44 protein-coding genes and 8 pseudogenes are annotated in these 52,833 nt (G+C 58.3%); 24 read left to right on the plus strand and 28 right to left on the minus strand.

Translation table 11 applies throughout. From position 1 onward, the window contains the following. Nucleotides 1-47: 47 nt before the first annotated feature. The 7 genes and pseudogenes from J2Y63_RS30240 (at nucleotide 48) to J2Y63_RS30270 (ending at nucleotide 7,569) form a co-directional block, all read left to right on the plus strand. Entirely contained in the window at nucleotides 48-326 is a 279-nt protein-coding gene (locus J2Y63_RS30240; RefSeq protein ID WP_435269063.1) for a type II toxin-antitoxin system Phd/YefM family antitoxin, read from the plus strand. After that, entirely contained in the window at nucleotides 313-744 is a 432-nt protein-coding gene (locus tag J2Y63_RS30245) for a plasmid maintenance toxin (PemK-like) (RefSeq protein ID WP_435269064.1), read from the plus strand. Before J2Y63_RS30240 ends, J2Y63_RS30245 begins: the two co-directional genes overlap by 14 nt. A 691-nt stretch (nucleotides 745-1,435) precedes the next feature. After that, nucleotides 1,436-2,626 carry an SIR2 family protein gene (locus J2Y63_RS30250; protein WP_435269065.1) on the plus strand — a complete coding sequence of 397 codons (1,191 nt, stop codon included), beginning with the start codon at nucleotides 1,436-1,438 and terminating at the stop codon, nucleotides 2,624-2,626. Between the two features lie 24 nt (nucleotides 2,627-2,650). Continuing rightward, nucleotides 2,651-5,269 (plus strand): hypothetical protein, encoded by a 2,619-nt coding sequence (locus J2Y63_RS30255; RefSeq protein ID WP_435269066.1) that lies wholly within the window; start codon nucleotides 2,651-2,653, stop codon nucleotides 5,267-5,269. 571 nt (nucleotides 5,270-5,840) lie between these two features. Beyond that, nucleotides 5,841-6,218 (plus strand): annotated as a pseudogene (locus J2Y63_RS30260) (transposase); the annotation flags it as partial. Between the two features lie 247 nt (nucleotides 6,219-6,465). Beyond that, a complete protein-coding gene (locus J2Y63_RS30265; protein ID WP_328589415.1) occupies nucleotides 6,466-7,224 on the plus strand; it encodes a FadR/GntR family transcriptional regulator in 759 nt (252 codons plus the stop codon). A gap of 186 nt (nucleotides 7,225-7,410) precedes the next feature. Continuing rightward, nucleotides 7,411-7,569 (plus strand): hypothetical protein, encoded by a 159-nt coding sequence (locus J2Y63_RS30270; RefSeq protein ID WP_155269259.1) that lies wholly within the window; start codon nucleotides 7,411-7,413, stop codon nucleotides 7,567-7,569. Nucleotides 7,570-8,062: 493 nt separating this feature from the next. Here J2Y63_RS30270 and J2Y63_RS30275 read toward each other — a convergent pair whose 3' ends face one another. The 7 genes from J2Y63_RS30275 to J2Y63_RS30305 form a co-directional block, all read right to left on the minus strand. After that, a complete protein-coding gene (locus J2Y63_RS30275) occupies nucleotides 8,063-8,494 on the minus strand; it encodes a GlcG/HbpS family heme-binding protein (RefSeq protein WP_435269067.1) in 432 nt (143 codons plus the stop codon). A gap of 170 nt (nucleotides 8,495-8,664) precedes the next feature. After that, nucleotides 8,665-8,865, minus strand: coding sequence for a hypothetical protein (locus J2Y63_RS30280; RefSeq protein WP_413037881.1), 201 nt, complete (start codon nucleotides 8,863-8,865; stop codon nucleotides 8,665-8,667). Between the two features lie 114 nt (nucleotides 8,866-8,979). Continuing rightward, nucleotides 8,980-9,390 carry a hypothetical protein gene (locus J2Y63_RS30285; protein ID WP_435269068.1) on the minus strand — a complete coding sequence of 137 codons (411 nt, stop codon included), beginning with the start codon at nucleotides 9,388-9,390 and terminating at the stop codon, nucleotides 8,980-8,982. A 66-nt stretch (nucleotides 9,391-9,456) separates the two neighbouring features. After that, on the minus strand, nucleotides 9,457-10,734 hold the full coding sequence (glcF, locus tag J2Y63_RS30290; RefSeq protein WP_077548349.1) for a glycolate oxidase subunit GlcF: 1,278 nt from the start codon (nucleotides 10,732-10,734) through the stop codon (nucleotides 9,457-9,459). 1 nt (nucleotide 10,735) lies between these two features. Next, nucleotides 10,736-11,884, minus strand: a complete 1,149-nt coding sequence (locus J2Y63_RS30295; protein WP_435269069.1) for an FAD-binding protein — start codon at nucleotides 11,882-11,884, stop codon at nucleotides 10,736-10,738. Beyond that, the gene (locus J2Y63_RS30300) at nucleotides 11,881-13,335 is read right to left on the minus strand and encodes an FAD-binding oxidoreductase (RefSeq protein ID WP_036588744.1); all 1,455 of its coding nucleotides are present in this window, start codon (nucleotides 13,333-13,335) and stop codon (nucleotides 11,881-11,883) included. Before J2Y63_RS30300 ends, J2Y63_RS30295 begins: the two co-directional genes overlap by 4 nt. A gap of 255 nt (nucleotides 13,336-13,590) precedes the next feature. Beyond that, a complete protein-coding gene (locus J2Y63_RS30305; protein ID WP_036588661.1) occupies nucleotides 13,591-14,808 on the minus strand; it encodes a CaiB/BaiF CoA transferase family protein in 1,218 nt (405 codons plus the stop codon). Nucleotides 14,809-15,055: 247 nt separating this feature from the next. On the opposite strand from J2Y63_RS30305, the gene J2Y63_RS30310 reads away from it, so the two are divergent. The 6 genes from J2Y63_RS30310 (at nucleotide 15,056) to gorA (ending at nucleotide 22,817) form a co-directional block, all read left to right on the plus strand. Continuing rightward, a complete protein-coding gene (locus J2Y63_RS30310) occupies nucleotides 15,056-16,174 on the plus strand; it encodes an ABC transporter ATP-binding protein (protein WP_051517875.1) in 1,119 nt (372 codons plus the stop codon). A 215-nt stretch (nucleotides 16,175-16,389) separates the two neighbouring features. Beyond that, nucleotides 16,390-17,733, plus strand: a complete 1,344-nt coding sequence (locus J2Y63_RS30315) for an ABC transporter substrate-binding protein (RefSeq protein ID WP_142586845.1) — start codon at nucleotides 16,390-16,392, stop codon at nucleotides 17,731-17,733. A gap of 55 nt (nucleotides 17,734-17,788) precedes the next feature. Further along, a complete protein-coding gene (locus J2Y63_RS30320; protein WP_036588662.1) occupies nucleotides 17,789-18,661 on the plus strand; it encodes a carbohydrate ABC transporter permease in 873 nt (290 codons plus the stop codon). A 2-nt stretch (nucleotides 18,662-18,663) separates the two neighbouring features. Further along, nucleotides 18,664-19,614, plus strand: coding sequence for a carbohydrate ABC transporter permease (locus tag J2Y63_RS30325; protein WP_435269070.1), 951 nt, complete (start codon nucleotides 18,664-18,666; stop codon nucleotides 19,612-19,614). Between the two features lie 76 nt (nucleotides 19,615-19,690). After that, on the plus strand, nucleotides 19,691-21,349 hold the full coding sequence (locus tag J2Y63_RS30330; RefSeq protein ID WP_077548353.1) for a GMC family oxidoreductase: 1,659 nt from the start codon (nucleotides 19,691-19,693) through the stop codon (nucleotides 21,347-21,349). A gap of 85 nt (nucleotides 21,350-21,434) precedes the next feature. Continuing rightward, nucleotides 21,435-22,817 (plus strand): glutathione-disulfide reductase, encoded by a 1,383-nt coding sequence (gene gorA / locus J2Y63_RS30335; RefSeq protein WP_036588664.1) that lies wholly within the window; start codon nucleotides 21,435-21,437, stop codon nucleotides 22,815-22,817. Nucleotides 22,818-22,979: 162 nt separating this feature from the next. Here gorA and J2Y63_RS30340 read toward each other — a convergent pair. From J2Y63_RS30340 to J2Y63_RS30350, 3 pseudogenes are all read right to left on the minus strand, one after another. After that, nucleotides 22,980-23,267: pseudogene (locus J2Y63_RS30340) on the minus strand (integrase core domain-containing protein); the annotation flags it as partial. A 315-nt stretch (nucleotides 23,268-23,582) separates the two neighbouring features. Beyond that, nucleotides 23,583-23,917: pseudogene (locus J2Y63_RS30345) on the minus strand (transposase); the annotation flags it as partial. Between the two features lie 213 nt (nucleotides 23,918-24,130). Further along, nucleotides 24,131-24,303 (minus strand): annotated as a pseudogene (locus J2Y63_RS30350) (PHP domain-containing protein); the annotation flags it as partial. Between the two features lie 31 nt (nucleotides 24,304-24,334). Between J2Y63_RS30350 and J2Y63_RS30355 the strand changes: the two are divergent. Continuing rightward, nucleotides 24,335-24,427 (plus strand): hypothetical protein, encoded by a 93-nt coding sequence (locus J2Y63_RS30355; RefSeq protein WP_244487770.1) that lies wholly within the window; start codon nucleotides 24,335-24,337, stop codon nucleotides 24,425-24,427. A gap of 265 nt (nucleotides 24,428-24,692) precedes the next feature. Here J2Y63_RS30355 and J2Y63_RS30360 read toward each other — a convergent pair. Next, nucleotides 24,693-25,023, minus strand: a pseudogene (locus tag J2Y63_RS30360) (IS3 family transposase); the annotation flags it as partial. A gap of 274 nt (nucleotides 25,024-25,297) precedes the next feature. On the opposite strand from J2Y63_RS30360, the gene J2Y63_RS30365 reads away from it, so the two are divergent. The 4 genes from J2Y63_RS30365 (at nucleotide 25,298) to J2Y63_RS30380 (ending at nucleotide 30,994) form a co-directional block, all read left to right on the plus strand. Beyond that, a complete protein-coding gene (locus tag J2Y63_RS30365) occupies nucleotides 25,298-26,950 on the plus strand; it encodes an FAD-binding oxidoreductase (RefSeq protein ID WP_435269071.1) in 1,653 nt (550 codons plus the stop codon). Between the two features lie 13 nt (nucleotides 26,951-26,963). Beyond that, complete coding sequence (locus J2Y63_RS30370) at nucleotides 26,964-27,653, plus strand: glutathione S-transferase N-terminal domain-containing protein (protein ID WP_036588669.1); 690 nt, start codon at nucleotides 26,964-26,966, stop codon at nucleotides 27,651-27,653. 214 nt (nucleotides 27,654-27,867) lie between these two features. Beyond that, nucleotides 27,868-29,493, plus strand: a complete 1,626-nt coding sequence (locus J2Y63_RS30375; RefSeq protein WP_244487769.1) for a class I adenylate-forming enzyme family protein — start codon at nucleotides 27,868-27,870, stop codon at nucleotides 29,491-29,493. 64 nt (nucleotides 29,494-29,557) lie between these two features. Further along, nucleotides 29,558-30,994, plus strand: a complete 1,437-nt coding sequence (locus tag J2Y63_RS30380) for an aldehyde dehydrogenase family protein (RefSeq protein WP_036588670.1) — start codon at nucleotides 29,558-29,560, stop codon at nucleotides 30,992-30,994. 211 nt (nucleotides 30,995-31,205) lie between these two features. Here the strand turns inward: J2Y63_RS30380 and J2Y63_RS30385 are convergent. The 6 genes and pseudogenes from J2Y63_RS30385 to J2Y63_RS30410 all read right to left on the minus strand — a co-directional run. Then, a pseudogene (locus J2Y63_RS30385) lies at nucleotides 31,206-31,517 on the minus strand (transposase); the annotation flags it as partial. Between the two features lie 226 nt (nucleotides 31,518-31,743). Then, nucleotides 31,744-31,992 (minus strand): annotated as a pseudogene (locus J2Y63_RS30390) (WGR domain-containing protein); the annotation flags it as partial. A 382-nt stretch (nucleotides 31,993-32,374) separates the two neighbouring features. Further along, nucleotides 32,375-32,860, minus strand: a complete 486-nt coding sequence (locus J2Y63_RS30395; RefSeq protein ID WP_036588671.1) for a helix-turn-helix transcriptional regulator — start codon at nucleotides 32,858-32,860, stop codon at nucleotides 32,375-32,377. Between the two features lie 238 nt (nucleotides 32,861-33,098). Continuing rightward, a pseudogene (locus J2Y63_RS30400) lies at nucleotides 33,099-33,489 on the minus strand (hypothetical protein). A 3-nt stretch (nucleotides 33,490-33,492) separates the two neighbouring features. Continuing rightward, a complete protein-coding gene (locus J2Y63_RS30405) occupies nucleotides 33,493-33,930 on the minus strand; it encodes a hypothetical protein (protein ID WP_142586843.1) in 438 nt (145 codons plus the stop codon). After that, entirely contained in the window at nucleotides 33,923-34,636 is a 714-nt protein-coding gene (locus J2Y63_RS30410; RefSeq protein WP_077548608.1) for a ParA family protein, read from the minus strand. The genes J2Y63_RS30405 and J2Y63_RS30410 overlap by 8 nt, the downstream gene beginning before the upstream one ends. Nucleotides 34,637-35,325: 689 nt before the next feature. On the opposite strand from J2Y63_RS30410, the gene J2Y63_RS30415 reads away from it, so the two are divergent. From J2Y63_RS30415 to J2Y63_RS30440, 6 genes are all read left to right on the plus strand, one after another. Continuing rightward, entirely contained in the window at nucleotides 35,326-35,727 is a 402-nt protein-coding gene (locus tag J2Y63_RS30415; protein WP_077548358.1) for a DUF6290 family protein, read from the plus strand. Nucleotides 35,728-35,730: 3 nt separating this feature from the next. After that, nucleotides 35,731-38,640, plus strand: a complete 2,910-nt coding sequence (locus J2Y63_RS30420; protein ID WP_435269072.1) for a conjugal transfer protein TraA — start codon at nucleotides 35,731-35,733, stop codon at nucleotides 38,638-38,640. A 6-nt stretch (nucleotides 38,641-38,646) separates the two neighbouring features. After that, a complete protein-coding gene (locus J2Y63_RS30425) occupies nucleotides 38,647-38,856 on the plus strand; it encodes a hypothetical protein (RefSeq protein ID WP_077548360.1) in 210 nt (69 codons plus the stop codon). Nucleotides 38,857-39,146: 290 nt separating this feature from the next. Then, nucleotides 39,147-39,944, plus strand: coding sequence for a class I SAM-dependent methyltransferase (locus tag J2Y63_RS30430; RefSeq protein WP_435269073.1), 798 nt, complete (start codon nucleotides 39,147-39,149; stop codon nucleotides 39,942-39,944). 34 nt (nucleotides 39,945-39,978) lie between these two features. Then, complete coding sequence (locus J2Y63_RS30435) at nucleotides 39,979-40,518, plus strand: GNAT family N-acetyltransferase (RefSeq protein WP_435269074.1); 540 nt, start codon at nucleotides 39,979-39,981, stop codon at nucleotides 40,516-40,518. A 126-nt stretch (nucleotides 40,519-40,644) separates the two neighbouring features. Next, nucleotides 40,645-41,172, plus strand: coding sequence for an AAA family ATPase (locus J2Y63_RS30440; RefSeq protein ID WP_234834100.1), 528 nt, complete (start codon nucleotides 40,645-40,647; stop codon nucleotides 41,170-41,172). 82 nt (nucleotides 41,173-41,254) lie between these two features. On the opposite strand, the gene J2Y63_RS30445 is transcribed toward J2Y63_RS30440, so the two are convergent. The 11 genes from J2Y63_RS30445 to J2Y63_RS30495 form a co-directional block, all read right to left on the minus strand. Beyond that, a complete protein-coding gene (locus J2Y63_RS30445; RefSeq protein WP_435269075.1) occupies nucleotides 41,255-43,354 on the minus strand; it encodes a type IV secretory system conjugative DNA transfer family protein in 2,100 nt (699 codons plus the stop codon). After that, a complete protein-coding gene (virB11, locus tag J2Y63_RS30450) occupies nucleotides 43,351-44,379 on the minus strand; it encodes a P-type DNA transfer ATPase VirB11 (RefSeq protein ID WP_435269076.1) in 1,029 nt (342 codons plus the stop codon). Before virB11 ends, J2Y63_RS30445 begins: the two co-directional genes overlap by 4 nt. Continuing rightward, nucleotides 44,360-45,571, minus strand: coding sequence for a type IV secretion system protein VirB10 (gene virB10, locus J2Y63_RS30455; protein WP_435269077.1), 1,212 nt, complete (start codon nucleotides 45,569-45,571; stop codon nucleotides 44,360-44,362). The genes virB11 and virB10 overlap by 20 nt, the downstream gene beginning before the upstream one ends. Then, the gene (gene virB9 / locus J2Y63_RS30460) at nucleotides 45,571-46,380 is read right to left on the minus strand and encodes a P-type conjugative transfer protein VirB9 (protein ID WP_435269078.1); all 810 of its coding nucleotides are present in this window, start codon (nucleotides 46,378-46,380) and stop codon (nucleotides 45,571-45,573) included. Before virB9 ends, virB10 begins: the two co-directional genes overlap by 1 nt. Then, nucleotides 46,377-47,072, minus strand: a complete 696-nt coding sequence (locus tag J2Y63_RS30465; protein ID WP_435269079.1) for a virB8 family protein — start codon at nucleotides 47,070-47,072, stop codon at nucleotides 46,377-46,379. The genes virB9 and J2Y63_RS30465 overlap by 4 nt, the downstream gene beginning before the upstream one ends. A gap of 25 nt (nucleotides 47,073-47,097) precedes the next feature. Continuing rightward, the gene (locus J2Y63_RS30470) at nucleotides 47,098-48,126 is read right to left on the minus strand and encodes a type IV secretion system protein (RefSeq protein ID WP_435269080.1); all 1,029 of its coding nucleotides are present in this window, start codon (nucleotides 48,124-48,126) and stop codon (nucleotides 47,098-47,100) included. 15 nt (nucleotides 48,127-48,141) lie between these two features. Then, nucleotides 48,142-48,369 carry a hypothetical protein gene (locus tag J2Y63_RS30475; protein WP_011971091.1) on the minus strand — a complete coding sequence of 76 codons (228 nt, stop codon included), beginning with the start codon at nucleotides 48,367-48,369 and terminating at the stop codon, nucleotides 48,142-48,144. Then, nucleotides 48,359-49,060 carry a type IV secretion system protein gene (locus tag J2Y63_RS30480; RefSeq protein ID WP_435269081.1) on the minus strand — a complete coding sequence of 234 codons (702 nt, stop codon included), beginning with the start codon at nucleotides 49,058-49,060 and terminating at the stop codon, nucleotides 48,359-48,361. The genes J2Y63_RS30475 and J2Y63_RS30480 overlap by 11 nt, the downstream gene beginning before the upstream one ends. 11 nt (nucleotides 49,061-49,071) lie before the next feature. Next, on the minus strand, nucleotides 49,072-50,160 hold the full coding sequence (locus J2Y63_RS30485) for a lytic transglycosylase domain-containing protein (protein WP_435269082.1): 1,089 nt from the start codon (nucleotides 50,158-50,160) through the stop codon (nucleotides 49,072-49,074). After that, a complete protein-coding gene (locus J2Y63_RS30490) occupies nucleotides 50,157-52,616 on the minus strand; it encodes a VirB4 family type IV secretion/conjugal transfer ATPase (protein ID WP_435269083.1) in 2,460 nt (819 codons plus the stop codon). Before J2Y63_RS30490 ends, J2Y63_RS30485 begins: the two co-directional genes overlap by 4 nt. 2 nt (nucleotides 52,617-52,618) lie before the next feature. Next, a partial coding sequence (locus J2Y63_RS30495) for a VirB3 family type IV secretion system protein (RefSeq protein WP_435269084.1) occupies nucleotides 52,619-52,833 on the minus strand: 215 nt, incomplete at its 5' end.

Here is a 52,833-nt window from a genome sequence, read left to right on the forward strand (position 1 = left end):
GCGGAAATTACGGAAAATCAGTATATTCCGGAAAAAGGAGTTTTGACATGACGTCGACCGTGACCGCCGCGGCGGTTTCCAAGAGCTTCGGGGCCTATCAGGATGCCGCCGTGCGTGAGCCGGTGATCATCACAAAGAACGGCCGGCCGCGCACCGTGCTGATCGCCTATGAGGACTATCTGCGGCTGTCGCGGCGCGACCGTCGCGTCGAGGCGACGGCGGAACTGAGCGACGATGACATCGCCGCGGTCGAAAAATCCGAAATGGAGCCAGGCTTCGATCATCTCAATGCCGAACTGCTGACGGGCAAGAATGCTGCCGACTGAAATCAAGGTCGGTCACGTCTTCCGCTATTCCTATCTCTGGCACTGGCAACATCTCGAAGGCCGCGAAGAGGGCGACAAGGATCGACCCTGTCTGGTGCTGGCGTTGGTCACCACGCTCGAGGACGGCACGCCGTTGGTGCGGGTGCTGCCGATCACCCACACGCCGCCGGCCCGGGCCGACGAAGCGATCGAGATCCCGCCGGCAACCAAGCGCCGGCTTGGGCTCGATGACGAGCGCTCCTGGATTGTGCTTTCCGAAAGCAACCGCTTCGCCTGGCCGGGGCCGGACATCCGGCCGGTCGATAGCGACAGCGGCTATTTCGGGCCGTTGCCGCCGGCGCTGTTTGCCGAGGTGAAGCGCCGCTTCGTCGAACTCGCCCGCGCGCAGCGGCACACGCCGACGGCCCGGACCGATTGAACCTGCCATTGACTTCCGTCCTTTTCCACGCCGGCTCCGGTCGCCACCGTGCGATGATCGCCTCGATCTCGCCGCGATAGTCGGTCGGGTAGACCGCGTCCTCCTGCCGCGCCAGCCAGGTGAACACGGTGGCCATGTCCTCGGAGACCTCGCGGTCGACGGCGAACAGGTCGGCGATGTCGAAGCCCGTGGACGTCGGCGTTCCACCAGGCGAGCTGGAAGTTGGCGACCCGGCGATGGCCGGTATCCTCTTGGGCGATGTTCAGCAGTTTCTCGAGCGCAAATCGGACCCGGTCGTCGACGGTGTTCGCTCCGTCTTCGTTGTGAGTTGGGGCGAATCTAGGCGATTAGCGAGTCCAAATCCTTAAATATCGATACTTGAAACCTATCGATAGTAACCGCAACCGAAAATGGGTGTCTAGGTGACGGAAATAAAGTCCATGATATGTTCTGTTTGTGCAATTTCAAGACGTTAATACATATGCTTAACGGCTGGTAAGTTTTTATCACCGTGGCCGAGCGAGCTGTTCGAAACGGGCGCGTCGCCTCGTTCGTCCACAGGATCTCGGTGTAACGCCTCTCGTGAAACCCCTTGGCGCTCAAAAATCTCCGATTAATTTCAATTAGCGTTCCGTGCAACTTTGATTATAGAAGCTGAGATTGCCTCGCTCGAATCAACGTATCTGTCCGTATGACCACACCCATTGTTCTTGGCGCCGACCTCCCGCCACTCCCTCCGGAATTGCTCGTTGCCAGAGATCGTGGCGAGGTCCTTTTCATCGTTGGTGCTGGTGCATCTTACCCCCCGCCATCGTCACTTCCCGACTTCGGGGGTCTGGTTGCAGACATCTATGCGGAGATCGACCCCGCAATGAAGGCGCCTTTGGCGGAGCTTCGGAAGAAGACGGATCCGCCGAAGTGGCACGAGATCACTGGAATGTTAACGGACCAGCAGCGGACGGAGCTAAAATTCTTCGCGCAGAATGAATATGACGTGGTCCTCGGCATGCTGGAACGTCGGATCGATGGCGACCCAAGCAAAATGAGCACCCTGCGCCGCGCCGCACGGAAGGTCCTGGAGCGGACAGTCGAACCCAACCCTTTACACACGGCGCTAGTGCGCCTCGGGCAGAGGTACGGAGAAACCCTGCTCGTCACCACGAACTTCGACCGCCTCCTTAGCATCGCGGCAAAGCGCGAGAAGTATTCTGCCGACGCCTATGCTCTCGGTGAAATCCCAAATCCCAGCCGCAGCACGGAGTTTTCGGGAATACTGCACATACACGGCATGCTGCCGCTCAAATCTCAGCGTGGATCGGCTCTCATATTGACCGATCAGGATTTCGGCGACGCGTATTTGCGGCGGCATATCATCACGTCGTTCCTTTACGATGCAGCCCGCATTTTCCACTTGGTGCTGGTCGGTTACAGCGCCAATGACTCGCCAGTCCGGTACCTGCTCAACGCAATCGCTGCGGACGAGCGGCACTTCGTCGACCTGAAACCACGCTATGCATTCGTCGGTTGCGATCCGACGGATCAGCGGACGCCCGTCGAATGGAAGTCACGTGGGATTACACCGATCCCCTATGACAAAGCGGACAACCACAAAGCTCTTGGGGCAGTCCTGACCCGCTGGTCCGAGATTATCCCGGACAAACGGAACGCGTCCCGGATCCAGAAGCAATTAGTGGCGATCGCCAAACTTGATCCCGACGGCCCGGGTGGCCAAGCTGCGCAGTCGTTTATTCGCTACTACATTGGACGATCAAATCCGAGCGAACAGGCCGAACTCAGCAGGCTCCTCGCATCTAAGGATGCCTCGCCGAAATGGCTTGGCATCCTCAACCAGTTGGTCCGCGATTTAGCGCGAGGGCGATAGATGAGAACCGCGAGACTTAACGATGTGGACGCGAAAATCGCTCAGAACACTCGAGCTTTCGCGATCGAGCGCCTGTCCGACCGGAGTATTCTTGAGTGGGCGCTAACACTGCGCCCAGACCAGATTGCGGAGCGAACGGCGCTGCGGGATTTGGTCGAATACAGGGTGAAAGAAATTGCCGAGCCTTATCTGCAAGCATGGCAATATCTCTTCGAGTTCTGGGACGGTCCTTCGGGAGACGCCTCTCAAGATCGGCTTCTGATAAAACACGAACTGAGAACCGGCGGTAGCCCCACCGAGATTATCAGTCTCATAGTCGCCGCGGTCAGGCCGTGGATTCGAGTTGAGAACGGCAAGAAATATGAAGCGTTCGGGCACAAGCTGCCCAAGAAGCCAAAGCGCGTCCGCGACATTTTCTGGGTGTCGATGGAAGGCGGACGGGGCATTGCGCCGGAGGAGATAGGTCTTGGCGAGTCGGAAGACAGGGACTTTCTGTTCGAGCTCGCTGTTGCGCTGAATGCTGCTCTTTTGAGCGGGCTGAACCAAGCCCGTCGGATTGGTTACATCGGCGACGCAGATCCGATGAGCTGGCTTGTCCAGCGCGTATATTACGTGCCGCCAGAGCAATTCGCTGACGGCGGGGGCGAGCCAGATCGCCACAAACAGGGCTTTGCACCCACCACCAAGCTTCTTTTCGCGGTCGTGAAACGCCTCGCGCTGCTCGACAAGAAGGCAGCTTCTCGCGTCGTGTCTTCGTGGGATACTGATCGCTCAAAGCTCTACAAGCGCCTATGGGCGGCTGTCGCACGCGACGAATCAATGATCGGAGCAACTGACGTCGCCGAGTTCCTCACAAAACTCGATGACCAAGAATTCTGGTGGCCACACGCGTTTCCGGAGATTGCCGAGTTGCGGGCAGTACGTTGGAACTCGCTTCCGGAAGAGGTTACCCAACAGCTGGAACGGCGAATACTAAAAGGAGAACCGGCGGGGCGTCTAAGAAAGCGCCTCGGGAAAGACGAAGCTAAAAATGCTCTGGTCCGGCTCAGCATGACGGAACTTCAGCGCATAAAGCTCGCCGGCGGGCACCTTTCCGCCAAGGCCGAAGACTGGCTGCAAAAAGCAGCTTCGGAGCAACCTCAGCAAATCGCTTTGGCATCCGTCACGCAAGACTTCGCGGCGGGCGTGAGGTCATTCAAAGATGATCGAGGCGGCGATCCCGCGTTCGCTGATGTTCCTCCGTCGCGTTTGATTGAAGAACTAGCGCGACAGCTGGGCGACGATGGATGGGACAACAACAGCCGAGCTGCATCCGACTATATAGGCCGCAATCCAGACCTGATCCTGGACCTGCTTGCAGGTAAACCATACTCGCCGGCTCGTGCGAAAGTTTGGCAAGCATTCGGCTACAGTTTCCGGCCGCAGGACATTAATGCGGGGAGAGATACCGCCACCGCGGAGGACCAAGCGCTAGTTCCTACAGCGCTGAGGGCGTGCGGTGAGATCGCCGGCACGGACGTGAAAACGCTGCAGGAGGCCCTATCGGGCCTTACCACGTGGATCTCGATCTGGGACCGCCTGTTGAATGGCGAAGGCGATTACATCCGCGCGTGGCTCGCGCTTTGGCCCGTGGCTGTTATTGAAACCAACAGAGCGCCGGGGTCCGATAGCCGGCTGGGCGATCGGTCGTACTCGACGCCCGTCGGCCAGCTAGTCCACGGGCTCATTAGAGCAATACCAGCCTTTAAACCCGGGACACTCGCGCAACCGCCTTGGTCAGAGGCACTTCTATCCCTAGAACAGGCAACGGGTGAAGCGAAGCTTCAAGCGCAATACCAGACGATGATGTTCTTCGAATATTTTTGGTCGGCCGATCAGGCCTGGACACGGAAAAACTTGCTGGCGCCATTGCTTGAGGCACGCGGCGAGAACGGCGACCTATGGCGGGCCTTCGCAGATACCCGATACATGCCCGCCCGCGATGTTTTGGTACAGGTCGGTCCGATGCTGGTTGAAGTGGCAGCGGGAAACGAGATGGCTGCGGAAGTTCGTGGCGCCCTTGCCAGAAGAGCAATTTACGCGACGATCCTGGACAAGCGCGAAAGTCGCGATCCTGCCATTCCGATCCGCCTTACGCAGCAGCTGTTGCGCATAGGGGGAGACGAAGTCCGCACAAATGCTCTCCGGGCCATGAAAAACTATCTCGAGAACCCAGGCGTCGAACCACCGCCGACCCCGTCGCAACGGTTCGCCTTAATCAAGGAGGTGTTTGAAGACGTCTGGCCGAAGGAGCTGACATTGTCATCCCCCGCATTGTCGGACGCACTCGCGGACTTCCCAGCAAAGGCCAGACCACATTTTGCGGAAGCGACAAACCTCATCCTCCCATACCTCACACCATTCGATACCTGGTCACTCTATGAGTATGGCGTGTTGGATCGGTCGGATAAGACAATCAGTGGCGTGGATTCCGCTGAAGATGCCGCCGCGTTCCTGTCGATACTGGATAAAACAGTGGGGACGGAGGAGGGGGCGATTGTTCCAAACGGGCTGGATCGTGCCTTGATGCATATTGCCGAGAAGAGCCCACGTCTTGAGAAGGACACCCGATACCAACGCCTGCTGACGCTATCTCGACGGTAGTCTTTCTCGATTCGGCGGCGCACTGCTCCACATAGATCGTCGGGCTTGGCATCATCGATCAACTAGGGCCTCGGGCGTTCCAAGCCGGGCCATGATTTCGAGAGGACGTGCCGATTTGTTTCCGGCAGCGCACGTCCGTCGGCCAGGGGCTGTCGGTTGGCATTTAATCGTCAGAATGCAGGTGGTCCGGCGAGTTGTGGCAATTAATCTGAGAATCTTTTGGACGGGTCTTGGCGCTTAACGGCTGCTGACACGGAGCAACCCTTTGTAAGATCTCCTAATGCTGATGCACTCAGCCAAAACCGCCATTATAGTCATCGCGGCGTTCTCGGATAAGTGCCAAATTCTCAGTGCGATTCTCAGTTTGTTGGGTCTTCCTCACTTTGCGTGTTCACTTGCCGTTAGACATGCTGCCGCTATGAGCGGGCATGCAAGCGAAAACGAAAACGAAATGGTCGCCCGGCCCAGGGGTCAAAGTTTTGGGTATCTCGCTCCCTGACGATGACAGCTGGGTTGTTTCCACCGCCGGACCAGCTTTCGGCATTTGCCCTAACCGGGCCGCGATGCTGTCCCGATATGCGATCCGGAGACCGGCCATGTGATCTCGCCGGTAGGCGCAGCTGCCCTCTTGCATGAAGCCGCGAAGCATGCTGACGATCAGCCAGGCGAGAAGGGTCGATGCTTTGAATCAGGGCTCGCCTGAGTTCGTTTTGATGCGCAGCCTTGGCATGCGCTTCTGCGGAATCTTTGCAGCCGCGATCCGGACAGGCTCGACAGCTGGATTGACGATGCCGTTAACTCGCGTTTGGTCGCAATTGAGCGGTTCGCACGCGTCTTGCACCGCGATCTTGACGCCGTCTACAACGCCATTGAGCTGCCCTGGAGCAACGGCCAAGCGGAAGGCCAAATCATCCGCCTGAAGGCAATCAAGCGTGCAATGTATGGCTGAGCTGGCCTGGAGCTGCTCAGGGCACGCGTGCTGCCGCCTGACCAAAATCGCCACCCACAAAGTGGGGAAGAACCCTTTCAATTGCTAAGTGACACTAGGTTCGTTGCGTTCCAAGCTGGCCTTTCCATGACCCCCGACGTAGACTCGGAATCGGAGTTACCAATTTGGTAGACCGATTTGGGTTTCACTGGTACTTTGGCCTTGAGCTGCCAAGTGATCCGCGTGTATCGAGATGGACCTGATTGGAATGAACGAACGGCTGGAAAAAGACCAAAATATGCTTGAAAAGATTGAAGGCGATAGAATTGCCGGTGTCCCGAACGTTGTAGGGAGAATACTCTCGTTCATCGATGAGCGTCGCTATCAGCCGAGCGAACGGTTGCCTTCGGAACGTGACTTTGCCGACAGGTTTAATGTCAGTCGCGGGGCCGTTCGCGAGGCTTTGGCTGCTCTAGAGTCGATGCGCGTGATTGAGCGGAGGCCTAACTCCGGAATTTATCTTAGAAATTCTGATGAAAGCAGCATTGAGGCCCTCGTTCTTCGTGCTTCTTCTGGCCTACCGTTCCAGCCTGAAGAGACCGCGGACGTGTTTGAAGTGCGAAGTATTCTGGAATTGCAGAGCGTCCGTATTTCCTGCGACCGAAGGCGAGATCAGGACATCGATCATCTGAAGAAAATACTTCGCAAAACTAAGCTTGCAATTGATAGTAAAAAAACAATTGAAGATGAGGATACAGCGTTTCATCTTGGTATCATATCCGCAACTCACAATACAATACTGCTTCGCACGGTGAAGTTATTTTACGAATTTTCAAAACAGCGCCGTATAATATACTTTTCAGACTACGCGCGTGGCAAGAAGGCTTATGAAGACCATTGCGAGATACTTGAAGCCATCGAGGGCCGTCACACCGACTTGGCGGTGGGATTGATGGACCGACACTTGTCCCGAGCTCTGGCCACATGGCAGACTCTCCTCGCGACGCCGGAACCAGCTGCTAAATAGTGCGATTTCGAATGGCCTACCTCTGGATCGGGCGGGAATTGCGAAAGGACGAAAACGAGTAACCGAGGGCCGCCGTTGGGTCGGCCCGGTCTGTTCGTCCTTTCGGCCTTGTTGCGTGACAGATTCCGAATCAGGACATAGGTTATGTCAGCCCATTGAACGCGTAGCGCAAGAGCGAAGACGTAGTTGAGCAAGGTCGTGCTCGTGCTGGTCTGCGGTTGGCTTCTCTTTCAGGTCTTCAATCTCGGCACGCCGTCTATTCGCGGTTCAACCCGACATGCGCCCGCGGGTGAACAGATCGCCACGGCCGACTGGCTGCCGAGCAGCTCGGGCGCCTACAGGTAGTGCCGGTATCGGACCAGAGCTGGAACTACCGACCGGATTAAAGCAGCCCGATTTTGGTCGGTCTCAGCGAGCACTTGCCTGTTCGCCAAGATTAGCGCCTTCTTACTTCTGCCATCACTTCGCCTCCCTTACTGCGCGGATCGTCTAATGATTGACGGGGTCAGCGCCTCCTTTGCCGCCGGAAGCGTGCAAAGCCTGCATCATAAACTCCAGCCACGATCAAGGCTTCGGCCGCACGGATGCCCGCCGGGCCAGCGCGGCGCCGATCACGCCGCCATCAGATGTTTGTCGATGTCGATGACACGCCGGCGGTGTCGATTGGGAGGATGGTCATGCGTCTTTCTCGTCACCCCGCGAAGCAAGGAGCACAAGGCGCGGTCAGCCCGCCGGCCATGACGACTTGAGGCCAGTCGGCTGGAAAAGTTCATCGGCAGAACCGCTTTTAGCCACATTTCCGGACGCAAAGCCGTTTCACGCTTTTGCTGGAAATGCTTTAGCCCTTGTCCGCGACCAGGCCCACCTGCTCGACAGCGTGCGCAGCACAGATTTCGTCGTTGGCCGATGCATCACCGGAGATGCCAACAGCTCCGAGGGTCTCACCCGCCTCCCCGCGTATCAGGACACCACCGGGAACCGGCACGATCTTACCGCCGGAAACGCCGGACAGGGCCTGTACGAAATGAATGCGCTCGGCAGCGGCCGAGTTCAGCCAGCGGGAGCCCGAGCCGACCGCCAGGGCGCCATAGGCTTTGCCAAAGGCGATCTCGAAGCGCAGCATGGAAGAACCATCCTGCTTCTGGAACGCGATGAGGTGACCGCCTGCATCGAGCATCGCGACCGAAAGCGGCTTCAGATTGAGCTCCCGCCCTCGATCCAACGCGGATTCGATAATGCGGTTGGCGACATGCAGCGTGATGGCTTTCATTGTTTTATCCTGTTCCGAGATCGCCTGCCCCTTTGGCCTTCAGCTCCAGCCGGCGCGCATGCAGAACCGGCTCGGTATGCCGCTCCGCTGAGCGCGGCCCTTGATGACCAGATCGACTGCCGCGAGGAGGGCGATGGACTGGTCGAAATCCGGTGCCATCGGGCGGCGGTTCAGTCGCAGTCGTTCTGGCGATCCACGACGCCGGCCGTGCGCTTCGGCATCTCCGTCACCTGCGCTTCGCTGACGATGCCGTCGCAGCCAGTTCGCCATATGCTGCGCGAGATGCACAGCGTCGCGCGGTCCTCCATCAGGCCGAATTTGTTGATGTCGGGCACCTTGGAGCAGCCGACGCCCTGGTCGACCCAGCGCACGACATAGCCGAGAATGCCCTGCGCGTTGTTGTCGAGTTCGCGCTGGATGTCCTCCGGCGACCAGTTGCGCCGGGTGGCAACCGGGATCGACAGGATGTCGTCCAGCTTCGCCTTCTAGCGCGACTTCAGCACTTTCGGCGCTTTCACGTCGACCTTGTGATAGTGCGTGGCGTGCAGCGTGGCGGCGGTGGGCGACGGAACCCAGGCGGTGTTCGCGCCAGCCTTCGGATGACCGATCTTCTGCTCCAGCATGGCGGCCGTCAGGTCCGGCATGGCCCATATGCCCTTGCGCATGGCCCCGCAGGCCGCATTCCGGCCCGGTATGCCGCATTGCGCGCTTGTTGACGAAATGGTAGAGCCTGGCGTTCCACGCCTCATAGGCTTCGGCGCGAGATCGTGGACGAGCTTGCCGAAGCCGGCCCAGAAATCCGCGGGTTTGACGCCGGTGCGATCGACCTGCAACGCGCCGTTTGAGTAGAGCCTGCGACCGACCTGCAGCCCGCCGACTTCGATCCGATCCGTCATGTCAAAGCTCCGTTATTGCGCCCCGACAGGCGCGTATCTCTTCGCGGGGGTTATGGCATCCCAGCCCTACAAGGGCTTGGGCCCGCCGGTCGCCCAATCTAGAAGCTCGGCGATATGAACGACTGGAATGTCCGTTCCCGATCCGATCTGCATCATGCAACCGATGTTTCCGGCGCCAATAACCTGCGGCGCGGTCGCCTCCAATGTCGTGATCTTGCGCGACTTGAGTTGGGACGAAATCTCGGGCTGCATCAGATTATAGATGCCGGCGGAGCCGCAACAGATGTGACCATCGCGCGGCTCCACCACTTGGAAACCTGCTGCTTTCAACAGATCCTTGGGCGCGGCTCGGATCTGTTGCCCATGCTGAAGCGAGCATGCGGCGTGATAGGCTACCCGGAGGGGCTCGGCATGGGCCGGTTCCCTGAGGCCGATAGAGTTCATTACTTCGCTGATGTCCTTTGCCAGAGCCGAAACGCGCGCGGCGTCTGCCGCCAGCGGATCGTCGCGGAACATGTGGCCATAGTCCTTCACGGTCGTTCCGCAGCCGGACGTGTTGATGACGACGGCGTCGAGGCCGTCGCCATCCAGTTCGGCGACGAGCGCCCGGATGTTTGCGGCCGCCATGCGGTGGCTCTCATCGGTCTTGCCCATATGGTGCGTGAGCGCACCGCAGCAACCCAGCCCTTTGGGAATGACGACCTCGCAACCGTGTCGTTGCAACAGCCTGATCGTGGCGTCGTTGATGTCGGTGTTCAGGACGCGCTGTGCGCAGCCGGTCAACAGGGCGACGCGCTTCTGCCTGCCGGTCTCGGCGGCGAAGGTTTGGGGGCGGTCGTTGAAACTGGGTGAGGGGATTTGGGCCGGCACCATGTCAAGCATCGCCCTTAGGCGGGCGTCCGGCAGCAGCCTTCGAAACGGCTTCGCAAGCTTCCCGCCGATCAATGCGAGACGGAACCGACCGGGATAAGGTAGGATTTTCCCCAGAATCCAACGTAGCGCGCGGTCGTCCCACCGGCGCTTGTAGTTTTTCTCGATGTATTCCCGTGCGTGATCGACGAGATGCATATAGTGCACACCAGAAGGGCAAGTGGTCATGCAACTCAGGCAACTAAGGCAGCGGTCGATATGCTTCACCGTTTGCCTGTCCGGGACCTTGCCGTTTTCCATCATATCCTTGATCAGGTAAATGCGTCCGCGCGGGCTGTCGAGTTCATCGCCAAGAACCTTGTAGGTAGGGCATGTGGCCGTGCAAAAACCGCAGTGAACGCACGATCTGAGAATTTCGTTCGAGCGCCTGGTCGTCGCGTCGGTCAACTGTTCTGCCGTGAAGTTCGTCTGCATCTCAGCGTCCCATCCGGCCCGGGTTGAAAATCCCGGCGGGATCAAAAACGTTGCGAAGCGACGCTGCCAGGGCCGCCGCGCCCGGGGCTTCGTTTATGAACGCGGGACCCGTACCGCCGGGGCCGGGACGCGCGAGCGTCACCACCCCTTCCGGAACTGCGGCGCGCACGGCGGCGCAATCCGCGTTCCCGCAATACCAGATCAGCGCCGCGCCCCAATCGAGCGAGCTCTCGCCTCCCAGACGTTCGAGGGCTTCCATCGTGGCGGGTGCTTCGGTAGGCTTGACTAGGATGCGCCAGACGGCATCGGAGCGGTCGGCAAAGTGGCGAACGTCCCTCAGGTTTCGCCACAAATGGCGGCTTTTCCCATCCTCAAGCGTGTCGATATCCCGGCCGCGGAACAGGGCTTGCAGCCGCTCGCACCGGTACTCGACCTGACGAGACAGTCCTTCGATGCGCAGCCATGCCGTTCTGTCGAAGAATGCGGCGCCGGAAACTTCGAAAGGCGTCGCCAGCGCCGTCGAGAATATGGCGACGGCCTCGCGTGATGACAGCCCGCCGAAGACCAGAGTCTTCTGGGCCTCGGCCGAAGGAAGCGTTTTCAGGGCCACCTCCGTTAGGATGCCAAGCGTCCCATGCGAGCCACAGAGCAATTTCCCGAGGTCCATCCCGGTAACGTTCTTCATCACCCGTCCGCCATTCCTGATGATCCGGCCTTGCCCGTCGACGAACCGGACGCCGAGCAGGTGATCGCGGCATGCGCCGGCTTGAATGCGTCTTGGCCCGGAGAGGTTGGCGCCGACCATGCCGCCGATGGTCGGCGTGCCGTCTGTCGCAAGCAGCACGCGATAATCCATCGGCTCGAAGGCTAGCGACTGGCCCTCGGTCGCCAGCAGCCGCTCGATCTCACCGACCGACGCGCCCGTACGTACGATCAGGGTCAGTGCGCCCGGCTCGTAGGCGACGATCCCGCCAATCTCGCGTGTCGTCAGAACCGAATCTGCCGCAACGGAGGCGCGGCTCTGGGTGCCACCTCCGCAAATATGGAGTTTCCGCTTCTGCCGGAAGCTGTCCGCGACGAGTGCCGCCAGCTCGGCTTCGCTCCCTGGAACCACCGCATCGGCGCCCCGGCTTTCCGTCCCCTCCGTCATACCCTTTTCGCCGCCTCCCGATGAGGCTGGCTGATCTCGAGAGGGAAGACCTTCGCCGGATTCAGCAGCCAATGAGGATCGAGCGCCCCCTTGATCTCCATCTGGATCGCCATGTCGTCCGGCGCATATTGCTTCGTCATAAGGTCGCGTTTTTCGATCCCCACGCCGTGTTCGCCAGTGAGGCAGCCGCCCATGTCCACGCACAAGCGAAGAATGTCGCTTCCGAAGGATTCGGCTCGCTCGAGGTCGCCGGGCTTGTTGGCGTCGAACAAGATCAGGGGGTGCATGTTTCCGTCGCCGGCATGAAAGACATTGGCGACCTCAAGCCCGTGTTCCTTTGAGAGCTCGCCGATCCGTTTCAGGGTGTGGGGCAGCTTCGAAACCGGCACCGTGCCGTCGAGGCACAGATAGTCGCCTAAGCGGCCCATCGCCCCGAAGGCCGATTTGCGGCCCTTCCATATCGCCAGCGACTCGTCGGCGTTGCGGCTGCTGCGGAATTCGGCGGGGTTCAGTTCCGATGAGATTGCCTTGATGCGCTCGATCTGATCGGCGATTTCGTCTTCCGAGCCCTCGACCTCGACGATCAGGACGGCGGCGCAATCGGGATAGCCCACTTTTGCAAAGGCCTCGACCGCACGCAGGCAGACATCGTCCATGTACTCGATCGCCACCGGCAGGAGGCCGGAGCGAATGATGCGGGCCACGCATTCGCCCGCCGTTTCGGCGCTGTCAAAGCCAATCAGCATCGGCCGTGCGCCCTCGGGGCGCGGCAGGATGCGCAACGTCGCTTCGGTCACGATCGCGAGTTGCCCTTCGGAGCCGCAGATAAGCCCCAGGATGTCCAGACCCGCCATGCCGAGATGGGGACCGCCAAGCTGGACGATCTCTCCGGTGGCAAGCACCATGCGGACGCCGAGAAGGTTGTTCGTGGTGACGCCGTATTTCAGGCAGTGGGCGCCGCCGGAATTCATCCCGATATTCCCGGCGATCGTGCACGCAAGCTGCGACGACGGGTCCGGTGCGTAGAAAAACCCTTCCGCCTCCAGCTCCGCGCTGACGGAAAGGTTGGTGACGCCCGTCTGAACCCTGATGAAACGGTTTGCGGTATCTATCTCGAGAACGGCCCGCAGCCGCATGGTGCCGATGACCACGCTATCGGCAGTCGGAAGCGCTCCGCCTGCCAGCGACGTGCCGGCACCGCGCGGGATAACCGGAACACGCAGATCGTGGCAAATCTTCATCGCCGCCGCCACCTGCTCGGTAGTGCACGGTAGAACCACGGCGAGCGGCGGACATCGGTAGGCGGTCAGCGCGTCGCACTCATATGCGCGGGTTTCCTCGGGGTCCGAGACGATCGCATCCGCGGGAAGGACGGCCCTCAACGCCGCGACGATTTCGGGCTTGCGGGCGATGATCGCAGCGTCGGGAGCGGGCATGGCAATTCTGGACATTGGCTCAAACCTGTCTGATCGAAAGCATCGAAGAACGAGACGCTCCTTCGCACCCGCCTTCATCGAGGCACAAAAGATGCGCAGGCTCGCGATGAGGCGACCTATGAGCATCGCAGCTGTTTACCGGGCTCCACGCGGGAGATCCGCTGGGCGAAGGAGAAGCGCGATATCTCGCTGCGGCGGCTCGCCAGCGATAGTCTTGGCACGTCGAACGCCTGACAACCGCAACCGAGGGCGCGCGCAGCCCGCCCTGTGTCATCCGCAATAGATAATCTTGTCCTTCTCAAGCCGCGATATTTCATCATCGCCGATGTCGAGGATTGAATTGAGGATGTGCTTCGTATGCTCCCCAAGCATCGGGGGACTGATGGAATACTCGATTTCCGTTTGCGAGAATTTGATCGGATTGGCCACGAGCGGCACCGTCTTGCCCGTGGTGTGGGGAAGGTTGATCTGCAATTGGCGATGGATGACCTGCGGATGCGCGAATGCCTGGTCGAGCCGGTTGATCGACGCGCATGGTACGCCGATGGGTTCGAGAAGGGCGATCCAGTACTCCGTCGTTTCCTGGGTAAGATGCTCGGTCAGGATCGAGACCAGAGCGTCGCGGTTCGCCAGGCGATCCGTGTTGGTGGTGAAACGGGGGTCATCGCAGAGGACTTGCAGCCCGGACGCCATGCAGAATTTCCTGAACTGCTGGTCGTTCCCCACCGCGAGGACGAATGACCCGTTGCTCGACCTGAACACCTGATAGGGCACGATGTTCGGATGAGCATTTCCATATCGCCGCGGCGGTTTCCCGGTGGTCAGGTAGTTCAGATTCTGGTTCGCCAGAGCGGCAAGCTGGACATCGAGAAGCGCCATGTCGATATGCTGGCCCTCGCCCGTCCGCTCGCGATGCAGTAAGGCCGACAGCACGCCCGTTGCGCTGTACATTCCGGTGAGGAGATCGGAAATTGGGACGCCGACCTTCTGGGGCCCGCCGCCGGGTTTGTCGTCGGCCTCGCCCGTGATGCTCATCAGCCCGGATATGGCTTGGATGGCCATGTCGTATCCGGCCACGGTCTTCATCGGGCCGGTCTGGCCGTATCCCGTGATGGAGCAGTACACTATGTCCGGCTTGATGAGGCGGAGCGTTTCAAAATCCAGCCCATACCGCTTCATGTCGCCGACCTTGTAGTTCTCGATAAGAACGTCGGCCTTCTTGACCAGAGATCGAACGATGTCAGCGCCGGCTTGCGTGGCGATGTCTACGCAAATCGAATGCTTACCGCGATTGGCGCTGAGGAAATAGGCGCTCTCGGTCGTTCCATCCAGATGCGGTGGGCCCCAGTGGCGGGTGTCGTCGCCGGTAAAGGGGCGTTCGATCTTCCAGACCGTCGCCCCTAGATCGGCTAAAAGCTGCCCGAGCCACGGGCCCGCTAGAATCCTCGATAGATCAAGAACTTGGTATCCACTCAACGGTCCGGCCATCTCAACCACTCACATTGCGATTAACGTGCCTCTCTATGGAAGCTATGGCGAAACGTAACTGGACATACCAGATTGGTCAATCCAATAATTTTGCCCCGCGTCCTGTGGGTGCTATAAAAAATCTATCAAGGGGGACATTGACGAAGCAGCGGGATTGGTCTATCCAATTTGGTCTACAAGTAGGTCATCGGGAGGGATGGCCTGCGAAGCCCACAACAGGGCATCACGTTTAGGGAGGTTACGCTGCATGGCGCGAATATCGCTCCAAAATGTCTCCAAGTCGTTTGGTGGCGACCAGGGCCCATGGGCCGTCAAGGATTTCTGCCTGGAGATAGAGGATGGCGAGCTCATTGTTTTTGTCGGACCTTCCGGATGCGGAAAATCGACGACACTGCGGATGATCGCCGGCCTCGACGACACCACTTCAGGCGCTATCATAATCGGCGGGAGGGATGTCACCGGACTGCCTCCGAAAGATCGCAACGTCGCGATGGTCTTTCAGAACTATGCGCTATATCCCCAGAAGTCGGTCTACGACAACATGGCATTCGGCCTACGGGTGCGCGGTGAAGCGAAGCAGGAGATTGACCGGCGGGTGAGGGCCGCGGCGGCCAGCCTAGATCTCGAAGCCCTGCTCGACCGCAAGCCGCGACAGCTCTCGGGCGGTCAGATGCAGCGTGTCGCCCTTGGGCGTGCGCTCGTGCGGGACCCCGATGTTTTCCTTCTGGACGAACCGCTGTCCAATCTCGACGCGAAACTGCGCGTGAAGATGCGCGAAGAAATCACGACGCTCCATGCCCGGCTCCGGGCGACGATGATCTTCGTGACACATGACCAAGTCGAAGCAATGACGCTCGGGGACCGCATCGTGATCATGCGCGATGGCGTGATCCAGCAGGCTGGGAGACCTCTCGAACTCTATGACCGTCCCGCAAACACGTTCGTCGCTGGGTTTATTGGTTCGCCCGAAATGAACCTGATCGACGGGCATTTGGTCGACGCTAGCGGACGGCTCGAAGTGCGATCCGGAGACCTATCGGTAGGCATACCAGATAAAACCTTCGCCAAGTACGGACAAAGCGTGACGCTTGGAATCCGGCCCGAGCACCTCGTCATCTCCAACGATTCCCCGCTTGAGATGAGCGTAAGCTTGGTCGAGCAGATCGGAGCGCAGACTTATCTCATGGGCACGCTGGCCGGCCATAAGATGCGTGCCGTCGTCGAGCGCCGCGACGAAATCCGCGCCGGTGACAGAATCCCGATCGCCCTCCCGAGTGAGCGGCTTCACCTGTTCGAGTCCGCGAGCGGTGCGTCGCTCCGGATAGCGGAAACGGGTGGCAAAATCAGAGCGAAGGAAAGTGCGTGATCCACCCCTGCGAGATCGCCGGGTCAGATTGAGATACTGCGCCCCTGGACCGTGGGTCGCGGAATTCGACTTCAACGGATGCTCTGTATCGCGTGCTGACGAAAGCATCTCTGGATGCGCCATAAAGGAAGAAATTCACCACTATACTCGATACGGGCGAATTAATTCTTGTCAATTTGGCTTGAACTGACGTCTTAACATGGGAGGAGCATGAAATGAGCATCTACATTCCAGGTCACAAAAGAATGGCGGCGGGCCTGTCGGGCATGACCCGCCGTAACTTTCTAGGAACAGCGGCCGTCGTCGGAGCGAGCGTGGCGGCGCCCGCCGTGCGAGCCCAGTCCGGCGTCACGCTTCGTTTTCTCAACCAAGAAACTTCGGTCGCCAGTCAGGCTGCCCTTAAAAAGGCGTGCGACGAATACGAAAGCAAATTCGGCGTCAGAATAATTGTAGATTCGACTCCCATCAGCGGTACGACGCAAAAAGCGATGGCGGCGATCAATGCTGGCCAGTCATACGATATTATGACTGCCGGCTTCATTGCGGGTATTTTGCAGTTCGTTCAGGCGGGCGTTCTTCTGCCGGTCACCGACCTGGTAAAAAAGTACGACTGGGGCAAAGGCGCTGCCTGGGAGTATGAGGGTGAGAACTGGTACTATCCGTTCGATTACAATCTGGTCGTAAATTACTACAGGAAAGACCTCTACGCCCAGAAGGGTCTGAAGGTCCCGGAGACGTCGGGCGATTTCTTGAAGAACTGCGAGGCGCTTACCGTCAATAATAGTGGAAATGTTGATGTTGGCGGCTGCGTCATACCGCTGGCAAGCGACTCCGCGACGAATTGGGCGAGCTTTGGAAATATGTTCGCGGAAGGCACACAGCTTTTTGACAAAGACTGGAATGTCGTTCTCGACCAAGGCGAGAATCTCGATCGTGCCACGCGCTTTTTGGATCTTTATGGCGAGCTGTATAAGACCATGCCGCCCGGCATGAACGCCGTCGGCTACGCTCAACTAATGAGTCTCTTCACCACCGGAAAGGCTGCTCACACGCTCTATTCAGGCCGCCTGGTCGAATCCCTCGAGGCAACAAATCCTGCGCTGGCAGATCAGTACGGCATCTTTGCCTCGCCCAGCAGCAGCGGTCAGAAGGCGCTTTCCTATGCCTTTGACGGCTTCTGCGTCTTCAAGACGAAGCAGAGCGAGGAGGCAGTCAAATTCCTACAGTGGTTCGCTGACGAGCACTACGTGGATTGGTTGCTTTCCGCATGGATGAACAACCATCCGTCTCGCTTGGATATCTACGAAAATGAGCGGTGGAAGAGCCATCCCATGATCAAGAAGCATTGGGAAACGATGATGCAGATGAAGTCCTTCATCGAGGGGGACGGCGTTACCATCACGGCGATTGACACCAGCGGCCCTTCCATCGACATGCGTGCTTGTAACGTGTTCAACGCAAATGTCATGCCGGAGATGCTCCAGCAGAAAGTCCTCGGCAACACCTCGTCTGCTGATTGCGTCGCCGCGGCCGCGCAACGCATTCGCTCCCTCATCTAATTGCAGATCGGGGTGGTCTCTGCCGCCCCGATCGTTCGTCCAAAGGATGATTCTTATGGTTCAGGACCGGCGAATTGTTACGTTGTTTATAGGCAGTATATCACTGCTTGCAATTATTATTGGCGCCCCGTTAATTTACGCGGTTATGCTATCATTCTATTCGGCAAGTTCGTTTATCGGCGAACCTCAGTGGGCCGGCCTGAGCAACTACAGCAAGGTATTGCGAGATCCTCTTTTCTGGAATTCGTTGACGAACGGCCTCACAATCGCGATTACGTCAATTGTCCTGCAGGTTGTTCTGGGCGTCGGCATAGCGATGGTGCTTAACAAGCGCTTTCTTGGCCAGACGGTTGTACGCGCGATCGCCATTCTTCCGTACTTCCTGCCGACCGTTGTCGCCTGCCTGGTAGCCCAATGGATTCTCGAGCCAAATTACGGATTGCTCAAGAGCGCTCTCGCATCCATCGGTGTCGGAATGCTCGATTGGAGTTCTCATGCGTTCACGGCCAAAGGCACAATCGTCCTCGTTAGCGTGTGGTTGTGGACACCTTTTGTCGTAACCTGTGTTCTTGCCGGTTTGCAGACGATCCCAACGCAACTTTATGAAGCCGCGCGCGTCGATGGCGCGGGAGCCTGGCGGCAATTCTGGCACATCACGATACCGGGCTTACGCTCGGTTCTGATCGTGGTCATCCTTCTGCGCGGCATCTGGATGTTCAACAAGTTCGATGTGATATGGCTTTTGACGAAAGGCGGGCCGCTGAACCAGACAGAGACCTTGCCTACCTTGGCCTATAGGAAGTCGTTTCTGGAGTACAATCTGGGCGGGGGCGCCGCTGTGGCAACGATCTCCTTCCTTATTCTCTCAGGCGTCATTCTCATCTATCTGCGCCTATTCCCCATCGACGATGCAAAGCAAGGGAGATAACAATGAATAGCCATGTAGAGCGATTGCCCATTGATTCCCGCCCGCAGATACCAGAGCGCGAGCCGATTCGTCCGAAATCGTCGCTGCAACACGGGAGCAGGGTTCAGGACAGCACCTTCTGGAGACTATTTAAAACGCTGTCAGGAAAAGTTGCACTCTATGTAACAGTACTCGTTATCTGCCTGTATTCGTTCTTTCCGATATACTGGATGATAATTTCAAGCCTGAGGCCTTCGGAACGACTTTTCCTCGACACATCTCTGGTATTCTGGCCACCGGACCTGACGTCATACATTTCCCTATTCCGGCAGACGAACTATGTCGTCAATTTTCTGAATAGCGCTCTAATGGCGGTTGCGACGATTACCGTCTCCCTCATGCTGTCGGCATTTGTCGCTTATGGCGCCACCCGGCTGCGTTTTCGGGGCAAGACTATGCTCGTGGCATCGATGCTTTTTGCCTACATGTTCCCACCCCTCATGCTGGCGATCCCGATGGCGGCAACTTTCCGCACAATCGGCCTCACCGACACACTGTGGGGGCTGTTGATCGCACATCTTGCAATTTCACTGCCGCTAGCGGTCTGGTTGCTCTGGGGGTTCTTTAAGTCAATGCCGTTCGACCTTGAGGAGGCCGCGATGGTTGACGGCTGCTCTCAATTCGAAGCGTTCATCAAGGTCGTCTTGCCGCTGTCCGCTCCCGGGCTCATCACTGTCGCCATCTTCTCCTTCCTCCTTTCTTGGGCCGACTATGTGTTCGCGCTGATACTTATTATGAGCGACCAGAGAAAGACGCTTCCCGTCGCTCTGGAATCGTTGCTCGGCGCCCATGATTTGCGGTGGGGTGAAGTCTTGGCTGGCGCCTCGCTGATAGCTCTACCTTTGTTCTTAATATTCATCTTCTGCTATCGGTATTTCGTCGCCGGGTTGTCGGCGGGTGCGGTGAAGGGATGATCCCGTCAAGTAAAGGCGGAAGATCGGCCGCCTTTTTGACTTGCGTTTGAAAAACATCACCGACCGGAGAAGGTCCATGTCGAGTTACGACTATATTATCATTGGTGCAGGTTCCGCCGGGTGTGTTTTAGCCACCCGCCTGAGTGAAGACGCCAATGTGAGCGTTTTGCTGATCGAGGCGGGCGGAGGGAAGTCGCTGTTTGTCGATATGCCCGCCGGAATCAGGATCCTCTATACGAGCGATCGGTACAACTGGCGCTTTTGGACTGAGCCGCAGCGACATCTTGACAATCGCCGGATCTATATTCCCAGGGGGAGGGTTATTGGAGGGTCGTCATCAATCAATTCGATGATCGCGATCCGCTGCAACCCTTGGGACTACGATTCGTGGGCGTCTCGGGGCATGCCTAAGTGGAGCTTTTCCGCAATGCTCCCCTATTTGCGCAGGATTGAGGATGCTAGCCTGGTTGTTCAGCCTGATAATGGAACGCGCGGGCACAGCGGACCCATCAAGCTTTCCTTCGGGCCACGGCGCTCGACCACGCAGGCGTTTGTCGACAGTCTCGTCGCTGCAGGTTTGCCTGAGAACAATGGATTCAACGGGTCGTCGCAGATAGGCGCGGGCTTCTACGAACTTACGATAGCACATGGAAAGCGGTCCGGCGCATTCAAGTACTTAGAACGCGCCAAGGGACGCCCAAACCTCACCATTCTGCCAAATTGTCATGTTCGTCGCATCAACGTTGAAGGAGGTTCTGCCAGTGGCGTGATCGTGGTTCAGAATGGCCGCGAGAGGACAATCAACTGTGATCGAGAAGTTCTGCTGACGGCAGGCGCAATCGGTTCGCCGCAGCTTTTGATGTTGTCGGGTATCGGGCCTGCTGATCATATGCGGTCTCTCGGCATTAAACCGGTTCACCACCTCCCGGGTGTGGGAGAGAATCTTCAGGACCATCTCGACTGCGCGGTTCGCTTCGAGGCATCGCAGCCGACGACGTTGACCCCCTATATGGGCCTCCTGAAAGGCGGGATGGCCGGTGCTCGATACATTCTCAAAGGCGATGGGCCGGCCGCTTCACAGGCCGTGGAGGCGGGGGCGTTTTGGGGCCCCGACCGATCGTCGCCGTTGCCGGAGTGGCAGGCGCACTTTGCTAACGTTCTCCGCAATCCGCCGCCCGGCGAGCGTATCGCTCACGGCTTCGCTGTTCGCGTATGTCAGCTCAGGCCACAAAGTCGCGGTACGGTGAGATTGCGAAGCGGGGACCCCGCCATTCCACCAGCAATCGACCCGCGTCTTGGGTCCGAGCATGCGGACCTCGCGAGTCTGAGAGATGGCGTGCGCGATATGTGCGATATGATGATGTGCGGACCACTCAAGAACTTCGTAAAACGCCCGATCGATGCGGAAGCCTTTGGCAATCTCTCCTCGCTGGAGACTTTCGTGCGAGCGCGGGCCGAGACGGTATATCATCCCGTTGGGACCTGTCGCATGGGTGCTGATGATGCATCGGTCGTGGACCCGAGCATGAAAGTCCGCGGTCTTGATGGTCTGCGGGTCGTCGACGGTTCGGTGATGCCAACGCTTCTAAGCGGCAATACAAACCTGCCCATTATGGCGATGGCCGAGAAAATCGCTGACGAACTTATTCACGGTGAAAGCTTTTCGCCTGAGTACCCGATCGCTGGGCAGATGCTTGCGCATGACGCGCATGGGCGCCGCCCGCCCTCCTCCTGAAAGCCTCCGTTTACCGTCCGCGGAACGCTGTAACGGTGCGAAAGCGCCCAAACCGTTTTCGTAGCTTTTGAACTCGCAGGGTACGATGGCTGATTTTGATGTTGATCTGGCAGTAATTGGTGGTGGTTCAGGCGGGGTCCGCGCGGCGCGGGTTGCTGCTAGCTATGGGGCCAAGGTCATTGTTGCTGAAGGAGATCGGGTTGGCGGGACCTGCGTCATCCGTGGCTGCGTGCCCAAAAAGCTTATGGTTTATGCTTCAGATTTCCAGAAAGAGATCGGGAACGCGGCGGGCTTCGGATGGTCGATTCCCCCAGCGAAATTCGATTGGGGAGTATTGACGGGAAATAGAGACAGGGAAGTCTCCCGTCTCGAAGCCGCATATACGTCGGCGATTGAAAAGTCGGGAGCGCGCCTGGTAAAAGAGCGCGCGACGTTTCAGGATGCGCGCACCTTGCGTCTTTCCAATGGGGAAACTGTGCGCGCTCGTAATATATTGATTGCCACAGGCAGCACGCCCAACCATGGGGAAGTTTTACCAGGCCTCGAGCATGTCATCTCCTCAGATAAGGTCTTTGAGCTTCGTGAATTGCCGAGACGGATCATAATTCAAGGAGGAGGCTACATCGCGGTTGAGTTCGCATGCATATTTGCCGGTCTCGGTTCGAAAGTGACTTTGGTTTGTCGGAGCGACAACATCCTGCGCGGTTTCGATCAAGACATAAGGACACATGTTCGGGATGCTCTGGAGCAGCAGGAGATTAGGATTGTCACTGACTGCCGGATCAAAAGAGTCGACAGGATGGACGAAAGCAGTGGCGTATTGAAAGCTAGTCTTTCAAACGCTGAACAGCTCGTCGCCGACCAAGTCATGTTTGCGATCGGACGAAAGCCCAACACTCAAGGCCTAAATCTCCAGAAATCTGGCGTTGCGCTAAGTGCTGACAGCGGCGGCGTCGCGGTCAACGAGAACTCGCAGACCAATGTGCCCCATATCTATGCGGTCGGCGACGTGACAAATCGCGTCAACCTTACCCCTGTAGCCGTGCGCGAAGCGCAGGCCTTTGCAGATTCGGTATTTGGCAAGCGTCCCACGCAGGTCGACTATACGGATATCCCGACTGCGGTTTTCTCGCGTCCGGAAGTCGGATCAGTTGGACTATCGGAGGCACAAGCCTGTGCCCGGTTTGAAAGGGTGGACATCTACAAAACGGATTTCCGGCCGATGAAGGTTGCCCTCTCCCACAGCTCCGAACGAATGATGATGAAACTCGTCGTGGATGCCGATTCCGGGAGGGTCGTCGGCTGCCATATTGTCGGATCTGGCGCTGCGGAGATCATCCAGGCAGTTGCGATTGCGATAAGAATGAAAGCCGTAAAGGAGGACTTCGATGCAACGATGGCTCTTCATCCAACTGCGGCGGAAGAACTTGTCACGATGCGGACGGCCACCAGGCGCTGCGTTCGTTAACGCATTTTGTAGCAAATCGGATTCCTCTGGCGTTACCTAAATGCGGCTGAGCAGACACGATCTCCATCAGGGCAACGACTATGTAACGATCGCATGAATAAGCCGAATACATGAACGCACCCGCCGAACGCGATATGTCTTAAAACGCTTGCGCCTGCGGGGCCATCTATACATGAAGCTCTCGATGAAGCCGTTCTGCATCGGCTTGCCCGGAGCGATGTAGTGCCATTCGACGATTCGACGCGGTTCTGATCCGCCCAGGCGAGGATGGCGTTCAAGGTGAGCTCGCTGCCATAGCTGACGATCATCCTCGGCCGGCCGCGTTCGGCGACGAGCCTGTCCAACTCGCGGGCAACCCGCATGCCGGACAACCACGTATCGACCGGTAGCGCCAGGCATTCCCTCGTGCAGTCTGCAGTCGTCGACGACGGCGAGGATACGGAAGCGGCGGCGGTAGTGTCCAGAACCTTTCGCACTTTTTCTTAAGCGACGGCTCCGTGGGTTGAGGTCTGCTCCGCGTAGAGCGGATCCATGTTCATATATTTGCGCGTCGACCACTGACTGCCGGCAATATGCCTCAGCCGGGCGGCCGCCAGGTTCAGGCAGCTCTGCCCGTCCGGGAATGCCCCCACGACGCGGGTGCGGCGTCGGATTTCTTTCATGATCCGCTTCAGCGGATTGTTGGTCCTGATCTTGAGCCAATGGCTGTCGGGGAAGGTAGAAAGTCAGGGGCTCATCGATATGCGCCTCCATCAACTCGGCCGCTTTCCCGAGCTTTTGCCGGCGTAGGTCCTCGATGATCATGGCAGCCTTCTCCTGCGCTGCTTCTCGGCTTTCCTGGGCATGGATCGCCTTGAGCATATGGCTGATTTCACGCACCTTGGTCTTTGACACGTGGCTGAACACGTTCCGGTAAAATGCACCATGCAGCGCTGCCAGCGCGCCTCGGACAGATAGTCGGCGACGCTTTCCACTAGGCCGCGGCAAGCGTCCGAGATGATCAGTTGCACGCCGCTCAAGCCGCGGTCGGTGGCGCAAGACGCCGACCAGCCGGACTTGTCCTCCTTGGCGCCTTCGCAGATGCCGGTAACCCTCGGAATTGACGGCGCTGGCCACCGGCAGCGAGACGTTGCGCACCTCGCCCGCCCAGGTCCGCTTCATCACGATGCCGTCGAGATAGAGATAGGGGTGATCGCCCTCGATCGGCGCGGTTTCGCCATTCCTCGATCTTCTCGACCCGCGTGCCTCACAGCGCCTCGGTGATGTCCTCCACGCGCCGCACCGAGACACCGGCCAGATACATCTCGATCAGCTGCCTCTTCGAGATATTGATAGACGAGCTCTTCGAGCGAGTACCTGCAGTGCTCTACGATCTCGATCGTCCGCGCCAAAGCTTCCGTGTAAAGGGGGGAAAGAGCCGCGCCATTTCTTCCGGCGGCTTCAGATAACGGTCGGCGTGCCGCTCGCGCTCAAAGCCGACATCGCTGAATGCGCTGCTCGACGCGGAGGCGGACCGCTTGTGTGGCGCAGGGCGCTATGAACGCAATGAAGGCAGCCAGGACACGCGGGCCGGCAGCTACGAGCGGGCACTGCACAGGCCGGCGAGGTGACGCTGAAGGTGCCGAAGCTGCGCCGCCAGATTTTCGAGACGGCCATCATCGAGCCGCCTCTCGACCGAACTCTCACTCCGTCGATAGCGCCTCCTCGACCGTCCCGCGCACCATCGCGGCAAGGTGATCCTTGATTTGCGCTTCGTCGATCCGGATCACCTCACCCACGCCCGCATCCTTTTCGTAATCCATCCTTGCGCTCCTTCCGTCACTGTAGAAGAAGCGGTCAAATCTGAAAGTGCGAAAGATTCTTCACGTTATCGCATCGGCCGTCGGTAAGCTGGTCCGACACGAAGTCCAGCTCTCGTCGGGGCGCAGCGGCACCAGCATCGGCGCCCTGCTGCTGATCGCCCGCTTGCGGTCGCCACGCCTGCGCCACCGGTGAACTTCTCCTATCCGTAGAGCCGGAACAATTTCTTGCGGTTCACGACGAGCCCTTACCGCCTCAGCATCACGAGGAGTCGCCGTAACCGAACCCTCCTGCGCTATCGCCTTCATCCTCCCGCGAACGTCGCGGTCGTCGGGACGGCTGGTCTGTAGCGAACCGTCATGCGGCGGCAGCCGATGTCTTTACACGCCCGCCGTTCGCTCATCCCGAAGGCAAGTTCTGTTTGGAAGCCCGTCACTTTCAGCCCGTGGAGGGCTGTCCAATACCGGCCAAGGCGCGATCAACGTGTGCTACTGCCGAAAGGACCGTGCCGACCAGATACATCAAGGATAGCGATGGCGCAGTTCAGGGCGCGATCTACTCCAAAACCCATTGACTGCCAGAACTGGATATGCCAATTTGGTCGAACCAGATCGCGATGTTTCCCGAACGTATGCGCACCTGGATGGTTGGACGTTGAAAATCTCGAAGGAGGAAGCGCCGTGGCGAAGGAAAAGAGCGGCTACTATGGCACGCGTAGGAAATTCTGGACGTGGGGATATGAAGGGGAAGACAATTCCCAGGACGAAATCCGTATCATGCGAGAACGCGTGGAGCAGCGGCTCGGAATTAAGGATATCAAAGTTCTGTCAGACCCGACTCTCGATGAGATTGAACTTTACCCGTCGCGTATAAAGATCCCACGTACTCTGGAGGATTTCTGTACCTCTGAAAAATGGGACAGAATTGTTCATACGTACGGTAAGGGTTTCAAGGACATGACCCTTATCTACAGGCGCGATTTCAAAAAGGCCCCGGACGTCGTGGCCTATCCGCGCGACGAAGAAGACATCGCCGCCATCTTCGACTGGTGTGGGGAAAATGGCTATGCATGCATACCGTATGGCGGTGGTTCGAGCGTCACCGGCGGCTTCTGGGGCCCCGAGCGCGACGCCTTTCCCGGCGTCGTCGTCATCGACCTGGGCAACCTCAACCAGATTCTCGAAATCGACCCCGTGTCACGCTGCGCGCGGATACAGGCAGGCATTCTCGGGCCGGCTCTGGAAGAACAACTGAAGCCGCACGGTCTCACCCTGCGCCATATTCCCCAATCGTGGGAGTTCTCGTCGCTGGGCGGCTGGATCGCAACCCGCTCGTCCGGCCATTATGCGACCCATCTCACGCATATCGACGACATGGTGGAAAGCCTACGGGTGGTCACGCCAGCGGGAACGATCCAGAACCGCCGGCTGCCAGGCTCCGGTGCGGGACCCAATCCGGATCGCCTGTTCATCGGGTCGGAAGGCACGATGGGCATCATCACGGATGCGTGGATGCGTCTTCAGGGACGTGTGAAATTCCGTGCGAATGCCTCCATCTCCTTCAAGACGTTCTATGAGGGTGCCAAGGCCGTCCGTCAGATCACCCAAGCGGGACTGTTCCCGGCGAACTGCCGCTATCTGGACGAGCAGGACGCCAAATTCTACGGCGCCGGGGACGGCACCGATTCGGTCTTGCTGCTGGGCTTCGAATCCGCTGACCATCCGGTGGACGCATGGCTCGAGCGTGGTCTCGAAATCTGCAAGGACTTCGGTGGCGTCGTGAAGCAGCGCGCGGGAACTGCGGACAACGCGCTGGAGACCAGCCGCAGCGGGCCGCAAGGTAACTGGCGGCATCAGTTCAGATACTTGCCCCGGCTGATGCATACGCGCGCAGCGATGGGAATCGTCAGCTTCACGTTCGAAACCGCCTACACTTGGGATCGGTTCGAAGAAGTTGACACCGAGATCATGCGTCGCGTGAGGGCGGCCCAGAAGGAGCACCTTGGTGGCGGTATTGTCTGCCGCAGGTTTTCCTTCCTGTATCCGGACGGTCCCGCTCCGTACTATTCGATCATGGCTCCTTCGACACATGACAACAGCCTTGAAGCCTATTCGATGCTCCACGATGTGGCGTCGAATGCGCTAATTGAGCTCGGCGCAACCATCACGCACCATCATGCCGTAGGCAAGTCGTTCCGTCCTTGGTACGACAAGGAGGTCGATCCATTGTTCCGCCGTGTGCTGGCGGCTGCGAAAACCGAACTCGACCCAAATTGGATGTTGAACCCTGGCCTGCTTGTTGACAAGCAGGCAGGATTGAAGATCGTCGGATAGGGATTCTTCAGCGATGATTGATCTATACTTCTGGCCAACCCCCAACGGGTATAAAGCCGCTATAATGCTTGCAGAGTTGGACTTGGAGTACCGTGTAATTCCGGTTGATATAACGGCAGGAGAGCAGTTTAATCCGGACTTCCTGAAGATCAATCCAAACAACAAGGTGCCGGCCATCGTGGATCACGATGGCCCGCACAACAAACCTTATGCGGTTTTTGAATCCGCGGTTGTACTGATCTATCTTGCGGAAAAATCAGGAAAATTCCTTTCTCAGGATCCTGAAAAACGCTATGAAACGCTAAAGTGGCTTGTCTTCCAGAATTCGACAATGGGTCCAATGCTGGGCCAAGCACACCACTTCATGGTGTATGCGGATGAGAAGATAGATTACGCCATTGAACGTTACGACCGGGAAGTTGGTCGAATATACAACATTCTCGAAAAACGCCTTGGCCAACATGAATATCTTGCCGGCGAGTATTCGATCGCTGATATCAGCACATTCCCTTGGGTTCGCACCCGAAAATTGCATCGACGCGACTTGTCGGAGTACCCGAACATTGATCGATGGTACCAAGCGATCAAAGACCGTCCGGGGGTTCGGGCGGGCATAGATACGTTGTCCGACAGCAAACGATGGGAAGCTAAGCCGGGCACCGAGGCTTGGAAGAACATGTTCGGAAAGAACGGAAGCTCGTAACAATCACACAAATCCTCCCAGGCGTCAGGCGCGGCGATCTGTTCGTCGCGCCTGCGCCGCGTAGCGGCACTTGAGGCAGCGGTTCTCCCTGCGGGGGCTAGCTCAGGATCTTGAACAATTCTGAGCGACCGTAAAGCCGTTTGAAGTCACCTACTATATCGGGCCACGAATCCGGCTGATGGATTGATTATCTACTTGACAGCCGAGGGATTGGATGACCAAATTGGATATACCAATAGCCGCGCTGAAACTATCAGGATCTGGGGAAATTGAGATGGATTTTTCGGCCGAACTGCCTCGTCGCATTCATATGATTTTGGAGGAAGGCGCGACGTTCGGTGAGTCCCGCGTCGCCTTTACAGACGAAAACGGGATTGATTGGTCCTACCGCCGGCTGATTGACACTGTCGAAGCTGTCTCTAGTGAACTGCGGGAACTAGGGATTCGGCCGGGTGATCGGATGATGATCGTTTGCGAAAACTCGATCGGGGCTATCGTTCTAATGTACGCTGCTAGCCGGTTGGATGCATGGGCGGTGCTAGCGAACGCCCGGCTCAGCAAGCATGAACTTGCTCTTATAGAAGAGGATTGCCAGCCGCGGCGTATATTTCGCACCCATCCCAACGTGTCTGCAACAGATGCGGGTGACGATAATGCTGATGTGCGGCTCTTTACTGGCATTGGCGCCGTGACGATCGGTCCGTTAAATGAGAACAGCGCGCCGGAAGAAGTACACGAAGGATCCGCAGAGCAAGTCGCCGTTCTAGTCTACACTACTGGAACCACGGGGCGCCCCAAGGGGGTTATGCTGAGCCATCGCAATCTGACTTTCGTCTCAAGCAGGGGAAGACGAACACAAACTCTTTCTCGCGACGATGTCGCCTTGTGTGTCATGCCGATATCTCATTCGTACGGGCTCGTGTTGATGCAAGGCATGTTGTACGCCGGCGCGCGCATGAAAATTATGCCGCGATTTTCATTACAAGAAGCGCTGGATGCTGTTCGCAGCGGAGAGCTGACGATTTTCAACGCCGTTCCTGCCATGCTGACCCGGGTGGTGGCACATGTCGAACAGACTGGGGAAAAGCTCACGCCTAACAACCTCCGGTACGCCTACACGGGCACCGCGCCGCTCGATCTGTCTTTGCGTAAGAATGTCGAACGGCTGTTCGGCGTAGTTCTGCAAAACGGATACGGATTGACGGAAACATCGCCGACGATCAGCCGGTCGCGTTATTCGATGGGTAGCGACGAGGTCAACATTGGTCCACCGATACAAGGGGTTGAGATCAGGATCGTCGGACCTGACGGTCTGGATGTCCCAGAGGGCCAGCCGGGAGAATTGCTAGTTAGAGGTCCCAATGTGATGTTGGGATACTATCGCCAACCGAAAGCGACCGCCGAAGTTATTGACGAGGACGGCTATCTTCATACTGGCGATATCGTCAGCCGCAACGATCGGGGCGAATTAGTCATTCAAGGTCGATCGAAGGAATTGATCATTCGCTCTGGCTTCAATGTCTATCCTCCGGAAGTCGAAGCCGCCCTAAATGCGCATCCCAGCATTCTTAACTCCGCCGTGGTCGGTCGTCCTGTTGAGGGAAATGAGGAAATTATAGCCTTCGTGGAAATGTTACCTGAAAGGCGTTGCGAGACGGATGACATTAAGTCCTTTCTGAAAAGCCGTCTTGCCCAGTACAAGTTGCCGCAGCAGATTATTGTTATGCAAAATTTGCCGATCGCTCCGAATGGAAAGATAAAGAAGAACGACTTGAAAAAATACTTGGATAATTTGAGCGATCCGATGGTCACGTGCTTCCGAGAACGCTCTGGGTCATGAGTCCGGAGCCTCCCCGACATGGTCCGCAATCCCGTAAAACTCGATATGGAGAACCCGCCCCGCCATGACCACCTTGCATGCTAACCTGATTGATGGAGCTTGGGTCGAAGGCGAAGCCGCGCCCAACATTAACCCCTCCAACACCAACGACATCGTCGGCACCTATGCGCGCGCTACGCGAGCAGACGCCCAAGCTGCGATCGCCGCCGCCAAGCGTACATTCCCGAAATGGTCGCGCACGAGCCCCTTGGAGCGCCACGCCGTTTTGCGCAAGGCGGCCGACGAAATTCTCGCCCGCAAGGACGAACTCGGTCGACTTTTGTCGCGCGAGGAAGGCAAATCACTGGCCGAGGGGGTCGGCGAAACGATTCGTGCGGCCCAAGTCTTCGATTTCTTCGCGGGCGAAACGCTCCGGCTGGCCGGCGAAACGTTGCCCTCTGTGCGTCCGGGCGTCGGAGTGGACGTGACGCGTGAGCCGGTCGGCGTAATCGCCATCATCACGCCGTGGAACTTCCCAATCGCCATTCCGGCGTGGAAAATCGCGCCGGCGCTTTGCTACGGCAACACCGCAGTATTCAAGCCGGCTGATCTCACTCCCGGCTGCGCTTGGGAGATCGTTGATATTCTGCACCGCGCAGGCCTGCCAAAGGGTGTACTCAATCTCGTAATGGGCCGTGGTTCAGTCGTCGGCCAGACAATGCTCGATAGCCCCGACATAGATGCTATAAGCTTCACCGGCTCGCTGGAGATCGGTCGGCGCGTGGCGGCTTCCTGCGTCGAATATGGCAGGAAGTTCCAACTCGAGATGGGCGGCAAGAATCCGCTGGTCGTGCTCGATGATGCGGACCTCGATGTGGCGGTCGACTGCGCCGTCAACGGTGCATTCTTCTTGACTGGCCAGCGCTGCACGGCTTCCTCACGGCTGATCGTCACTGAAAACATTCACGATCGCTTCGTCTCGGCAGTCACCGAAAAGCTTAAGAGCCTCGTCATCGACGACGCGCTCAAGGCGGGGACGCAGATCGGTCCGGTAGTGGACGAGAATCAACTCAGCCAGGACGAGAAGTATATCGCCATTGGCCGTGAGGAGGGCGCTAAGCTGGTGTGTGGTGGCGAAAGGCTGAACCGTGAGACGCCCGGCTTCTACTTGCAGCCCGCCCTGTTCACTGAGGCGACCAACAATATGCGCATCAGCCGCGAAGAGATTTTCGGTCCCGTCGCGGCGGTAATTCGCGTCAAGGATTATGAAGAGGCGCTGGAGACCGCAAACGACACGCCATTCGGCCTATCCTCAGGGATCTGCACCGCCAGCCTGAAACACGCGACGCACTATAAGCGCAATGCCGAGGCCGGCATGATATTTGTCAATCTGCCCACTGGCGGCGTCGACTTTCATGTACCGTTCGGCGGTCGCAAGGGATCGAGCTTCGGGCCCCGCGAGCAGGGCCGTTACGCCGCGGAGTTCTACACGACAGTGAAAACGGCCTACACGCTGGCCTGAAACAGCCTGATGCCGGTCCGCCTACCAGCCCCGGGGGTCCAATGGCGCGCCGGCTTCGTCCATGCCGGCGACCGCGGCAAGAACGATCCCTCCGGGGCTGTGAGCGTGTGAGCTCGCTCTATGTAGTGGCACCATGCCTCGTTCGACCCGTGCGAGTGACTAGTAATACGTGCTCACACTGGTGTCGCTTGGCAGTTAAAAGGGGTCTTCCTCACTTCGTGTGGTGGCGATTTTGGTCGAGTGGCAGCATGCGTGCCCTGAGCAGCTCCGGGCCAGCTCTGCCATACATCGCACGCTTGATTGTGTTCAGGCGGTTGATTTGGCCCCCCGCCTGGCCGTTGCTCCACGACAGTTCGATGGGGTTGTAGACAGCGTCAAGATCGCGCTGCAGGACGCGTGCGAACCGCTCAATAGCGACCAAACCCGAGTTAACGGCATCGCCAATCCAGCTGTCGCGCTTGCCCGGATCGCGGCTGCGAAAGATTCCGCGGAAGCGCAGAGCAAGGCTGCGCATGGAAGCGAACTTATTTTTTGACGCCGAATAGCGAGATCGCAACACTGGCGTCGGGGCAAAGAAACCCGCTGACGTTACCTGCAGTGTCGTCGTGGTGTTACACTACTGAGGGGTGCGGCTATCTTTGAGCCAATCGGACGCGTCTGGCGTCAGCCCACCGCTCCACCGAACATGGCGACCCGCCGCATAGAGTCCGAACGAACTCAATATCAGGCAGGCACGCCTTCAGAGGCCAGGAGAGCGGTTGGGGCATGTAGCCGCGGACTCGCTTTTTGGCGAGCCAAGAAAAGGAAGTGTTGATCGCTTGGAGGTCATCCGTAAACAAATCGATACGCTCCTGGCCGCGAGTACCGACGCGACCCCAGCGACGAACCAGCGCGGAGCCGCCGAACAGATCCGGTTCGATCGACATGGCGTAAAAACGTGCCATGTTTTTAGTGGTGTCGATTCGCTGAACATACAGGCGGAACCGGTGCTGGGTCATGCCCCCAAGATTCGTCGCGCGAGGTTCAGCTGTCCAACAGCATGTACGAATCTTTGATCGCCAACCATGAATTTGATGCGACGCTCGAGGCCGGCTGCACTCCGCTGCACGAATCCCTTCTTGCGCAGCGCGTTGCGGCGTGCGTGATGCCGCTTCGTCGCGTTGGGCGAACTTATTGGGCCTGCAAAGACGACCCGAGTAGAAGAGTTCCGGCTCACTCCCGTTTTCCACTCCGCCCAAAGGGGCGGAGCGAAGCAGGCGGAGGCCTGAACGCGCCTTCACATTGCGCCGAAGAGAAGGTCGGAGCCTGTGGTAAACGGGAGTGGGGCGGCTGCCGCTTTCATCGCTACCCGCCCTGACTTGCAAAGGAGGACTGCGCCGCCTAGCGGCCTTCGCTCGTGCTGGTGGCGACAGCGTCGGCCGCTGGTTCGCCTGGGGTCATGCGTCTCAGAAGCCGGATCAGATCGCGCATGGTGTCTTGAGGCAATTGTTCGATGAGCTTCATCAATGTCAGGCGGTCTTCTGCTTCTTCTTCCGTCGTGCCCCACAAGTGCGGCGCTATGTCGAAAATCACATCGAGAGGCATAAAGCCCATGATCTCACAGAGATGTATCAGGCGCGGGATCGACAACCGAGCTTCTGAGCCTCGCTCGTACCTTCCGTAGACCGATACGGAGAGTCCTAGCAAATGCGCTAAATCGGCGCGGGAGATGCCCTTGGCTTCGCGCGTTTTCTTAAGCCAAGCCGAGATCTTTTCGTCCATCTCCTTTGCGGTAAGGGTGCCGTCGAAACCCGGCTGGCGGAAGACCGGTCTGTCAAATTCCGGATCGGTTATTTCGACCAAACCCCGTGCGCTCATCAAACTCATTGCATCAGTCAAAGACCTTACCCCGTTTTTGATTCCGCCCCTCAGCGATTACTATGCACCGAAATGAAGCACTTTGGAGCACGCCCCTCCGAAGATTCACAGCACATTCCATACTTTTTTAGGGGAAATTTCGCTCGCGGGCTCCTTTTGAGGCGGTGAAACAAAATGCTTCAGGACGCGCCCCAGCATTCGGGAAACAAGTTCGGCTCTGAAGACGGCGAAACAGCCGAGAACAGCCTTAGCGATTCTTTGCCGCTATTATCTTCCAATCGCCGCCTTCCTCTTGAAAAACGCTTCAATTTGCGTTTCGCCGTCGATCCACTTGAGCTGCGCGGAAAGCTCGCAAGCGATCTCCTGATCTGCAATTTGCATGCAACGCTTGACGCTGACGGTGGATCCGTTGCCATGCCTATTTAGGTCCCATTTGGACATTGCGAATAGGTGGGCCTTGGCTTGATCGTCTGTCGGCCACGTACCCTTTCGGGTACGGCTGTCGCTTCATTCATTTGAGGCAAAATGCTCCCGGCAATGTTCCCCATCCCGACCGTCGGACGGCTGAGATAAGGAGCAACATACACGCCAAGGACGCAACCAACGTCCACGCCAAGAAAAAAGCCGCGACCTAACATCGATCAGTAGCCGTTATCTTTGAGGAACTGATCGATCGCGGCCTTCATGATGACTGTCATTTTGACGTCGTTCTCGAGGGCGGCCTTTTGCAGCCGCGTCTTCGTGTCGTAATCCAGCGGGCAGTTGACGTAGTGCTTGGACTCTCGATCGCGTGCCCTTTTCAGGTCGCGCAACCGAATTCTCGAATCTTCGCGCTGCAATGCTCTCGTGGTGGCGCGTTCGCGCCGCGCTACTTCTGTCGGGGCGATCAGACGGTTGACGGGTTTCTCAGCCTGAGGCCTGGGAGGTGCAGGCCCGTGAGGCTGATTTGCATTCCTCTGTCCCGTCGGCAGCTCAGCCGGTTTGGTCCCTGTGTCTGCCTGCGTCGCGGATTGCTCCACTGAACGGCTGCGACGGGGCGCGACTGCAAAGTCGGAAACTGTCGTTTGACCCTTAGCCATTCGCTGTCACCTCTTTCTTGCCTGCCAAAAGCGCATCGATCTCCCGAACCAGGCTCATCACTTCCGCCCTCGCTTTTTTCACCGGCTCTGTCAGATCGAGCATTTGCACGGTGCCATAGCCGTTTCGAATTTCGCGGTAGCAATTTCGCTCCATAAGCTCCGTTTGGAGCAGGTAGGAGTCGTAGCCCCCTTCCTGCAGGTTCTGAACGAACGGCCTGATCAGGCGATAAGCCTCCAGCAGTTTCGCCGGCATGGTGATCCTGGTGACGAGGTTGGCGTGAGGAATTTCCCGCCCTACCTTGTCGGAAATATCGGCCGTGTCGGCCGCCGCCTGTCCTGCCGCCTTGATCTCGTCCTGGTTCGGCTGAATCGGCGTCAGCACAATATCGGAACCGGCGATGATGGTGTCCCTTAGAACGGTATCCTGTCCGGGCGAGTCCATCAACACGACATCGAAGTTATTCGCCTCGCTCTCCAGCAGATGCTGAACGGTCGTCTGGCGGGCGGCGGTCATGAGCTCAATGTTGTCAGGCAGGTTGTCCTTTGCTTCACAGCGCTTCCACCATTCCTGCAGATTTTGGCGTCCGTCAGCGTCGATAAGAAGGACACGCTTTCCTTGAAGCGCGTATTCCCCGGCTATCAAGATTACTGCTGTTGTCTTCCCAGCTCCACCTTTGCCGGTCACGGCAGAAATAAACTGTGGCAAGCGTCGCATCTCCCTCTGCTGGCTCAAGTCATTCCGCAGTTCGCCGTGTACTTGCACGAACTCTCCACGTCGCGCTCGCACACGATACGAACGATTGCTCAAGGACGAGAAATCATCACACTACCAGACCGTGCGGTCAATCGAGCCAAACTAAACCAAGCCTATATGATGTGAACAATTTTTCCCATGAGGTGAAACCATTTCGCTATCGCAGTACAAACACATGATGTGCAAAGTTCGTGCTTTTAACTCGTGTGAAATATCAACACGACGTTGGCATGTGACTGCCGGCTGCCTCATTCGGCGGCGTGCGGTGCAGCATCAACATCCACCGCCGCATTAGTGAACCCCGGAGCCGCGTAAGGCCGGTTTTGACGCTCGCACGGAAGCGTCAAGGGCGAAGAGCGGAGCGTCCCTTGCGGCTGAGTACGAGAGGCAGACAAAGGCCTTCAAAAAGCGGATCTCGGAGGTGAACCCTGGTGAGCGTTCCCTCGTTCTGTGACCGGGGTGAAGGCCCGGTCCGCAAAGCAGAGGCCGAGCGGAGCGAGGGGCAGCTCGAAGTTGTTTCGTTGAACTCCTTACTATTTGGAGAGGCAGGATACGGAAAAATGTGCTACGCCCTTTTCCTACAATCGAGGGACGAACCCTCGATCATCTGACGCAAGCGCCAGTAGGGGGCCAACGCCCATATGGATGACGTGAAATTCAATGCTCCTCTGGAGCTGGCGAAGAAGGATCGCACTGTTCATGTTCGCGTGTCGGGTGACGAACATGCGGCGATCGAGAAGGCCGCCGAGCATGCCGGCATGACGGTGTCCAGCTTTTTCCGGTCGCTGCTACTGGAGGGGGCGGGGGTTCGGCCGATGTTGACCGGCGAAGACCGCCTAATCATGGCGGCTCTGCTCGAAGACATGAGGATGATCGGGATCAATCTGAACCAGGTTGCGAGGGCGCTCAACAGCGGACGGGGTGTCCACCCAAGCGAGTTGGACATCAACCTTGAGAACGTGCAGCGGGTTCAAGCGGCCGTGATGAGCGAGTTACGTGCTCTGACGCGGCGAGCTGGTTATCAGCGTCGAGGGGAGAAGTAACCTTTGGAAATCTTCTTCGGCGCATTCACCAGCGAATGGGAGCAGCGGCGCGCAGCGCTGCTGCACGAAATGTCGTCTGGCGGGCGGGGCGCTTCGGCTGAAGAAGAGATGCGAAAGCGCCTGAAGCAGTTGGCTCAACTCGGCGCTGCAGGTGGCGGCGGAGGATCAAGCGGGGCTTCCGGTGCTCGTGGATCCGCATCGAAGGGCAGGGGGGCTCATCGAGCGCAGGTAACGTCGGCGACAACGGTTGCCCGACCCATGGAGGCGCGGCTAGCGGCCGTCGCAAAGGGAAGCCAGCCAGCAGTCGTCAAAATGGCGTCTTATGGCGGCGGTGCTCGGGTCGGGGCGATGCTGAATTATGTGTCGCGTGGCGGCGAGCTGAAGGTGGAGAATGAAAGCGGCAGGATCCTCGAGGGGCGAGAGGAATTGGCGCGCATCCGTGGCGATTGGGACCATCTTTTCCAGAACCGCGCGGAAAGCCGCGACATTGGGAGTTTTTCCGTCGAAATCGCGGCGTCCGGCTTTGCATCGGACGAGGCATTGCACGAGCAGGTAAGGAGCACCCTGACGAGCGGCTTTGGCGACCGGCGCTATGCCTATGCGATCGCGAAAAATGAGGGCGGCTCCGTGACCGTTCAGGGGCTTGTCGTATTGCGAAGCGGGCAGGGGGAGCGGCTGACGGGCGACGCGAAGGCGGCCGGCATCATCCAAGGCCGATATGATATCAGCTCTGCCGCGGGCGAGGCTGCGGCGAAGTTCTCCTTTCATAGCTACGGAAATGGCGTCGAGTTCGGCGCCAGCCGCTTGCGCGGCCTCGTCGATCGGCATGACGTCGTTCGCGACGATCGCGGCCGGCCGATAGGGAATGAGAAGGTCGCAGGCGAGCTGGTACAGAAGGAATGGCGCAGCGAGCTCCACAGTCGCAGGAGCCGTGACGTGATGCACGTCATTATGTCGGCTCGGGCCGGAACCGATGTTGCCGCATTCGAAGGCGCGGTGCGCGACTTCCTGGCGCATCAATTTGCCGGGCATCGATATGTCTTCGCAATGCACGATCCGGCGAGCGATCCGAAAGAGGCAGGGGAGGGAGGTAAGCGTCCGCATGTGCATGCTCATGCCATCGTGGGAATGAAATCGGATTCCGGTGATCGCATCGAGACGACGCCTGCCGTATTTCGGGAATGGCGATCCGTCATGGCAGAGAAGGCGCGGGATCACGGCATTGAGATGGAAATGACCGACCGGCGCGAGTTTGCCAGCCCGCCGGCATTCACGCGCACCCAGGTACGACCGGTGAGCCGCGAAGGCCGCACAGAGCATGTCGGGACCAGCGAGGCTGCGCAGGCGAGATATGACGCCAAGCGTAGCGGCCGACGCACGGTCGCGAAAAGCGACCGGAGTCGACAGTACATCATAAAGGCGCAGGAATCGTGGCTGAAAGTCGCCCTGGCGGGTGGTGATCGTCAGGTCGTGGCCTATGCCGCACAGCATCGAGAGTACTTGGGATCAGGGTTTTCGACACCACAAACGGAAACGAGCGGAACTGTCATTCCAGCGGATTTTGGACCGAACTTCCGCATCAATTTGGCTACATTGCAGGAGATGGTTTTGGAGGGTCAGGAATTGCGCGAAATGTCACGAGCACAGTTTGAGACTTACGAGAAGAAGGTCGAGACGGCCTTGTTCAAGTTGGAGCGATCGGTCTCGGCAGACGATCGGGCAGACTTTGACGAGATAGCCGGCTTGGCCCGAGATTTCGTCAATCAGAAGCGTGAGCTGGTGGACCTTTACGAGCAGCGCAAAGAGGCATTGGCGGAGCAAGGTGGCGAATCGCTTCGCAGCGAGCCTGATCCGGCCAACGATGAGTGGGACGCTGCGGTCGCCAAGCACGGCGAGGCTGTTGTTGAGGCCGGCAACGAGGCCATGATCGAAATCGAGCACTACCGAGAGGGACTTGATCGGATCGAGGCCGGCGAGTTGTCGGCCGACCGCAAAGATGGGATGCAAGCCGGCCTTCAGCAGGCGATGGAAAGGGCCGCGCAGTTGGCTGTCGAAGGAAACAGCTACCTCAGAGACGTTGCCGAGCAGGACCAGGATTTGCAACAGGCCATCGATCGCGCGGAAAAACAAGCCGAAGTTGACCGACAGGATGACGGGCGCGCAGACGTCATAAAGGCAGTGCAGACGGTCATAGCCGATCGGATTGACCGCCTGAACGAGCGTTTGAGCGACATTGCAGAGGACAGCTATGCGACCCGAAACGAGGTATCTGCCGAACGGCAATTCCTCGCGGACATGAACGGGCAACTCGACAAGCTTGGATCGGGGGATGTTCTCGATCTCTCGCGGACGGAAACCGACTACGGCTATGATGAAGAGGAAGCCGCATCCGCTCGGGAGAGTGGCGTCGATTACGTTCCATCGATCGAGAGGGATCGGCAAGAGCACGAAAGCCACATCGACAGTATTGCTCCTCAGTTGGAGCAACTGAGAGCTCATGGCGTCACGATCGACACGGACTTTAAGATTGCGGCGCCGCCGTCGCAAAGGGATTTCGACGCCTATATGGACGAGCTGGCGAAAGAGTTTGCGGAAGCAGAGCCCGACCTCGACGAAGAAAAGGGGAAGGCGCCGGCGAACGTCGATGCGGCTGCCGAGCAGGGACGCGAAGCTCGCGATGAGCCGGATCGGCGGCCGATCGACAACGACACGCGCGAAGCTCACGAGTTGGCGTCCACCGTCGATGCTACAAATCGCCTACAAGATCGTCTAGATAGGGATAAGGAAGCCGCTCAGCGCAGCGGAGAAACGACACGGACAGACCACGCCCAACAGCATATTCCTCGTCTCGAGGAGCTGGAGCGGGAACAGATGCAACAGAGGGAACGCGACCGAGACGACCGGGACCGTTAAGAGGCAATGCTCAACGATAACCGTCAACAATACGTCATCCAGACCGACTCCACCAAAGAGGATGGCCTGGGGAAGGTGATTGCCTTCATCTTCGTCGCCAGCATGTTTCTAGCCTTCGTCCAGGAAGTCCTTGAATCGGTCATGGCCTGGTATCGTGACACGATGGTCTGGCTAAATGAGACCGCGACCTACGTCGCTGGGTTCTGGCCCTTCTAAAGCTCACTTTTCGAGATCGGCGCCATCGACCTGCCCGAGAGTTGGCACCACTATGAACAGGAGCCTTCCGGAGGCGGAAAACCAATCCTCTTCCGATTTTCTGGCTCGACCTCAGTCTTGCCCGTTCGCGGCTTGGACTTGGGATGGAAGAATTCCTTCACCGGATTCCAGCTTGACGGAAGCGATCAGTCGCGGCGCGAAGGGTCGCAGGGGGAACCCCTTTACAGGCTGTGCGGCAGGCGCCAAATTGCCGGCACAACCGCAGACTGTGTCCGGACCGAGGGCTTCGCATGATGACCGATCCAAATGCCTATTATGCCGGAGGCCTCGGCGTGGAGCTTTACGACCTCTTCACAGGCGCGGGACTGCTTGCCGGCGACATCGAGTTCTACCTGGAATGCGCTCGACGCTCTGGCGGGCCAATCCTTGAGCTCGGGATGGGAACCGGGCGCGTGTTGGTCCCGTTGGCGGAAGCAGGATACGAGGTGGTGGGGATGGACCTTTCCCGGCCCATGCTGGATCGTGCCGCCGCCAAGCTGCGTGAGCGGCCTGAGCTGAGCCAGCGCGTCCGGCTCGTCGAAGGTGATATGACGAGCTTCGATTTGGAACAACAGTTTGCGCTCGCCCTCGTGCCGGCACGAAGCTTCCAGCACGTGGTCACGCCAGAAGGGCAGCGAAGGGCGCTGGCTTGCATTCACCGGCATCTCATTCCCGGCGGCCACCTGATCCTGGACCTCTTCGATCCGAACTTCGAATTGCTGTTTGGAAGCGACAGCAAGGCTGCTCCGCCACGCGAGGCGCAGCATCCCCAATCGGGCCACCTGGTCCGCAGGACGGTCGTCGCCCGGCACACTGACCCGTTTCGGCAGACAGTCCACGAAGTACTTCGTTTTGAGGAATTCGACGCGGCGGGAAATGTCGCGGGCTCCGAAGAAACATCGTGGTCGCTGCGCTGGAGCACGCGGCAGGAGACCGCCTATTTGCTCGAACTGAGCGGTTTCGAGGTGATCGATCTCTATTCCGATTTCAGCCGATCACCTCCTGATTACGGCCGGGAACAGCTTTGGATCGCGCGCGCGAGACAATGAACACAGAGACATTTCAGCGGTTGAGAACTTGCAAATGAAACCCAAACTTCCCCAACTCCAAGGTGCTCGTCTCTCGCTTCGCAGGCCCACACTTGAAGATGTGGATGTGCGCTTTGCGCTGAGGCGGCACAAGGAAATCGTTGAGGCATATGGTGGCACTTTCGACCCTGGCGTCCCTTTTACGAGGGAGCATGCGGAAGCCGCCATTCGCTACATCGAGGAGCAGGAATATGCATGGGTGATCGATGCTGGTCACTTCATCGGTCATGTCCGTTTTCACAGCATCGACAGGCAGGACAAGCGGGCGGCACTCGCCATTGGCATCGATGACCCCGCATATCTTGGCAGAGGGTATGGCACGGAAGCGATCAGGCTCGCTCTCACGCATGCATTTTCGGCCGGTCTCCACCGCATTTCCCTGCGGGTGCTGGCAAGTAACAGCCGCGCAATCGCCTGCTATCGGAAGTGCGGGTTCGTCGCGGAAGGACGTGAGCGGGAAGCAGCCTTCGTCAACGGCGGATGGGAAGACGATATCATCATGGGGGTGCTCGACAGAGAGTTCGGTCAGTCCTGATCTGCTGCGGTCGGTGGAATCCGAAGGCCGACGGGGCTGGCCGCCTTACCAATGTCCCGGACGTGCCAATTGCAGTCATGTGGATCTCGTGATCCCTGTCACGATGCCCGAGTAGAGGAGAGAATATTGCGTCCGACGCAACCAGAACGCCTTCAGCGGGTACTAATCTTCGGAAACGCCGGGACAGGCAAAACATGGCTTGCCCGTGAGATTGGGGCCATCATTGGGCGCTCTGTCGTTCATCTCGATGACTTACGTTGGCATCCTGGCCAGTACGGTGTCGCGCGAGATAACCAGCTTGTATTTGATGAGGTTGTCGAGGCTGGAAGAGCCGAGACCTGGTTGATGGAAGGTGTCTATGGCTGGCTAGTGAGCGCTGTTCTGGCCCGGGTGACAACCCTGGTCTGGATCGATCTGCCAGAGGAAGAGTGCATAGCCAATGTGAGGGCTAGAGGCATTCAAGGCGGTGGCAGCGAGGAAAATTTCCACGAGCTGATCGAATGGGTGAGAGCTTATCGCAAGCGAGAGAACTCTTCGACCTGCTACTCAGGACATGCGAGGCTATTTGAAGCCCATGCCGGTTCGAAAGTGATCCTAAGGAACCGTGCCGAGATCAGCGCATACATAGAGAGCATACGCGCTGTGACCCCATAGGACTCAAACGAGCCGGCCGCCGTTATCGTCCCGGTCGACGATTATCAGACGGCTGCACAGGGGCGGAAGCGGTCTCCTACAGCTATTCGGCCGGCACACCAACTTCGACGGGATCAGGCACAGTCGCGCTGAAGATGTCCATGATGTTGCGGCGCTTCGTCGGAGACTTCTCGCCGAGCTTCTCAGCTTTCGTCTCGACCATTTCCTTGAGCTGCGCGGCCTTTGGTTTGAGGCCTTCCTCGATGGCCTTTATCCGGGCTTCCATTGCGTCGAGGCTTGCAGATTCTCCCGCACCACCAGTGTTTGCAGCAGTCGCTTTAGGCTTCGGGCGCAGCGCCTTTCTATTGACGGTGCGTTTGGCAGGTGCTTCAGCTTTCTCGGCTGCCGCAGGTACCGCATTGACCGGAACTGACTCCGCCGCGGCGGCCGTCAAACGCTTCTCCTCCTTCGCTGGCGCCGGCGAGGGAATTTCGACGGAAGGATCTCCCCCCTTGGCATATTCCGGGGTTGTCGCGGGAACGGGTTTCGGTGCCAGATAATCGACTTCCGGCACTTGCGGAATGTTGGCCTGAGAAAATGCCTCGGCGGATTTGAAGGGCTGTGTTTGGAAGAAGCGAAGCTTTTCACCAAAGATCGGCCGTTGTCCTTCGATGAGCAGGATCATCTTGTTTTCAGGCATTTGCCGGACCTCCTGCGGCATCATCAGATCGCGTTCGCGAATCTGCTCTACCTTCGTGCGGCGAGGCAGGCCCATCAGTTCGATCGTGCGGGATTCCGACTGGTAGCGGATCGTGCGCTTTCCGAGCGCGCGGGATGCGTACTCGGCTGTGGCCTGATCGTTGGCGCCGAGGACGAGCTGATAGCCACAATTGCCGAGCAGGGAATGCCGGGACGTTTCGCCGTAGATCTCGTCGAGGTTCTTCAGATCCTGGATGATGAAGGCGAGCTTGATATTATAGCCAGCCACATAGGGCAGCTTGGTCATGATCTCGTCCATTCGCTTCAACTGCCGGAACTCGTCGAGCAGGAAGTAGACGGGGAGCGAATTGGGATCGTGCTCAAGCGTGAGAATATCCATCACCTGCTGCACGAAAAGCGTGAGGAGAGGGCGCAGCAGGGTGATGTCGGTGATGTTCGGCGCCAGGTAGATCGAGATCGGCCGGCGCTTCATTGCGCGAAGATCCATGTCCGTGACATTGGTCGCGGCAACAATCCTCTCGTTCTTGAAAGGCCGCATAGCCTTTTGAATGTCCAAGAGAGCAGACGCGGCGGCGCGTTCCGATAGAGCGATGTAGGAATTGAAGCTCTCGACGGTGAACTTCGAAAGGTAGGGCTCTTTTTCCTTGATGTATTTCATGAGCGCCTGGAGATCGACGCCGCTGTTAAAAAAGGAATTGACCTCGGCGAGGTTGCGCCGGTCTTTGTAGAAGGGGCTTTCCGTGATGTAGCTGATCGCGCCGGCAAGGACCTGTTGCGCGGTCGCTTGCCAGACGGAATTTTCTGATTCCGTGTTCTCGGGCACAAGAATGCTGGCGATGTTTTGAATGTCGGTCGTGCGATTGCCGCGCTCCGGCCGAATAAAGTCCAGCGGATTATAGCTGTTGGTCTTTTCGGAGCCGGGCGCGAATAGGAAGACTTGGCTGCCGTTCTGCCGGCGATAACCCGCCGTCGCCTTGAACACTTCGCCCTTGAGGTCGGTGACGATCATAGAGCCTTCGTGCATCAGCGCGTTGGGGATCACATAGCCGGCGCCTTTACCGGAGCGTGTCGGGCCAATGATCAGATGATGCCGATCGTCCCTGGTGCGGAGTATATTCCGCCCGACCCGGCCGAAGATGTGTCCCTGTTTGCGGAACCACTTCCCTCGCCGTAGCGAGGCCATGTCCTGAAACGCGGCATCCCCCAATGGGCTGCTCGTCGGCTTCAGTCCGATGTAGGCGACAAGGCCCGCCGCCAGCAGCGCCGGTAGCATCGAACCGAGCGCGACCTTCTGCAGGGCAGGGCTCGTTCTGTAATGCCAGAACTGTTGAATCGGAGCGAAAGGATTGCTCGTGATCGTCGTTTCGAGGATCCGACCGTCCTTATAGAAGAGCTGAAGCCCCAGGCCGTATCCGAGCATCCAGACAACGAACGCTATCCCGACGCAAAAGAGCAGGTAGAACGCCTGGAGCTGCTTCGTCATGACTCATCCCGGGCGAAGAAGATCTCAGAGACGCCGCGCTTGCCGCCTTCACGGCGGAGCTGGATGACGATCGGGATGACCATCTGTATATAGGACATCAGATCCTGCTTCGAAAAACCTGCCGACATACCGGCTTGCTGCATCATCATGGCGAGCTGTTCATAAGCACCCATCGGCGTATCGGCGTGAACCGTCGACATGCTGCCGGGATGGCCGGTGTTGATTGCCCGGAGGAAGGAAAAAGCCTCTGCGCCTCGAATTTCACCGACGAACAGACGATCCGGCCGCATGCGTAGGGATGACTCGAGCAGGCTTTGAATGGTCACGTCCGCTGTACCCTGGTCGCCCTTCGACGCGATCAGATGAACGGCATTTGCTTGCGGTGGGAAGAGCTCTCGCGTGTCCTCGAGCGTGATGATCCGCTCATGCGGATTGACGCTCTTCAGGCAGGCATTGAGAAAGGTCGTTTTGCCGGAGGAAGTGCCGCCACTGATCAGGATAGAAACCCGCTTGGTGATGGCGGTATGGATGAAATCGTAGATCCGATTGGCGCGCAGATGCCCTATCAGCTCGCGCTCAATGTCGCTGAGGCCGCCGACGGCCACAGAGACCTTATCGAGCGAACCCGTGTCGCGATACTCCTCGAGCGTGAAGTTATTGACCACCTGCTTGCGGATCGAGATCGAGCCACCTTCGGGTGCCGCCGGCGGCAAGACGATCTGGATACGCTCGCCGGTCGGAAGTGCGGCGCTGAGGATCGGCCTCGAGCGGCTGATGAACTGGTTCGTGGCAGCCGCAACACGCTCGCCGATGTTCTGGATTTCATCACCCGTCAGGGCGTTGATTAGATGATGCTCCATGTAATCGGCGCCAATCCGCTCCACATAGACATGGCCCGGTTTGTTGACGGCGATCTCCACCACCCTCGGATCGTCAAGAAATTCCCTGATCGGTTCGAGAGCGCGGTTGAGGAAATAATGGCGATCGCGTTTGATCGTAGTGGCGTTACCTGCGGCGACGTTCACGTTGAATCTCCTTCATCGCTTCGGTGACCGGGTCGTCATACATGGCGCTGAAATCGAGGTCCTGGCGTACGTAGACAAAGATCCGCTCGCCCTGGCTGACGCTGATGGTGGGAGGAATGCGCAGGTTTTCGCTCAAGGCTTGGTTCGCCATATCCGAGAAGGTCTCGGCGATGGTTTCGCGGGCGAGCTCCTCGCCACGTTGTGCCTCGCTGTTGTTGTCGCCGAACGCCTCGTCGCTTCCGTAGCCGGTCAGGAAGCTGGCGCCGGCGCCGACGACGGAAAGCATGATTGCGGAGCCGAACCGCTCGCGCCATTTGTTGTCGACGTGGCCGGTCAAGCCCGAGCGCCCCAAGCTATCCGTGCCGATCGAGTTGAGGCGCACCGACACGCCGTCGTCGCGAATGAGCCGGGTCCAGATAACAAAAATCCGTTTTTGCCCGCGGGTGATCTCGGACTGGTATTCGCCAATGAGGCGCGTTCCGGTCGGAATGAGGACGCGCCGCCCGTCAAAGGAATAGACGTCCTGCGACGTGATCGCACGAATCTGGCCGGGGAGATCGCTGTTGATCGCGGTCTCGAGGATGCCGGGGATCAACGTTCCTTCCGGTATCATGGCATCGATGCGTTCGATTTGCCGAGCCTTTGCGCTCCGATCGGCGAGACTCGAGGCCGCAGCCAGGTACTTGCTGTTGCGGTCCTCGCCAGCGACACTCAGCCCGGAATCGTCCTCGCCTGGAAATCCGCCGTTGCCGCTGGCATTGCCTTTCTGATCAAGCGAGATCAGGCCTGACCTATAGCGTTCGGGAAACTCTTCGACAGGCGCCGCGTCGGGCGTGTATTCAACGACCTCCGGCGGGGGAGGAACCTTGAACTCGGTTGTATCAACGGGTGTTTCTTGAACCGGCTCAGGTGGCGGCGGCAGATTGATGACTGCAGGTTCTATCTCCGGCTTCGGCTCTTCTTGCTCACGCACGAATGACGGCGGCCGGAAGGTCGTCGTCTGGAACTCTTCGTCGCTATCCGCGACGTCACGCGGCTTTTCTCCTGCCGTGGCAAGCACGAAATAGGCGGCGACAGCGCCCCCCAGGAGCAGGGCTGCCATGCCGATGGTTTGATTCCGTCCAGTGTTCCTGTTGCTGACGGCCGTCTCATCGGCCGCCGTCATGGCCTCAAGTTCAGGGCTGCGCTTCATCAGTTGCCGCTCCTCCTACGTTTCGTCGCCTTGGTGTCAGGAGCCGGACCGAGAATGGCAGGATCCGGAGCGCCGAAATCGGGCTTGCGAAGGTTAAAGATGCAGGTCCACTGATTGCCCTCGCGCAGCGTGTATTGCGTCGCGACACCATCGACGACGATGTATTCGCCCTCCTTTCGGAAATTGCGCAGCGTTTCGGAAAAGTCGGCCTGGACGGCAAAAATCGCCGGCACCCGGCTGCCGAACTTGAAAAAGGTCTTTTTCCCGTCGTCGAAGATCACCAAGGGCTTCAACGCTGGGTCACCGGAAAACGAATAGTCGATGTTGACGTTGGCCTTATCGAGATTCGACATGTTCGGGTTTGCCGCCCGGTACTCAGCTTCCTTGCGGAGCGCGGCATTTAGATCCTTCTCCGGATAGACGAAACGGATCCCGAACACCTGCTTGCCATCGGACGGAGCATGGTCGTTGAGCTCGAGGAAATAGATCCTCTTGCTGGTCACGACATTCATGTTGGTGGCGACGTTCTTTGCGATCGGCTTCACGAACAGAATGTTGCCCTTCTCGGAAGGGGCAACCTGCCAACTGTCAGTGTCGCCAAGCGAGATCGTTTCGAACTTTTCGTCCTCATCAAAAACGATCATGGTGGAGATGCCGTAGGTGGCAGAGACCTTCACCACGTTATTGGACTGATAGACGACGCTGGTGACGCGCGAATCGAGGCTGCCCGGGCGAGGTGCCTGCGCAGCATGGGCGTGAGTCATCATCGCGGCCGCGCAGGCCGCGGAAAGCAGGAGGCGTTTGATCATTCCTCACCTCCGGGCGTAACCGTTTCTTGATCGCGACGGTAGTTGTAGACCTGGAAGCCCAAGGGGTTCTCAAAGCGCCATTCGTTGGTCGCCGGCGTGTCCGTATAGCGATAGCGAACGACCGAAATGTAGTGACGGACGATGGAATCCGTGTCCGATTTTTCGGTTGTTAAAAACCGGACTAAGGCCGTGCTCGCATTGGAGAAGGTGACGGACTTGATGTCGACCGTTACCTTCTTGTTCTTGCCGAGGACCTTTGCGGGATTGTTGGGATTTGCCGCACTGTAAAGCTCCTGCAGCTCGCGGGCCGCATCATCAGTAGAGAGCAGGGCGGCGATGCCGAAATTCTGCTCAATTGCGAAGGGGTCGTAGCCTTCGCGAGATCGGATATAGCGCACGACGTTCGCTTGAGTGACCGCCTGTTGGTCGGTTAGTTTGGCAGACCTGGTTAGGCCGGTCTTCACCTCCATATAGCCGGTGTTCTTGTCAACCTCAACGATGTACGGCTCAAAGCTCTTCAGCGGAACGAGCATCACCAATGCCGTCAGCGACAGCAGGGTAATCGCGCCGAAAATCATTGTGACGAACCATGCGAGCGAGCGCGATCGCTTGGCTTTTTTGACGATCTCCTGTTCCCAGCGATCACCGTCCTGAAAGTAGCTCCGAAGAGCTGCGTCATTCGTTTCTGCCATTCGTTCTAGCCCTTGATTTCGCGCCTCAGCGAGGCATGCTGTTGCTGCTAATGCGGTTCTGCATCGCCTCAGCAGCGGCGTTGCGAATGTTGGTTCTCATGCCTTCCTGCGTGCGTGCCCTGGCTTGCATTCCGGCGTTGCCAATTGACCCCGCCAGACGTTGTCCGCCTGACAGGGCGGATATTGGTGCCGATACGCCTGCCCATCGGCCAACCGCGCGCGCTGCATTGCCAATGCCGGCGGCCACGCCACCGGTAATGCCCTGCGCGAGAACCTGAATGTTGAAGAGGACAAATGCGCCTGCGGCGCACAGGAGCAGGAAAGCGGAAATGTCGCTAAGCTGAAGTTCCCGTTGGTTTGCAGCGCTCGTGACCTTTGTAAGTTCCGGGTCCATGGCTGAGATCAGGAATGCAGCCACGACGTAGACGAATAGCGGGATCAGCGCATACATCAGCACCTGCTGGAACCAGGCGACGCCCATGCCCCTCGTCGGTTCGAAGAGCATGCAGCCAATGAAGATCGGTGCGGTGCCGATCAGCACCCACATCATCACCTTGGCAAGGAGCAGGATCGCCAGAGCCACTGCAATGAAGACCGCCACTGCAAACATGATCAAAAAACCGATCATGGACGGCAGCACCGCAAAGTAACCAGACTGTTCTGCGAAGGCAGAAGCAGCCTCATTGGCCGTTTTCCAGATCATCGAAAGGCCGTTTGTCGGCTCTGTGATGTCTGTCCCGGTGGCGGTAAGGATCGCCCGGCCGACGTCCTCTGGCGTGTTATTCAGCCAGGAATAGAAAAGAGTGTTGAAGTAGTCCCACTCTCTGACAAGCGCCAGAATGATCAACATCCGGGCGACGCGACCAATGATCTCGCTGACGCTGACGCGGGCTGTTCCCATGAAAAGCTGGAGTCCGTAGTAGCCCACATATGCAATGAACATGATGGTGAGCAGCGGCACGATCTCATCGCCGACAATCCCGTAGGCCCTGGAAGAAAAATTCGCGCCGGTCTGTTCAATTCTGTCCAGCAGATCGCCTAGAAAATCGTGCATCGTTGCAAATTGTCCTTATTCAGCCGCCGTCGCCTCAATCGCAGCGAAGGCGGCCGCTGCGTCACCGTTGACGCTCATCATCGGGCCGCATTCTTGGCGAGGATCCGGCACGTAAGACGTCAGGTTGGCAGGTCTCTTGCAGGGGGCGGTCTTCTCCTTCGCCGCGGTACCGCAGCCGGCTAGGCCGGCCGCGATCAGGACGAGAAACAGAACCTTTGCGGTCGTGGTGTTTTTACTGGTCACTGTAGGTGAGCGCCTTCTTCGAGTTGGAAATGTCCGTCAGGCGTCGCTGGTTATCGGCCTGAAGCGAAGACACGGCGCCGTTCATGACGCCGATCAGCTCGTTGATGGTCAGGCCTGCCTGAACCTGAAGCTGTGTGTTCTGATCGATCGAGCCCTTGATGTCCTTGGCCTGGCCGATGTTTGCCCCCGCCTGCTCGAAAGAGGTGCGGCGCGTTTGGACTGCCTGCTGCGATCCGGTAACGAGCGCCGCGACACCGAGAACGGTGTTCACCATCTCTTCGTAAGACTTGTCGCCCGAAAATGAGCTGCCTGCCTGGCCCGACAGCTTCTTCACCAATTGCAGGCCGTTGATGAAGTTCGTTGCCACCTTGGCAACATCGCCGCCCATGCCGCCGAAGTTCGGAACGCCGCCCGACATCAGGCTGTCGAAGGACGGCATTTGGGAGACGCTGAAGCCATTGCCGACGGCAAGGTTCTGCATCTGATTGGCGTCGCTACCGCGATCGCCAGTTACTGCCTGAAGGGTCTCCTGCACCGTTTTCAGGACTTCCTTGTTGGTGCCGAGGATGTCATCGGTGGTTTTCGACGTTCTCTGCGCAATCTCAAGATTTGCAGCGTCGATGACCGGGACTTGCGCGGAAACTGCGGACGCAAGGGCCACCGAGCACGCCGTTAAAATCAAACGTTTCATGGCAGTTCTCCTCATTGAGCGGTCAACATCAGATCTACGTTGGCTTCGCGCTCCCGCTTCTGGACGCAAGCCTCCTCAGTCGGGCTCCATTCAAGCCCCTCGCGGGAATCGCAAACACCGGTCGTTTCGCGATCCGTCTCGTCGTCATCATTCTTGAAGTCGCTCGTGCGCGATGCGCCGGAAAGATTGCCGACATCTACTGCACTACGAGAATTCATAAGGTCCGCCATCGTCGTGCCGAGGCGGATGACCTGGTTCATCATTTCGAGATTGGCATTACGCGCGCCGGAATTGTGATCCCAACTGTCTTGGATCGTCCCGCTGGACATTGCGCCCAACTGCTGCAGCCAAGAGGCAACATTACCGCTGCTTTCCCCAATCGCCTGGGATGTCGCCATTGAGTTGATGGTGGAATCCCGCATGCCGGTGAAGGCTGTAGAACCGCCGCCATAGTTCGCAGGAATATTCGCGACGTCGGAGCCGCCAAAAGCAGGAAGCCACTTTTGGGTGATATTCGCCACATACCCCTGCGTTTCCTTGAAAGGTGGGATTCCGCCCCACTTCTGGACGTTACCAGGACCCGCGTTATAGGCGGCCAGAGCGAGATTGGTGTTGCCGTTGAAGCGCCGGAGCTGTTGTTTCAGATAGCGCGCGCCGCCACGAAGATTGTCTTCCATGTCATAAGGATTGACCCCCAGATCCTTTGCCGTACCCGGCATGAGCTGAGAAAGCCCAATGGCGCCGACCGGCGATTTCGCACACGGATTGAACCGGCTTTCCTGATAGACGAGCGCCATGAAGAGGCTTTCGTCGACGCCTTCTTCCTGGGCCACTCGCTTTACAAGGCCGGTGATTTCCGGGTTGGCCGTTGCAGCGGAAGCGGCGTCACCGCTGCGACCTGGACGATACATCGAGCAGGTCACGCTCTTGCTGACCGTATGACGGTCGCTATCCGTCTTTTCGATTACCGTCGTCGTCTGGTCGCGTTTGGTGTCGGTCTCGAGCACCTTGCCGTCAAGCACCGGCACCTGAGAGTGCGCCGTTCCGGAGGCACCAAGCCACAGCGCAGAAATCACCCACAAAGCAGGACTCATCCTCATTCGGCCTTCTCCCATCCGCAGAATTCAGCCAGCCAATTTTCAGGCTCGTCGCCATATTGTTCCCGAAGTGCCGCGCACTCCTCGACGGTCTCCTTGCGGCCGGAAAGCACCTTCACGAGATCGGGCATGGCGGAAAGATCCAGCCGAGCGATGACCGAGTCATTGCCGTGCTTGATCAGGAAAGTTCGTTTTTCGGGCGGAGTGTTCTTGATGAAGTTGAATTCTTTCACCGTCAGGCCAAAGCGCTTGATGTAGCTCTCTTCGTCGGCCCGCGGGTTCGGAAAGTGAATGTTCGTCGCCGACTGCTCGATCAGCGTATGCGAGGCTTTTGCCTTGGCGATATCCGCCGCGGACTGGGTGCCGAAGCCAACAATGCCGTTGAGCTTGCGGATGGTTTTCATCTTGTCGACAATGAACGCCGAAAAGGTCTCGTCCATAAGAAGCTGCCAGCCCTCGTCCATGAAGAACATGACGGGGTTTCCGTCGAGCAGCTCGTCGAGGCGATGATAGAGGTACATCAGCGCCGGCGTGCGGAGCTCCTCGTTGCCGAGGATGTTCGTCATGTCGAACCCAAACACGCTGCGACCCGAGAAAGAGAGGACGTCGTGCTGAGCGTTGAAGAGCCACGCCTTTTCACCTTCGATCCAAGGACGAAGGCGAGAGTGAAGGTCATTGGCATCCGCCCGCGACCGACCCACAAGCAGGGCGGCCAGGTTCGCTAGGTTCCGTTCCGCCGCAGGTTCCTGCATCAGGCGGACGATCGCCCGCTCAAGCGTATCCTCGTCTTCCTGAGTGAAGTCACTGCGATCACCGGAGCGCAGCATTGCCTTCAGGAGGCGAAGGAGAAATTCGCGGTTTGGGCCGGTATTTTCGAGCTGCAGCGGGTTAAAGCCGGTCGGCGTTCCCGGTGACAGCACCTCATATGAACCGCCAATCGCCCTTACGAAGATTTCCGCGCCGCGATCCTTGTCGAAGAACACGCCTTTCGGCGTCGGTGAAACGCGCATCGCCTGTGCGAGCAGGAAGGTTAAAGCGACCGTTTTACCGGAGCCGGTTGGTCCCGTGACCAGGAAGTGCCCGATGTCGCGGCGATGGAAGTTGAACCAGTACGGCGTCTGCGACGTGGTTTCGAGGATCGTGATCGGCAGTCCCCAATGAGTGCGATCGGCCTGGCCCGTCGCGAAATTGTGCATGGAGGACAGGCCGGAAAAATTCGCGCTCGACAACATCGCTTTGCGAGCAATGTAGCTGTGATTGCCGGGCAGTTGCGCCCAAAATCCCGCTTCGAGGTTCAGATCCTCGCGAAGCCAGGTGAGATTCATGTCGGTGAGGCAAGCACCGAGTTCGGAAACGGTGCGGCTAAGGCCCGGGAGATCGCGGGAGAGGCATAGGAGCGAAAGATGGTGGAAACCGAAGACGGCTTCCTGGTTCATCAGGCTATTGAGCGCATAGTCGATATCCTGTTCAACTGAGCTACCGGACTCGTCCGAGGCTCTGATCTGTCGCTGCAATCGACTAATACGTTCTTGAGCGATCGGCTTGTCGGCGATGGTGAAGGATTGCGTCAGAATGAATTCGTGGTTCACCTGTAGCAGCCCGTCCAGCATTCCCGGCCCGGTGAAGGGCGGATATTCCTTGATGGACAGCAGCGCCCCAAAGCGGGTGTCTTCATCGACAGCCGCTTGAGCTTGCATCGTCCGCTTGCTGAAATGCAGCCGCGACGTTCCAACATAATTGCGAATGCCCATGCGGGGCAGGCGCATCTTGCGCGGCCCACCGCAGCTCAGGATCGCGTTGAAGAACTCGCAGGGTTCGGAGTAGGGCTCGCCTTTCTCCTTCTCTTCACGCCCTTCAATCTTGGCCTCGTCGTCATTCCTGCGACGATGGGTAATTCCGAGCGCCCGGGCTCCATACTTGTGCAGATCGCGGATGATGTTGCCGATCAGCTCCTCGAGCTCCGTAACATCTTCGCGCGTTTGCTGGATCCGAACGTCCCTGTTTGCCTTGTCAAAGAGCCTCTTCAACGAGTCGCCAATGCCGAGGGCGCCCCGCATCCCAGACCGCACGACCGTCAAGTATATTTCGTTTGTGAACATGCGCTTATGGCGCAGTTGCCCCATGTAACGCTTGTTCAACAGGTCGCAGAATGGTTCATCGAACGCGCCACCGATCTGCGTTTCGACCTCTCTTCGGATCACGGTCGACCAAAGAGAATAGCGGCTCGACCCCAACACGCGGATCATCGTGTTTTGGACGACCGACCGCATGTTGAGCTCAGCCTGGTCCTCCGTCTGGAAGAACAGTCCATCGAGTTTGATGACGCTTAGGAGCGCGCCGTTTTCCAGCCCGATCACGTTATCGGAGACGTGCCGCAGATACGGAATATGAGTCGACATGGGCCGCTCATTGCTGGCGACCCGGCCGAATCCAAGCTCTTCTTTGACGACTTTCAGCATGGTCACGGTCCGTAAGAGTTGGTGCCCCAAAAGCGCTTGTTGGGCGTGCGGGGGGACTTGCGGGACGTCACCTGCATCACATCGAGGATCCTGTTGTCCCAGGTGCAGAGCGAGAACAGGACAACGTAAGCGACCGGGGCTATGAGCAATGCCAGGAGGTCGTTCGTTGCGAGCCAGCCGATAATGGTGACGCCGACGATCAGCACCACCGCCATGT

Origin of the sequence: Shinella sp. BE166, assembly GCF_051201095.1 — a bacterium.
Lineage (GTDB): Bacteria > Pseudomonadota > Alphaproteobacteria > Rhizobiales > Rhizobiaceae > Shinella > Shinella lacus.

Bases quoted from the DNA above. Each gene is read 5' to 3' on its own strand.
- J2Y63_RS30300 (WP_036588744.1), bottom strand. From the start codon at position 13,335: ATGTCCAGAATTGCCATGCCCGCTCCCGACGCTGCGATCATCGCCCGC.
- J2Y63_RS30485 (WP_435269082.1), bottom strand. From the start codon at position 50,160: ATGAGGATGAGTCCTGCTTTGTGGGTGATTTCTGCGCTGTGGCTTGGT.
- virB10 (WP_435269077.1), bottom strand. From the start codon at position 45,571: ATGAAGCGCAGCCCTGAACTTGAGGCCATGACGGCGGCCGATGAGACG.
- J2Y63_RS30445 (WP_435269075.1), bottom strand. From the start codon at position 43,354: ATGACGAAGCAGCTCCAGGCGTTCTACCTGCTCTTTTGCGTCGGGATA.
- J2Y63_RS30430 (WP_435269073.1), top strand. From the start codon at position 39,147: ATGATGACCGATCCAAATGCCTATTATGCCGGAGGCCTCGGCGTGGAG.
- glcF (WP_077548349.1), bottom strand. From the start codon at position 10,734: ATGCAGACGAACTTCACGGCAGAACAGTTGACCGACGCGACGACCAGG.
- J2Y63_RS30310 (WP_051517875.1), top strand. From the start codon at position 15,056: ATGGCGCGAATATCGCTCCAAAATGTCTCCAAGTCGTTTGGTGGCGAC.
- virB9 (WP_435269078.1), bottom strand. From the start codon at position 46,380: ATGATCAAACGCCTCCTGCTTTCCGCGGCCTGCGCGGCCGCGATGATG.
- J2Y63_RS30470 (WP_435269080.1), bottom strand. From the start codon at position 48,126: ATGCACGATTTTCTAGGCGATCTGCTGGACAGAATTGAACAGACCGGC.
- J2Y63_RS30405 (WP_142586843.1), bottom strand. From the start codon at position 33,930: ATGGCTAAGGGTCAAACGACAGTTTCCGACTTTGCAGTCGCGCCCCGT.
- J2Y63_RS30320 (WP_036588662.1), top strand. From the start codon at position 17,789: ATGGTTCAGGACCGGCGAATTGTTACGTTGTTTATAGGCAGTATATCA.
- J2Y63_RS30380 (WP_036588670.1), top strand. From the start codon at position 29,558: ATGACCACCTTGCATGCTAACCTGATTGATGGAGCTTGGGTCGAAGGC.
- J2Y63_RS30240 (WP_435269063.1), top strand. From the start codon at position 48: ATGACGTCGACCGTGACCGCCGCGGCGGTTTCCAAGAGCTTCGGGGCC.
- J2Y63_RS30265 (WP_328589415.1), top strand. From the start codon at position 6,466: ATGAACGAACGGCTGGAAAAAGACCAAAATATGCTTGAAAAGATTGAA.
- J2Y63_RS30435 (WP_435269074.1), top strand. From the start codon at position 39,979: ATGAAACCCAAACTTCCCCAACTCCAAGGTGCTCGTCTCTCGCTTCGC.
- J2Y63_RS30315 (WP_142586845.1), top strand. From the start codon at position 16,390: ATGAGCATCTACATTCCAGGTCACAAAAGAATGGCGGCGGGCCTGTCG.
- J2Y63_RS30245 (WP_435269064.1), top strand. From the start codon at position 313: ATGCTGCCGACTGAAATCAAGGTCGGTCACGTCTTCCGCTATTCCTAT.
- J2Y63_RS30295 (WP_435269069.1), bottom strand. From the start codon at position 11,884: ATGACGGAGGGGACGGAAAGCCGGGGCGCCGATGCGGTGGTTCCAGGG.
- gorA (WP_036588664.1), top strand. From the start codon at position 21,435: ATGGCTGATTTTGATGTTGATCTGGCAGTAATTGGTGGTGGTTCAGGC.
- J2Y63_RS30370 (WP_036588669.1), top strand. From the start codon at position 26,964: ATGATTGATCTATACTTCTGGCCAACCCCCAACGGGTATAAAGCCGCT.
- J2Y63_RS30275 (WP_435269067.1), bottom strand. From the start codon at position 8,494: ATGAAAGCCATCACGCTGCATGTCGCCAACCGCATTATCGAATCCGCG.
- J2Y63_RS30325 (WP_435269070.1), top strand. From the start codon at position 18,664: ATGAATAGCCATGTAGAGCGATTGCCCATTGATTCCCGCCCGCAGATA.
- J2Y63_RS30425 (WP_077548360.1), top strand. From the start codon at position 38,647: ATGCTCAACGATAACCGTCAACAATACGTCATCCAGACCGACTCCACC.
- J2Y63_RS30480 (WP_435269081.1), bottom strand. From the start codon at position 49,060: ATGAAACGTTTGATTTTAACGGCGTGCTCGGTGGCCCTTGCGTCCGCA.
- J2Y63_RS30305 (WP_036588661.1), bottom strand. From the start codon at position 14,808: ATGGCCGGACCGTTGAGTGGATACCAAGTTCTTGATCTATCGAGGATT.
- J2Y63_RS30465 (WP_435269079.1), bottom strand. From the start codon at position 47,072: ATGGCAGAAACGAATGACGCAGCTCTTCGGAGCTACTTTCAGGACGGT.
- J2Y63_RS30415 (WP_077548358.1), top strand. From the start codon at position 35,326: ATGGATGACGTGAAATTCAATGCTCCTCTGGAGCTGGCGAAGAAGGAT.
- J2Y63_RS30250 (WP_435269065.1), top strand. From the start codon at position 1,436: ATGACCACACCCATTGTTCTTGGCGCCGACCTCCCGCCACTCCCTCCG.
- J2Y63_RS30330 (WP_077548353.1), top strand. From the start codon at position 19,691: ATGTCGAGTTACGACTATATTATCATTGGTGCAGGTTCCGCCGGGTGT.
- J2Y63_RS30285 (WP_435269068.1), bottom strand. From the start codon at position 9,390: ATGACGGATCGGATCGAAGTCGGCGGGCTGCAGGTCGGTCGCAGGCTC.
- J2Y63_RS30490 (WP_435269083.1), bottom strand. From the start codon at position 52,616: ATGCTGAAAGTCGTCAAAGAAGAGCTTGGATTCGGCCGGGTCGCCAGC.
- J2Y63_RS30395 (WP_036588671.1), bottom strand. From the start codon at position 32,860: ATGAGTTTGATGAGCGCACGGGGTTTGGTCGAAATAACCGATCCGGAA.
- J2Y63_RS30375 (WP_244487769.1), top strand. From the start codon at position 27,868: ATGACCAAATTGGATATACCAATAGCCGCGCTGAAACTATCAGGATCT.